The organism is Thalassotalea sp. G2M2-11 (assembly GCF_017168195.1).
Lineage (GTDB): Bacteria > Pseudomonadota > Gammaproteobacteria > Enterobacterales > Alteromonadaceae > Thalassotalea_E.
Genome location: NZ_JADNYL010000004.1, coordinates 1 through 57,671, shown reverse-complemented (window position 1 = coordinate 57,671; position 57,671 = coordinate 1). Strand labels below are relative to the sequence as shown.

The 57,671-nt window shown below is 38.9% G+C and carries 57 protein-coding genes (1 of these 57 running past the window's edge); 22 read left to right on the top strand and 35 right to left on the bottom strand.

The window, feature by feature from the left end:
* From glmS to rpmH, 25 genes are all read right to left on the bottom strand, one after another.
* Window positions 1-1,697, bottom strand: partial view of a glutamine--fructose-6-phosphate transaminase (isomerizing) gene (glmS, locus tag IV514_RS14205; RefSeq protein ID WP_206485947.1) — the 5' portion only. 136 nt of this gene lie to the left of the window's left edge; the window shows 1,697 of its 1,833 coding nt (coding positions 1-1,697); the start codon lies at window positions 1,695-1,697; the stop codon falls past the left edge of the window.
* Window positions 1,698-1,721: 24 nt separating this feature from the next.
* Complete coding sequence (locus IV514_RS14200; RefSeq protein WP_206485946.1) at window positions 1,722-2,483, bottom strand: DeoR family transcriptional regulator; 762 nt, start codon at window positions 2,481-2,483, stop codon at window positions 1,722-1,724.
* Between the two features lie 123 nt (window positions 2,484-2,606).
* Complete coding sequence (locus tag IV514_RS14195) at window positions 2,607-3,371, bottom strand: transporter substrate-binding domain-containing protein (RefSeq protein WP_206485945.1); 765 nt, start codon at window positions 3,369-3,371, stop codon at window positions 2,607-2,609.
* The gene (gene glmU, locus IV514_RS14190; RefSeq protein ID WP_206485944.1) at window positions 3,371-4,735 is read right to left on the bottom strand and encodes a bifunctional UDP-N-acetylglucosamine diphosphorylase/glucosamine-1-phosphate N-acetyltransferase GlmU; all 1,365 of its coding nucleotides are present in this window, start codon (window positions 4,733-4,735) and stop codon (window positions 3,371-3,373) included. Before glmU ends, IV514_RS14195 begins: the two co-directional genes overlap by 1 nt.
* A 99-nt stretch (window positions 4,736-4,834) precedes the next feature.
* Window positions 4,835-5,572, bottom strand: coding sequence for an MBL fold metallo-hydrolase (locus IV514_RS14185; protein WP_206485943.1), 738 nt, complete (start codon window positions 5,570-5,572; stop codon window positions 4,835-4,837).
* Between the two features lie 8 nt (window positions 5,573-5,580).
* Window positions 5,581-6,186, bottom strand: a complete 606-nt coding sequence (locus IV514_RS14180) for a chemotaxis protein (protein WP_206485942.1) — start codon at window positions 6,184-6,186, stop codon at window positions 5,581-5,583.
* Window positions 6,187-6,349: 163 nt separating this feature from the next.
* Window positions 6,350-6,772 (bottom strand): F0F1 ATP synthase subunit epsilon, encoded by a 423-nt coding sequence (locus tag IV514_RS14175; RefSeq protein ID WP_206485941.1) that lies wholly within the window; start codon window positions 6,770-6,772, stop codon window positions 6,350-6,352.
* Window positions 6,773-6,826: 54 nt separating this feature from the next.
* Window positions 6,827-8,212, bottom strand: a complete 1,386-nt coding sequence (gene atpD, locus IV514_RS14170) for a F0F1 ATP synthase subunit beta (protein WP_206485940.1) — start codon at window positions 8,210-8,212, stop codon at window positions 6,827-6,829.
* Window positions 8,213-8,255: 43 nt separating this feature from the next.
* Window positions 8,256-9,116, bottom strand: coding sequence for a F0F1 ATP synthase subunit gamma (gene atpG / locus IV514_RS14165; RefSeq protein WP_206485939.1), 861 nt, complete (start codon window positions 9,114-9,116; stop codon window positions 8,256-8,258).
* A 26-nt stretch (window positions 9,117-9,142) separates the two neighbouring features.
* The gene (gene atpA, locus IV514_RS14160; RefSeq protein WP_206485938.1) at window positions 9,143-10,684 is read right to left on the bottom strand and encodes a F0F1 ATP synthase subunit alpha; all 1,542 of its coding nucleotides are present in this window, start codon (window positions 10,682-10,684) and stop codon (window positions 9,143-9,145) included.
* 13 nt (window positions 10,685-10,697) lie between these two features.
* The gene (atpH, locus tag IV514_RS14155) at window positions 10,698-11,231 is read right to left on the bottom strand and encodes a F0F1 ATP synthase subunit delta (protein WP_206485937.1); all 534 of its coding nucleotides are present in this window, start codon (window positions 11,229-11,231) and stop codon (window positions 10,698-10,700) included.
* A gap of 14 nt (window positions 11,232-11,245) precedes the next feature.
* Window positions 11,246-11,716: a F0F1 ATP synthase subunit B gene (gene atpF, locus IV514_RS14150; protein WP_206485936.1), complete on the bottom strand. Its 471-nt coding sequence runs from the start codon at window positions 11,714-11,716 to the stop codon at window positions 11,246-11,248.
* Window positions 11,717-11,759: 43 nt separating this feature from the next.
* Window positions 11,760-11,984: a F0F1 ATP synthase subunit C gene (gene atpE / locus IV514_RS14145; protein WP_206485935.1), complete on the bottom strand. Its 225-nt coding sequence runs from the start codon at window positions 11,982-11,984 to the stop codon at window positions 11,760-11,762.
* A 113-nt stretch (window positions 11,985-12,097) separates the two neighbouring features.
* Entirely contained in the window at window positions 12,098-12,883 is a 786-nt protein-coding gene (gene atpB, locus IV514_RS14140) for a F0F1 ATP synthase subunit A (protein WP_206485934.1), read from the bottom strand.
* Window position 12,884: 1 nt separating this feature from the next.
* The gene (locus IV514_RS14135) at window positions 12,885-13,292 is read right to left on the bottom strand and encodes an ATP synthase subunit I (RefSeq protein WP_346776934.1); all 408 of its coding nucleotides are present in this window, start codon (window positions 13,290-13,292) and stop codon (window positions 12,885-12,887) included.
* Between the two features lie 177 nt (window positions 13,293-13,469).
* The gene (locus IV514_RS14130) at window positions 13,470-14,372 is read right to left on the bottom strand and encodes a ParB/RepB/Spo0J family partition protein (RefSeq protein ID WP_206485933.1); all 903 of its coding nucleotides are present in this window, start codon (window positions 14,370-14,372) and stop codon (window positions 13,470-13,472) included.
* Window positions 14,373-14,393: 21 nt separating this feature from the next.
* Window positions 14,394-15,194, bottom strand: coding sequence for a ParA family protein (locus IV514_RS14125; protein ID WP_206485932.1), 801 nt, complete (start codon window positions 15,192-15,194; stop codon window positions 14,394-14,396).
* A gap of 26 nt (window positions 15,195-15,220) precedes the next feature.
* On the bottom strand, window positions 15,221-15,847 hold the full coding sequence (rsmG, locus tag IV514_RS14120) for a 16S rRNA (guanine(527)-N(7))-methyltransferase RsmG (protein WP_206485931.1): 627 nt from the start codon (window positions 15,845-15,847) through the stop codon (window positions 15,221-15,223).
* A gap of 29 nt (window positions 15,848-15,876) precedes the next feature.
* Complete coding sequence (mnmG, locus tag IV514_RS14115) at window positions 15,877-17,766, bottom strand: tRNA uridine-5-carboxymethylaminomethyl(34) synthesis enzyme MnmG (protein ID WP_206485930.1); 1,890 nt, start codon at window positions 17,764-17,766, stop codon at window positions 15,877-15,879.
* A gap of 406 nt (window positions 17,767-18,172) precedes the next feature.
* On the bottom strand, window positions 18,173-18,616 hold the full coding sequence (gene mioC, locus IV514_RS14110; protein ID WP_206485929.1) for an FMN-binding protein MioC: 444 nt from the start codon (window positions 18,614-18,616) through the stop codon (window positions 18,173-18,175).
* A gap of 193 nt (window positions 18,617-18,809) precedes the next feature.
* On the bottom strand, window positions 18,810-20,189 hold the full coding sequence (mnmE, locus tag IV514_RS14105) for a tRNA uridine-5-carboxymethylaminomethyl(34) synthesis GTPase MnmE (RefSeq protein ID WP_206485928.1): 1,380 nt from the start codon (window positions 20,187-20,189) through the stop codon (window positions 18,810-18,812).
* A gap of 192 nt (window positions 20,190-20,381) precedes the next feature.
* Window positions 20,382-22,019 (bottom strand): membrane protein insertase YidC, encoded by a 1,638-nt coding sequence (gene yidC, locus IV514_RS14100; RefSeq protein WP_206485927.1) that lies wholly within the window; start codon window positions 22,017-22,019, stop codon window positions 20,382-20,384.
* Between the two features lie 6 nt (window positions 22,020-22,025).
* Window positions 22,026-22,274 carry a membrane protein insertion efficiency factor YidD gene (yidD, locus tag IV514_RS14095; protein ID WP_206485926.1) on the bottom strand — a complete coding sequence of 83 codons (249 nt, stop codon included), beginning with the start codon at window positions 22,272-22,274 and terminating at the stop codon, window positions 22,026-22,028.
* Window positions 22,244-22,597 (bottom strand): ribonuclease P protein component, encoded by a 354-nt coding sequence (rnpA, locus tag IV514_RS14090; protein WP_206485925.1) that lies wholly within the window; start codon window positions 22,595-22,597, stop codon window positions 22,244-22,246. The genes yidD and rnpA overlap by 31 nt, the downstream gene beginning before the upstream one ends.
* A gap of 38 nt (window positions 22,598-22,635) precedes the next feature.
* Complete coding sequence (rpmH, locus tag IV514_RS14085) at window positions 22,636-22,770, bottom strand: 50S ribosomal protein L34 (RefSeq protein ID WP_074496262.1); 135 nt, start codon at window positions 22,768-22,770, stop codon at window positions 22,636-22,638.
* A gap of 453 nt (window positions 22,771-23,223) precedes the next feature.
* On the opposite strand from rpmH, the gene dnaA reads away from it, so the two are divergent.
* From dnaA to glyS, 6 genes are all read left to right on the top strand, one after another.
* Window positions 23,224-24,600: a chromosomal replication initiator protein DnaA gene (gene dnaA, locus IV514_RS14080; RefSeq protein ID WP_206485924.1), complete on the top strand. Its 1,377-nt coding sequence runs from the start codon at window positions 23,224-23,226 to the stop codon at window positions 24,598-24,600.
* 29 nt (window positions 24,601-24,629) lie between these two features.
* A complete protein-coding gene (gene dnaN / locus IV514_RS14075) occupies window positions 24,630-25,736 on the top strand; it encodes a DNA polymerase III subunit beta (protein WP_206485923.1) in 1,107 nt (368 codons plus the stop codon).
* Window positions 25,736-26,821 (top strand): DNA replication/repair protein RecF, encoded by a 1,086-nt coding sequence (recF, locus tag IV514_RS14070; protein WP_206485922.1) that lies wholly within the window; start codon window positions 25,736-25,738, stop codon window positions 26,819-26,821. The genes dnaN and recF overlap by 1 nt, the downstream gene beginning before the upstream one ends.
* Window positions 26,822-26,831: 10 nt before the next feature.
* Entirely contained in the window at window positions 26,832-29,267 is a 2,436-nt protein-coding gene (gyrB, locus tag IV514_RS14065; protein ID WP_206485921.1) for a DNA topoisomerase (ATP-hydrolyzing) subunit B, read from the top strand.
* A 262-nt stretch (window positions 29,268-29,529) separates the two neighbouring features.
* Window positions 29,530-30,447, top strand: coding sequence for a glycine--tRNA ligase subunit alpha (glyQ, locus tag IV514_RS14060; RefSeq protein ID WP_206485920.1), 918 nt, complete (start codon window positions 29,530-29,532; stop codon window positions 30,445-30,447).
* A 4-nt stretch (window positions 30,448-30,451) separates the two neighbouring features.
* Window positions 30,452-32,521, top strand: coding sequence for a glycine--tRNA ligase subunit beta (glyS, locus tag IV514_RS14055; RefSeq protein ID WP_206485919.1), 2,070 nt, complete (start codon window positions 30,452-30,454; stop codon window positions 32,519-32,521).
* A gap of 81 nt (window positions 32,522-32,602) precedes the next feature.
* Here glyS and tusA read toward each other — a convergent pair whose 3' ends face one another.
* Both tusA and IV514_RS14045 read right to left on the bottom strand, forming a co-directional pair.
* Window positions 32,603-32,845, bottom strand: coding sequence for a sulfurtransferase TusA (gene tusA, locus IV514_RS14050; RefSeq protein ID WP_206485918.1), 243 nt, complete (start codon window positions 32,843-32,845; stop codon window positions 32,603-32,605).
* Between the two features lie 8 nt (window positions 32,846-32,853).
* The gene (locus IV514_RS14045; protein ID WP_206485917.1) at window positions 32,854-33,741 is read right to left on the bottom strand and encodes an SPOR domain-containing protein; all 888 of its coding nucleotides are present in this window, start codon (window positions 33,739-33,741) and stop codon (window positions 32,854-32,856) included.
* Window positions 33,742-33,951: 210 nt separating this feature from the next.
* On the opposite strand from IV514_RS14045, the gene IV514_RS14040 reads away from it, so the two are divergent.
* The 5 genes from IV514_RS14040 (at window position 33,952) to IV514_RS14020 (ending at window position 39,988) form a co-directional block, all read left to right on the top strand.
* Window positions 33,952-35,862, top strand: coding sequence for a transglycosylase SLT domain-containing protein (locus IV514_RS14040; RefSeq protein WP_206485916.1), 1,911 nt, complete (start codon window positions 33,952-33,954; stop codon window positions 35,860-35,862).
* Window positions 35,863-35,931: 69 nt separating this feature from the next.
* Window positions 35,932-37,251 carry a Xaa-Pro dipeptidase gene (gene pepQ, locus IV514_RS14035; protein ID WP_206485915.1) on the top strand — a complete coding sequence of 440 codons (1,320 nt, stop codon included), beginning with the start codon at window positions 35,932-35,934 and terminating at the stop codon, window positions 37,249-37,251.
* Window positions 37,252-37,259: 8 nt separating this feature from the next.
* Window positions 37,260-37,892 (top strand): YigZ family protein, encoded by a 633-nt coding sequence (locus IV514_RS14030; protein WP_206485914.1) that lies wholly within the window; start codon window positions 37,260-37,262, stop codon window positions 37,890-37,892.
* Window positions 37,893-37,907: 15 nt separating this feature from the next.
* Complete coding sequence (locus tag IV514_RS14025) at window positions 37,908-39,359, top strand: TrkH family potassium uptake protein (protein WP_206485913.1); 1,452 nt, start codon at window positions 37,908-37,910, stop codon at window positions 39,357-39,359.
* A 29-nt stretch (window positions 39,360-39,388) separates the two neighbouring features.
* Entirely contained in the window at window positions 39,389-39,988 is a 600-nt protein-coding gene (locus IV514_RS14020) for a hypothetical protein (protein ID WP_206485912.1), read from the top strand.
* On the opposite strand, the gene trkA is transcribed toward IV514_RS14020, so the two are convergent.
* From trkA to def, 4 genes are read right to left on the bottom strand one after another with little or no spacing between them, the layout of a single operon-like run.
* Window positions 39,985-41,364, bottom strand: coding sequence for a Trk system potassium transporter TrkA (trkA, locus tag IV514_RS14015; protein ID WP_206485911.1), 1,380 nt, complete (start codon window positions 41,362-41,364; stop codon window positions 39,985-39,987). The two genes, IV514_RS14020 and trkA, sit on opposite strands and share 4 nt — an antisense overlap.
* 18 nt (window positions 41,365-41,382) lie before the next feature.
* Window positions 41,383-42,675, bottom strand: a complete 1,293-nt coding sequence (gene rsmB, locus IV514_RS14010) for a 16S rRNA (cytosine(967)-C(5))-methyltransferase RsmB (protein ID WP_206485910.1) — start codon at window positions 42,673-42,675, stop codon at window positions 41,383-41,385.
* The gene (gene fmt / locus IV514_RS14005) at window positions 42,672-43,655 is read right to left on the bottom strand and encodes a methionyl-tRNA formyltransferase (RefSeq protein ID WP_206485909.1); all 984 of its coding nucleotides are present in this window, start codon (window positions 43,653-43,655) and stop codon (window positions 42,672-42,674) included. The genes rsmB and fmt overlap by 4 nt, the downstream gene beginning before the upstream one ends.
* Before the next feature lie 24 nt (window positions 43,656-43,679).
* Window positions 43,680-44,195 (bottom strand): peptide deformylase, encoded by a 516-nt coding sequence (gene def / locus IV514_RS14000; protein WP_206485908.1) that lies wholly within the window; start codon window positions 44,193-44,195, stop codon window positions 43,680-43,682.
* A gap of 104 nt (window positions 44,196-44,299) precedes the next feature.
* Between def and IV514_RS13995 the strand changes: the two genes are divergently transcribed.
* From IV514_RS13995 to IV514_RS13980, 4 genes are all read left to right on the top strand, one after another.
* The gene (locus IV514_RS13995; RefSeq protein ID WP_206485907.1) at window positions 44,300-45,388 is read left to right on the top strand and encodes a LysM peptidoglycan-binding domain-containing protein; all 1,089 of its coding nucleotides are present in this window, start codon (window positions 44,300-44,302) and stop codon (window positions 45,386-45,388) included.
* 42 nt (window positions 45,389-45,430) lie between these two features.
* Window positions 45,431-46,594 (top strand): DNA-processing protein DprA, encoded by a 1,164-nt coding sequence (gene dprA, locus IV514_RS13990; protein ID WP_346776933.1) that lies wholly within the window; start codon window positions 45,431-45,433, stop codon window positions 46,592-46,594.
* Between the two features lie 9 nt (window positions 46,595-46,603).
* Window positions 46,604-47,077: a DUF494 family protein gene (locus IV514_RS13985; protein WP_206485906.1), complete on the top strand. Its 474-nt coding sequence runs from the start codon at window positions 46,604-46,606 to the stop codon at window positions 47,075-47,077.
* Between the two features lie 86 nt (window positions 47,078-47,163).
* A complete protein-coding gene (locus IV514_RS13980; protein ID WP_206485905.1) occupies window positions 47,164-47,733 on the top strand; it encodes a topoisomerase DNA-binding C4 zinc finger domain-containing protein in 570 nt (189 codons plus the stop codon).
* 32 nt (window positions 47,734-47,765) lie between these two features.
* On the opposite strand, the gene IV514_RS13975 is transcribed toward IV514_RS13980, so the two are convergent.
* Together IV514_RS13975 and purE are read right to left on the bottom strand one after the other, a co-directional pair.
* Entirely contained in the window at window positions 47,766-48,923 is a 1,158-nt protein-coding gene (locus IV514_RS13975) for a 5-(carboxyamino)imidazole ribonucleotide synthase (RefSeq protein WP_206485904.1), read from the bottom strand.
* Window positions 48,924-48,936: 13 nt separating this feature from the next.
* The gene (gene purE, locus IV514_RS13970; RefSeq protein WP_206485903.1) at window positions 48,937-49,419 is read right to left on the bottom strand and encodes a 5-(carboxyamino)imidazole ribonucleotide mutase; all 483 of its coding nucleotides are present in this window, start codon (window positions 49,417-49,419) and stop codon (window positions 48,937-48,939) included.
* Window positions 49,420-49,775: 356 nt separating this feature from the next.
* On the opposite strand from purE, the gene IV514_RS13965 reads away from it, so the two are divergent.
* The 3 genes from IV514_RS13965 (at window position 49,776) to hemF (ending at window position 53,031) form a co-directional block, all read left to right on the top strand.
* Entirely contained in the window at window positions 49,776-51,407 is a 1,632-nt protein-coding gene (locus IV514_RS13965) for an acyl-CoA synthetase (protein WP_206485902.1), read from the top strand.
* Window positions 51,408-51,580: 173 nt separating this feature from the next.
* Window positions 51,581-52,126 carry an L-threonylcarbamoyladenylate synthase gene (locus IV514_RS13960; RefSeq protein ID WP_206485901.1) on the top strand — a complete coding sequence of 182 codons (546 nt, stop codon included), beginning with the start codon at window positions 51,581-51,583 and terminating at the stop codon, window positions 52,124-52,126.
* Window positions 52,123-53,031 (top strand): oxygen-dependent coproporphyrinogen oxidase, encoded by a 909-nt coding sequence (gene hemF / locus IV514_RS13955; RefSeq protein ID WP_206485900.1) that lies wholly within the window; start codon window positions 52,123-52,125, stop codon window positions 53,029-53,031. The genes IV514_RS13960 and hemF overlap by 4 nt, the downstream gene beginning before the upstream one ends.
* Here the strand turns inward: hemF and IV514_RS13950 are convergent.
* Window positions 53,001-54,008, bottom strand: a complete 1,008-nt coding sequence (locus tag IV514_RS13950; RefSeq protein WP_206485899.1) for a GGDEF domain-containing protein — start codon at window positions 54,006-54,008, stop codon at window positions 53,001-53,003. The two genes, hemF and IV514_RS13950, sit on opposite strands and share 31 nt — an antisense overlap.
* A 113-nt stretch (window positions 54,009-54,121) precedes the next feature.
* Between IV514_RS13950 and IV514_RS13945 the strand changes: the two genes are divergently transcribed.
* The 4 genes from IV514_RS13945 (at window position 54,122) to IV514_RS13930 (ending at window position 56,571) form a co-directional block, all read left to right on the top strand.
* Window positions 54,122-54,493 carry a diacylglycerol kinase gene (locus IV514_RS13945; protein WP_241242388.1) on the top strand — a complete coding sequence of 124 codons (372 nt, stop codon included), beginning with the start codon at window positions 54,122-54,124 and terminating at the stop codon, window positions 54,491-54,493.
* Between the two features lie 209 nt (window positions 54,494-54,702).
* Window positions 54,703-55,404, top strand: a complete 702-nt coding sequence (locus tag IV514_RS13940) for an OmpW family outer membrane protein (RefSeq protein WP_206485898.1) — start codon at window positions 54,703-54,705, stop codon at window positions 55,402-55,404.
* A gap of 124 nt (window positions 55,405-55,528) precedes the next feature.
* Window positions 55,529-56,341 (top strand): shikimate dehydrogenase, encoded by an 813-nt coding sequence (gene aroE, locus IV514_RS13935; protein WP_206485897.1) that lies wholly within the window; start codon window positions 55,529-55,531, stop codon window positions 56,339-56,341.
* The gene (locus IV514_RS13930) at window positions 56,341-56,571 is read left to right on the top strand and encodes a hypothetical protein (RefSeq protein WP_206485896.1); all 231 of its coding nucleotides are present in this window, start codon (window positions 56,341-56,343) and stop codon (window positions 56,569-56,571) included. Before aroE ends, IV514_RS13930 begins: the two co-directional genes overlap by 1 nt.
* A 7-nt stretch (window positions 56,572-56,578) precedes the next feature.
* On the opposite strand, the gene IV514_RS13925 is transcribed toward IV514_RS13930, so the two are convergent.
* Window positions 56,579-57,121 carry a gamma carbonic anhydrase family protein gene (locus tag IV514_RS13925; protein WP_206485895.1) on the bottom strand — a complete coding sequence of 181 codons (543 nt, stop codon included), beginning with the start codon at window positions 57,119-57,121 and terminating at the stop codon, window positions 56,579-56,581.
* Between the last annotated feature and the right edge of the window lie 550 nt (window positions 57,122-57,671).

The following is a 57,671-nucleotide window of genomic DNA, read 5'->3' as shown; positions in this document are numbered from 1 at the left end:
ACGTTGATCACTGTCATGGTGTCATCGCTTTCAAAACGCGCATCATGATCAGCAAACACATACATTAAACCACCACGGGCACGCACTTCTTCCACATTTGATTTCAATTTTTCGATCAAATCATTTTTAGGCGCAACAACGATGACAGGCATTTCAGCATCAATTAGCGCTAACGGACCATGTTTTAACTCACCCGCTGCATACGCTTCTGCATGAATATAAGAAATTTCTTTTAACTTTAATGCGCCTTCCATCGCGATAGGGTATTGATCACCACGGCCAAGGAATAAAGCATGATGTTTATCGGCAAAATCTTCCGCTAATGCTTCAATCGAATCTGCCAGAGCTAATACTTCATCCAGTTTATTTGGTAGGGTCATCAGTGATTGAGCAATGTCACTTTGCACATTTTTGGGCATGCCATGATGTTTTCCTATCGCTAAGGTCATCATTAACAAGCCCACTAGCTGCGTAGTAAAGGCTTTGGTTGATGCTACACCGATTTCTGCGCCTGCCTTGGTCATAAAGGCGAGATCTGATTCACGCACTAATGATGAACCTTGCACGTTGCAAATGGTCATGCTAGCACGATAACCAAGCTCTTTAGCTAAACGTAATGCGGCTAGGGTATCCGCTGTCTCACCGGATTGCGATATGGTCACTAATAGGGCGTTTTTAGGCACGTGTGATTGGCGATAGCGGAACTCACTGGCTATTTCTATATTACATGACACGCCAGCTAAGGCTTCTAACCAATAACGCGCTACCATGCCTGAATGATAACTTGTACCACAAGCAATAATTTGTACATGTTCAATTTCTTTCAGAATTTCATCAGCACCTTCACCGAAGGTATTGATATCAAGCGTATCGCCAATTAAACGACCTTCAAGAGTATTACGAATCGCGGTAGGTTGTTCGTAAGTTTCTTTTAACATGTAGTGGCGATATTCACCTTTATCACCACTGTCTTGTGCTACTTCTCGCTCTTTAGCTTCACGTTCTACACTTTTGCCTTCTTTATCAAAGATATTAACCGTAAAACGAGTTACTTCTGCAACATCACCTTCTTCTAAAAATGAAAACTTACGCGTTACAGGTAATAGCGCTAGCATGTCAGAGGCAATAAAGTTTTCTCCGAGTCCATAACCAATAACCAACGGGCTTCCAGAACGAGCGACAACGATACGATCTTTATCATTGCTGTCCATCACAACTGCGCCATAAGCTCCTTCTAATTGCACGACCGTTCTTTGAAATGCATCTACTAATGAATCGGCTGTTTTTAATTCATGATGCACTAGATGAGCAATCACTTCGGTATCCGTTTCTGAAATAAACTGATAACCAAGTTTTGTTAATTTCTCTCTAAGTTCCTGATGGTTTTCAATAATACCATTGTGGACAACGGCGATATTATCGCTAGATATGTGTGGGTGAGCATTCACTTCACTGGGCGCACCATGAGTTGCCCAACGTGTGTGTGCGATACCGGTGCCACCGAAAAGCGGTTGAGCAGATAAAGCGTCTGATAACTCTTGTACTTTGCCTAAGCGGCGTGAACGATTTAATTGTTTGTCATTATCAATTAATGCCACACCGGCTGAGTCATAGCCGCGGTACTCTAAACGCTTTAGACCTTCTACTAAAATGTCTGCTACATCACGCTGTGCAACAGCTCCTACAATACCACACATAATATTTATCCTTTTGAATTCTTATTAGTTTACACAGATTAAGTTAACGCCTTGCGCAATGATTTTTTCTCTAAACTCCATCGGCATATCGTCATCGGTAATTAAGGTATGAATTTGTGACCATGGAATTTCTAAATTAGGAATTTTTCGATTTATTTTTTCTGACTCAACCATCACAATTACTTCACGCGATACTTCTGCCATCACTTGGCTTAAGCCAAGCAACTCATTAAAGGTAGTGGTACCGCGTTCAACGTCAATACCATCCGCGCCAATAAAGAGCTGATCAAAATCATAAGAGCGCAATACACTTTCCGCAACCTTGCCTTGGAAAGATTCTGAATGTAAATCCCAAGTGCCACCGGTCATCAATAAGGTAGGTTCATTTTCAAGAGAACGGATTTCTTTCGCAATGGCAAGTGAATTAGTCATCACCACTAAGCCTTGTTTATGACTTAACTCTTTGACTAATGCTGATGTGGTGCTACCACTGTCTAAAATTATTCGATTATGATCTCGGATCAATGTCGCTGCTTTTTCAGCAATACTTACCTTTCGTTTTGAAACTTTCTCGCATTTGGGTTCGATCATTTCACTAGGCAAGGGTACCGCACCGCCATATCGACGTAGCAATAGGCCACTGTTTTCAAGAGCCGCTAGATCTTTACGAATAGTTACTTCAGACGTATCAAACTTTTTAGCTAACTGATCAACACTCACTTCTCCTAATTTGTTTAGTTCAGTGATGATGATATGGCGTCGTTGTTTAGTATTTCTTTTTGACATTGTTTCGATTTACAACTTTATATTTCAAACCGAAAGTTATTATAGTTTTTTTGACAAGATATTCAATAGTTCTTGTCGGATCAGTCAAGTTTTACCTTGTTAAAAACTAGATGTAGGATCGATTTAATCGATTAGAGGTTTAAAGTGATAATAATATTGATATTTCGGATGTTGTTTCACTCGCTCAGCCGATTTTTGCAAGGTATTGACTAAATAACTATCAGATTGCCTGTTTATGGCAATATAACTTTTATGGCGAGTTTCTGGAAAGATATGGCTTTTTATTAAATTTTCCGACAATTGACCTTTTTCCAAAAAATAATGCTTTATCACGATAGGATCTGTAAATAAAAAGTCTACTTTACCATTGATAAACAACGAGATAGCTGTATCTATATTTGATACTACATAGAGGTTTTTACCTGGTTCAAAACCTCGTTTTGTTAATAACTTAAAGCCATAAGATTCTCTTATAATTGCAGTAACTTTACTTTTAGCTTGGCTCATTTTTGTGATGTTCAAGTCTTCACGACTTTTTAACGAAATAAATGCTCGAACGGCTTCACTTACAGCAAGTAGCCAATAAAATTGCTCTTCTCTTTCTTCGGTACGTAACATGCTAAAAATCATAGTATTAGCTTGTGTGCTAGCTAATTTAAAGGCTCTAGACCAAGGAACAAAATGCACTTTAGCGCTAATTTTAGCCTCGGCCATTAACATCTTGAAAATTTCAGCACTTGGCCCTTTTAATTGATTGTTTTCCTGATATTGCAATAATTTTGATTCATACGAAAATACTTTCAGCGGAGAGGTAGCATAAGAAGGTGAACTTAAAAATAAGCTCACCGCAAGATAAAAGATATATTTGTAATTACCACATAATTTCATTAACTATTCTTTATAGGTCGTTGCCAGCCTTTAATATTGCGTTGTTTGCCTCTGGCAATGGCAAGTTCATCATTACCCACATCTTTTGAAATAACAGAACCAGCACCAATTGTTGCTGTTGTGCCAACAAACACAGGGGCAACTAATGAGCTATTCGAACCAATAAAGGCATCATCATCAATGATGGTTTGTGATTTATTCATGCCATCATAATTACAAGTGATAGTACCTGCACCAATGTTGACGTTTTTGCCAACCGTGGTATCACCTAGATAAGTTAAGTGGCCTGATTTACTACCTTCTCCCAAAATCGTTTTTTTCATTTCAACAAAGTTGCCGATATGCGAGTCTCTATTCATCACAGAGTCAGGGCGAATGCGTGCAAAAGGTCCAACAGAACATTCATCACCAACAACCGCTCCTTCAATGATACTGTTAGGTTTTATCACCGCATTTTCGCCAATGGTACAATCTTTTAAGATACAGTTAGCGCCAATAGCAACTCCACTGGCAAGAACAACTTCACCTTCAAAAATACAGTTAACATCAATTTGTACTTCTTCACCTATCAATATTTTACCACGAATATCAATACGGTTAGGATCACGTAAACTAGCGCCATTAAGCATTAAAGCTTCGGCTTCACGGAGTTGAAATGCGCGCTCTAACGCTGCTAATTGCACGCGATTATTTGCACCTTCAACTTCTACTTCAGTCTCAGGATGAGCTGTGGTAATCGTTTTACCTTCATGATGACAAGCCGCAATAATATCTGTTAAATAATACTCGCCTTGCGCATTATCATTTGACAAGTTGGCTAACCATCGTTTTAAATCACCACCGTTAGCTAATAAAATCCCAGTATTAGCTTCACTAATGGCTAACTGCTCTTCATTAGCATCTTTTTGCTCAACAATACCTGTGACCTTATTTTCAGTATCGCGAATAATTCTGCCATAGCCCGTCGGATCATTTAAATTCACCGTGAGTAGTGCCATGCCATCTTCAGGCTTTACTGAAATCAAACTTTCTAATGTAGAGACCTTAGTTAGCGGAACATCACCATATAACACCAGTACATCGTCACTATCATTAATATAAGGAGAGGCCATATCAACCGCATGTCCTGTGCCTAGTTGTTCTTTTTGTTCAACAAAGGTCAGATCATCACCATTAATATTGGCTTTTAATATATCTCCGCCAAAGCCGTAAACAAGATAAATACTCTCAGCATTTAAACATCGAGCTGCATCAATAACATGACTGACCATAGGTTTATCGGCCACGGTATGTAAAACTTTTGGTAAGGCTGAGCGCATGCGAGTACCTTTACCCGCCGCAAGAATAACAACTGACAAAGACATAGTAATTCCATTAATTATTGCAAGTTTAATTGGTGATTTTCTACCAATAGTGTTGCTGAAATTGTAACGTTGTTTATTACTATATATCTACACTAATTTTTATTTATCATGCAATAGGCCAACTTGTAAGCCTTCAAACCAATCAAGAAAACGCTTAACATCGTCACCTTTAAATATTCTGCCATGCTGCGGACACATCATGTCTATATCTAATGCACGTACCCGATCAACCCAATCATTTTTCGCTTTATTCGACGGCATCCACCGCTGATGAAACATTTTCATTTTGCTGACATGTTCATTAAAATCTTCGACATATAATGGCGCATCTGTTGATTCTAGAGCAGCCCCGATATCCCCAGACATTAATATTTTTGCTTCAGCATCATAAACATTAAAATTCCCCGATGAATGTAGGTAGTGCGCAGGAATAAACTCCAGCGCAACGCCATCGAGCTTCAGTGTATTTCCAGGGTCAGGGATTGGGTTATAAACGATATTTTCCATGCCAAAATGTTTAATAAAGCCCTCCCAAACCCACGGAGAATGTAAGGTAGCGCCTTCGAGTGCTTGATCCCATAAACCGAGTGAAGAAATAATGTCAGGATCTTGATGTGAGGCGAATAAATGCGTAATTTGCTCAACAGGTATGTGCTTGATCACTGTGGCTAACATTGCTGAAAATAACTCGATTCCCCCAGGATCCATCAACAAGGCATTGTTTTTAGTTATTACTGCATATTGGTTAGTATCAATTATTGCATCAGGCTTATCCGCATCTCGCCCCATCATTAGCCATTGATGGGTTTTATTTTCAAATATTTTTTGTGTTTTCATCGAGCATCCTATACCAATGAGGAAACAAGTTGTTGAGAAGATTGAATATGTTTTTTAATTATCGAAGCAGCACTTTCAACATTATTGGCCACATTATGAAGTGATTCCTGATACGCCACACCCGCTTGGGAAGCTTCTACACGTGATAACGTAGCTAAAATAACGGCCGTTCGTAATTCACCACTTAATTCATCTAATTCGTCGATCAGCTGTTTAATTTGTTTTTGAAACATCAAAATCAATTGGCTTTGATGTTGTTTAGTTCGATTAAAATTGTTATCTAAACTTGAGATGTTTTCACTGTCCTTTGCTCTCTGATATACAGTATTAAATCGACTTATGGCACTGTCTGCGCGAAATTTTTCAGCCGCTGTTTTACTTAAACTTGCTGCTAAGAAATTGATTTGTTTTGAGGATTTAACCGTGACGTCAGCTAATCGGTCAATAAAATCAGTTAACGGCCTAAAACCGGCCGCACCTTCACCTGCCCGTAACGCTACTGCTCGTGCATTACTGGCAGTTAATGATAATTGCTGAGCAACCTTTGTTGCTCGATCTAGTTTTGCTGCTATTACCGCTGCAGCTACAAAATAGTTATATTGAGTTTCGCTCATAACCTTTTATTTTTGTTAAATTCCACAAAAATAATAATAGGTTTAAAATTAGAAACTTGCCTAATTTTTTTTCATAAAACTAAAATAAAAAAGCGACCAATTACCTATAGTAATGGTCGCTTAATATCAATCACTAAAACTTAGTGTTGTTTTACTGCATGGGCTAAAGTTTTTTCTTCGCCGCTTGAATGACACGTAATTTAGCAACAGCTCTCGCTAATTCTGCGGCAGCTTCTGCATAATTAATATCGTCGCCATGAGCATTTAAATGCTCTTCAGCACGTTGTTTTGCTTCTTGTGCGGCTTGCTCATCTAAATCAGCGCCACGTGTTGCAACATCTGCTAACACAGTCACCTGATTTGGTTGAACTTCTAGCATCCCGCCAGAAATGTAGATGACTTCTTCATCACCACCTTTCTTAACGATTCTTGCCATACCAGGTTTTAGTGAGGTCAGCAAAGGTGCATGACCAGGCATAATACCTAATTCACCTTCGCTACCTGTGATCTGTAATGATTCTATCGCACCAGAGAATAAACTCTCTTCCGCACTTACTACATTCAGATTGACACTTGTATATGTCATGTTGACCTCCAAATAGGCGACTAAATAACTTGAGTTACAAGCCGCCAGCCTTCATTACATGTTTTTAGCTTTTTCAGTTGCTTCTTCAATAGAACCAACCATGTAGAAAGCTTGCTCAGGTAAATCATCATATTCACCAGCAAGAATGCCTTTAAAGCCAGCAATGGTGTCTTTAAGTGATACATACTTACCAGGAGAACCAGTGAATACCTCTGCAACGAAGAACGGTTGAGATAAGAAACGTTGGATCTTACGCGCACGGTCAACAGTCTGTTTATCTTCTTCAGAAAGTTCGTCCATACCTAAGATAGCAATGATATCTTTTAGTTCTTTGTAACGTTGTAATGTTGATTGTACGCCACGCGCTGTTTCATAGTGCTCGGTACCAATCACTAATGGATCTAACTGACGTGAAGTTGAATCAAGTGGATCGATTGCTGGGTAAATACCTTGAGCAGCGATATCACGAGAAAGTACAACTGTTGCATCTAAGTGAGCAAAGGTTGTTGCTGGGCTAGGGTCAGTCAAGTCATCCGCAGGTACATATACCGCTTGGATTGAAGTGATTGAACCTTTCTTAGTTGAAGTAATACGCTCTTGTAAGATACCCATTTCTTCAGCAAGTGTTGGTTGGTAACCTACCGCTGATGGCATACGACCTAATAGTGCAGATACCTCAGTACCAGCAAGCGTATAACGATAAATGTTATCAACGAAGAAAAGTACGTCACGACCTTCGTCACGGAATTTCTCAGCCATTGTCAAACCAGTCATCGCTACACGTAGACGGTTTCCTGGAGGCTCATTCATTTGACCGTAAACTAACGCAACTTTATCAAGTACGTTTGAATCGTTCATTTCATGATAGAAATCGTTACCTTCACGAGTACGCTCACCAACACCAGCGAATACAGAATAACCACTGTGCTCGATTGCGATGTTACGGATAAGCTCCATCATGTTAACGGTTTTACCAACACCAGCACCACCGAATAGACCAACTTTACCACCTTTGGCAAATGGACATACTAAGTCGATTACTTTGATACCAGTTTCTAACAATTCATTCGCAGCAGCTTGATCAGCATATGCTGGTGCTTCACGGTGAATTGACCATTTTTCTTCTTCGCCAATTGGGCCAGCTTCATCGATCGGCTCACCCAATACGTTCATAATACGACCCAAAGTGGCAGTACCTACTGGCACCTGGATGTTATTACCTGTGTTTACTACGTTCAGACCACGACGCAAACCGTCAGATGAACCCATAGCGATTGCACGTACTACGCCACCGCCTAATTGCTGTTGTACTTCAAGTACTAAGCCTGAAAGGTCACCTTCAGTTACATTTAATGCGTCATATACCTGAGGTACAGCATCTTGTGGAAACTCTACATCCACAACTGCGCCAATGATTTGGACGACTTTACCTGTACTCATGTTTAATCCTCTATAATTGTGCTCTTTTTACAAGAACATTTACCTATACCGCTGCAGCACCAGCACAAATCTCACTCAATTCTTGTGTGATACTTGCCTGACGTGCTTTGTTATATACCAATTGTAAATCGTCGATTAAGTCACCTGCATTATCGGTTGCGGCTTTCATTGCAACCATACGAGCTGCTTGCTCACATGCGAGGTTTTCAACTACACCTTGATATACTTGAGACTCTGTGTAACGAACCAATAATTGATCAAGCAATGCTTGTGCATCAGGTTCATACAAATAATCCCAACGATGTTGTATTGCGTCATCGTCTGACTTAGGTAAAGGTAAAAGTTGATCGATGGTCGGCTCTTGCGTCATGGTGTTAACAAACTTGTTATACACAATGAACAGCTTATCAATGTCACCATTGTCATAGGCATTCAGCATCACCTTAACACTACCGATAAGGTCTGTTACTGAAGGGCTATCACCCAACCCTGAAATTTGTGATGTTACATTAGCGCCCATGTTGTTGAAAAAAGCAGTCGCTTTTGAACCAACAACACCAAACTCAACATCAGCACCTTGCTCTTGCCATTTACCAGCATCAGCAAGCACCTGTTTAAATAAATTAATATTTAAACCACCACATAATCCACGATCAGTAGAGACAACGATATAGCCTACGCGCTTAACTTCACGCTCTTCCAAATAAGGATGGCGATATTCTAAGTTACCAAGCGCGATGTGACCGATCACATTTCGCATATTTTCAGCGTATGGACGAGAGGCAGCCATAGATTCTTGCGCTCTGCGCATCTTACTGGCTGCAACCATTTCCATCGCGCTGGTGATTTTCTGCGTATTTTGTACGCTTCCAATCTTCGATTTTATCTCTTTAGCGCCGGACATGACTATTCTCTCCGAAAGTTAACTAATTACCAAGTTTGCGTAGCTTTGAATGTATCAATTGCTTTCGCTAAACCTGCTTCAATGTCTTTATTGTAATCGCCACTTTCGTTGATTGTAGCCATCAACTCAGCACACTCATTGTTTGCGTAGGTTAATAACGCCGCTTCAAAATCAACTACTTTGTTGATTTCAACATCTGTTAAATAACCTTTCTCAGCAGCAAATAATGATATTGCTGTTTCCGCAATTGATAGTGGGCTGTATTGCTTCTGCTTCATTAATTCTGTTACGCGTTGACCGTGTTCTAATTGAGCACGTGTTGCGTCATCTAGGTCAGAAGCAAATTGCGCGAACGCTGCTAGCTCGGCATATTGAGCTAACGCTAAACGGATACCACCACCCAATTTCTTGATGATTTTCGTTTGTGCAGCACCACCAACACGAGATACTGAAATACCCGCATTTACCGCTGGGCGAATACCCGCGTTAAATAGGTTAGATTCTAAGAAGATCTGACCATCGGTAATTGAGATTACGTTTGTTGGTACGAATGCTGATACGTCACCCGCTTGCGTTTCAATAATTGGTAATGCAGTTAATGAACCCGTTTGGCCCTTAACTTCACCATTAGTGAATTTTTCTACATAAGCTTCATTTACACGAGCGGCACGCTCTAATAAACGAGAGTGAAGATAGAAAACGTCACCTGGGTATGCTTCACGTCCTGGTGGACGACGTAATAGCAATGAAATTTGACGATAAGCAACAGCTTGCTTAGACAAATCATCATATACAATTAACGCATCTTCACCGCGGTCACGGAAGTATTCACCCATTGAACAACCAGAATATGGAGCAAGGTATTGTAATGCTGCCGCTTCAGAAGCCGATGCAACAACAACAATCGTGTTGGCTAATGCGCCGTGCTCTTCTAATGAACGAACAACGTTTGCTACTGTTGACGCTTTTTGACCAACAGCTACATAAATACTCTTAATACCAGTGTTCTTTTGGTTAATAATGGCATCTAATGCGATCGCTGATTTACCTACTTGGCGGTCACCGATGATAAGTTCACGTTGACCACGACCAATTGGAATCATTGAGTCGATTGATTTAATACCAGTTTGTACTGGTTCATCTACCGATTTACGTTCGATAACACCTGGTGCAACAACTTCTACAGGAGAGAAGCCATCATTATCAATTGGGCCTTTGCCATCAATTGGTTCACCTAAGGTGTTTACTACGCGGCCTAATAAGCCACGGCCTACTGGTACTTCTAAAATACGACCAGTACCTTTAACTTTTACGCCTTCAGCAAGGTCCGCATAAGGACCCATAACTACCGCACCTACCGAATCACGGTCAAGGTTTAACGCGATAGCGTAACGACTGCCAGGAAGTTCGATCATCTCACCTTGCATTACGTCTGCAAGACCGTGGATGCGAATAATACCGTCAGTTACAGAAACGATAGTACCTTCGTTACGAGCTTCACTAACTACGTCAAACTGGTCAATTCTATTCTTGATCAGTTCAGCGATTTCAGTGGAATTCAGTTGCATGCTCTATTCCCCGTTAAGATTGTATTGTTGTTGCTAAGCGGTCCAATTTACCTCGTATTGAACCATCTATTACCATGTCACCAGCTTTGATTAACAAGCCGGAAACGACGTTTGCGTCTACAACACAATTGAGCTTTACTTTTCTAGCCAAACGCTTTTCAAGCGCGGCGCTTATTACTTTTTGTTGTGCTGCTTTTAATTTCACAGCAGATGTAACATCCACAGAGATTTCTTTCTCATATTCAGCTTTTAATTCACTGAATTGTTCCAGTACCTGTGGTAGCACCAACAAACGATGATTTTCAGCCATTACTTTGATTAAGTTCTGGCCTTTACTGTCGAGCTGGTCTTCACAAACTTTTAGGAATAGATCCGTTGCTTGTTCAACCGATGCGCCACCCGAAAGGTAGTTCACCATAGTTTCGTTTTGAGAAACTTCTGCGGCAAACACTAGCATAGTTAACCAGTTGTCTACTGCATCAGCTTCAACAGCAAAATCAAACGCTGCTTTAGCATAGGGACGAGCGACAGTTGTCAATTCAGACATAGCTCTTTACCCTCTTAAAGTTCAGCTACAAGTTTATCTAAGATGTCGCTGTGCGCAGCGGCATCAATTGAACGCTCGAGAATTTTCTCAGCACCAGCTACTGCAAGAACCGCCACTTGTTGGCGTAATTCTTCTTTCGCTTGGTTACGTTCAGTCTCAATTTCTGCATGACCAGCAGCTAAGATTTTCTCTTTCTCTGCTTGTGCTTTTTCTGCAGCTTCTTCAACAATTTGTGCTTCACGCTTTTTAGCAGCTTCAACAATTTCTGCTGCTTGCGCTTTAGCTTCTTTTAGTTGCGCCGTGGCTTTCTCTTGAGCAAGCTCAAGATCTTTAGCAGCACGGTCTGAAGCAGCTAACCCGTCAGCAATTGTTTTCTGACGTGTTTCAATGGCACCCACAATTGGAGGCCATACAAACTTCATACAAAAAATTACAAATACGACAAAAGCAACTAATTGACCAATTAACGTGGCATTAATATCCATTGTACGTACCTCCTATCAATGTTCGTAAATAAAAATCAGGTTCTTAGCCAAGACCAACAACGAACAATAGGTATAGACCGATAGCAACACCGATCATCGCGATAGCATCAATAAGACCCGCTACGATGAACATTTTAACTTGAAGCTGTGGCGCTAATTCTGGTTGACGAGCAGCAGATTCTAAGAACTTACCACCTAATAGACCAAAACCGATAGCAGTACCTAGAGCACCTAAGCCAATTAGTAAAGCAACTGCGATAGCAATCATATTTATCTCCGATTATTTAAAGTAAAGTTTAAAGTTTAAGTAAAATAGTACTTCGGGCTTCCTGCCCTAAACCCTTCGGGCCGACCTTTGTCGTTTAACTCTTTCCCGAAGAGTTAGTGATCTTCATGCGCTAGGCTTAAATAAACGATAGTTAGCATCATGAAAATGAACGCTTGTAATGGGATTACCAATAAATGGAATGCTGCCCATAAAAAGTGTACTGGCAACTGGAATAAACCAATTGTCGCAATTAATAAGAAAATTAACTCACCCGCATATAAGTTACCGAATAAACGTAACGCTAATGATAGTGGGCGTGCCAACATAGTCACGGTTTCTAAGATAAAATTGACCGGATAAAGTGACCAATGGCCAAACGGCTGTGTGGTTAATTCTTTAATAAATCCACCAATACCTTTAACTTTGATTGAGTAGTAGATCACTAAGAAGAACACACCAAATGCTAATGCAAATGTAATGTTAGGATCAGTTGTTGGCACTGGTTTCATATAGATATGAGATAACTCTATACCAGAAACCCAATGAATTAAGTGCGGTAATAAATCAACCGGCACCCAGTCCATCGCATTCATTAACAATACCCAGACAAAAATTGTCAGGCTTAATGGTGCAATTAAAGGATTCTTACCATGGAAAGTACTTTTAACGCTATCATCAACAAAGTCGACAATCATTTCTACCGCGCATTGTAATTTGCCTGGTACTCCAGTTGTTGCTTTTTTAGCAACCGAACGGAAAATAACTAAAAAGAGCAAACCTAAAAAGACAGACCAACCTAAAGAATCTAAATGAACAGTCCAGAAACCTTCACCGACAGTTAAATTAGCTAGATGGTGCCTAATATATTCTTGGCTGGTTAATTCAGCAGCTGAAGACATATTATTTTTCCCAATGATTAAAGTTTAAAAATAAAGGTGTTAGTAGCGGCATAACCACAACTAAACAAAAACCAACAAAAAAGGGTACCGGTAATAACACTAAAAACTTGAAGGCTAGTGCAAATAATAGCGCGGTCAATCCCAATTTTAATTTCACACCACTAAAAAATGAATTCATCACTTGTTTAGCAGCACGAGCACCTGCATATTTAAATGCTTTATAGGCAAATACAACATTAGGGACTATCGCCACAGCACCTCCAACTAAAGTTGAATAAGCGTGAGATAATCCCCAAATAAAATATGTTATTAATGTAAAAGTTATTACGGCAATACACATAGCAAGCAATTGTTTTATTGCAACTTGCCTACCTTTTGCTGTTAACGCATTATTTTGCCAAGTTATCACTTGACTCTCCAAACGAAATCTTTCGTAAAACTCATACTTTTTTAAAGCGCAAACAAGGAACTTTAAAAAGTCGACGCAAGTATACTTAATTACACCGTGAATGCAACAAAATAGGGCATTAGATGCCCTCAATATGTGCGATTAACGTGTAATTTTTAATATCACTGATATGAATATTTAAAAAGATCCAAAACGAGCAACAATGCCATCAAGTTCATCAAGGTTGCTGTAAGAAATGACCAATTTACCTTTGCCTTTTTTATTATGGTTAATGGTGACTTGTGAACCGAGCTTTTCAGATAAGTTTTGTTCTAACGATTGGGTGTCAGGATCTTTAACTTTTGCCGCTACTTCTTTTGCCGGCTCTTGCATTTTTTTAATAAATGCTTCGGTTTCTCTGACCGTTAACTCTTTAGCAACTACAGTACGAGCAGTGTTGGTTTGCACATCATTTTGTAACGCTAATAAAGCACGGGCATGACCCATTTCAATATCACCATGCTCTAACAAAGTTTTTACTTCTTCATTTAAGTTATTTAAACGCAATAAGTTCGTAACTGTTGTCCGTGATTTACCTACAGCATCAGCGACTTCTTGATGTGTTAATTCAAACTCGGTTAACAATCGCTCTAAAGCAACGGCTTCTTCCATGGCATTAAGATCTTCCCGTTGAATATTTTCAATCAACGCCATGGCGACAGCTGCTTCATCTGGTACGTCTTTAATTAAGCAAGGTACCATATCAATATTGGCTAATTGGGCAGCTCGCCAACGACGTTCACCGGCAATGATTTCATAGCTATCTTTCGCAAGTGGGCGCACAACGATCGGCTGGATAATCCCTTGAGATTTAATCGAATTACATAATTCATCAAGCGCATCAGGAGACATATCTTTTCGCGGCTGATACTTACCCGGTTGTAACTGTTCAATCGGTAATTTTTGTAATTCGCTTGTATTTGGATTATTCGTTTCCGTCTGTTCAATAGACGCTTGTTCATTATCTTGCTGCTTGCGTGGTGCATTAGTTAGTAATGCATCTAATCCACGACCTAGGCCTCTACGTTTTGACGGACTCATAAATTTCCTTGCTGAATTTTTTTATTCGGTAGTAACTTGCTGATTTGCAGTTTTTTCTTGCTCTGCTTTGCGGAGTATTTCCCCAGCAAGAGCCAGATACGCTTTTGCACCCGTCGATGATTTATCATAATACATCGCCGGAGCACCAAAACTTGGTGCCTCTGCCAACCTGACATTACGAGGAATAACCGTACGATAGACTTTATCACCAAAATGACGTTTCAGTTGTTCCGATACATCATTTGCTAATCGATTACGCGGATCATACATAGTCCGTAAAATACCTTCAATGTGTAAGTTACCGTTGACGACAGAAGTTAACTGCGAAATGGTATCCATTAATGCTGTTAAGCCTTCTAAGGCATAATACTCACATTGCATAGGAACTAATACTGAATCAGCGGCGGTCATCGCGTTTACGGTCAACATGTTCAATGAAGGAGGGCAATCAATAATAATAAAGTCATAGTGACTTTTTACCGGTGCTAACGAATTTTTTAAGCGTTGTTCACGAGCAAACACTTCCATTAATTTAATTTCAGCAGCGGTTACATCAGTATTGGCAGCAATTAAGTCATAAATTCCCGCGGTTTCTTTACACACTACCTGTTCAAATGGTAATTCATCGATCAATAATTCATAGCAAGTTGCAGGTACTTCATATTTATCGATACCACTGCCCATAGTGGCGTTACCTTGAGGATCAAGATCAATCAATAACACTTTACGCTTGGTTGCTGCCAAAGATGCAGCTAAATTGACCGCAGTGGTGGTTTTTCCAACCCCACCTTTTTGATTAGCAACTGCAATTATTTTTCCCACTAGAACCTCAAACGAATTTATTCTTGTTAAACTTTTTTTAGTTCAATCAAATGACGTTCACCAATTAATTCAGGAACAGTTATTTGAACGCTATTTTCTAATGTTATGCCTTGTGGCAACTGTTGTAATTCTTGTTCAGGGTATTGCCCCTTTAATGCAAAAAAACGTCCGTGCTCATTTGGGATCAGGTGTGAACACCAAGTGATCATATCTTCTAATGATGCAAAAGCACGGCTTAGCACACCATCAAATAATTTTTCAGGTTGATAAGCTTCTACTCGAGAAAGTAGAGGAGTTACATTATCAAGTTTTAATTGAAATACAACCTGTCTTAAAAAGGTAATGCGTTTTCCTAAGCTATCTAACAAAACGAATTGCTTCTCTGGATAAAGTATCGCTAAAGGGATCCCTGGCAAACCGGGCCCTGTTCCTACATCAATAAATGATTGACCTATAAGTGATGGCCCTACCATTAAACTGTCCATGATATGCTTGACTAACATCTCACTCGGGTTTCTAACCGATGTTAGATTATATGCTTTATTCCATTTATTTAATAATTCAACATATTGAATTAAAAGGGCAATTTGGTCTTCATCCAAGCTGAGATCTGTTTGGGCAACCAACTTAACCAGTTCATTATGTAATGACATTAATGATAAGCCTACTTAATTATTGTTATTTATGCTGATTTTCTAAGCAACCCATGCTTTTTCAAATACACTAAGAGTAATGAGATTGCAGCGGGTGTTATGCCTGAAATACGAGACGCTTTACCAATAGTTTCGGGCTTAGCATCTGTTAATTTTGCTACCACTTCATTCGATAATCCAGAAATTTGTCCATAATCAAACGAAGTTGGGATCAGCGTATCTTCATGACGTTTTTTCTTTGCAATATCATCAAGTTGACGTTCAATATAGCCGGCATATTTAATTTGAATTTCGACTTGCTCAGTAGCTTGTTTATCCGCTAATTCAGCACCTAGTCCCTCAATTTTCATTAAGTCGTTATAACGAACTTCTGGACGACGAACTAAGTCTTCTAGGCTGTTTTCTCGGCTAATCGGCGTTTTTAATAATTGATTAACTTGTTCAACGGCTTGGTGATCTTTTTGGATCCATACCGATTTTAATCGTTGACGTTCTAACTCAATATTTTCCATTTTTTCATTGAATCTACGCCAACGGTTTTCATCAACCAGCCCCAATCGATAGCCATGTTCTGTTAGGCGAATATCGGCATTATCTTCTCTCAATAATAAGCGATATTCAGCACGCGAAGTGAACATACGATACGGTTCTTTTGTTCCTAAGGTGGCTAAATCATCGATTAACACCCCCATGTATGCTTGGTCGCGTCCTAAAACAAGTTGTTCTTTGCCTTGTACCTTGGCGGCTGCATTTGTCGCCGCAATAAGACCTTGCGCACCAGCTTCTTCATAGCCGGTAGTCCCATTAATTTGACCAGCAAAGTATAAATTACTAATAAATTTACTTTCTAAGGTTTGTTTTAAATCTCGTGGATCAAAATAGTCATATTCAATCGCATAGCCTGGTCGGGTTATATGTGCATTTTCAAAGCCTTTAATTGATCGAACTAAATCCATTTGTACATCAAAAGGCAAACTTGTTGAAATACCGTTAGGGTAAACTTCATGGGTAGTTAACCCTTCAGGTTCAACAAAAATTTGATGAGAATTTTTATCCGCAAAACGGGTGATCTTATCTTCAATTGACGGGCAATATCTCGGACCAACACCATCAATAACGCCTGTATACATTGGCGAACGATCTAATCCGTTTCGTATAATCTCATGTGTTTGTTCATTGGTATGAGTGATATAACATGAAATTTGCTTAGGGTGATCATCTAACGATCCCATAAACGAAAAGACTGGACGAGGATCATCACCTGGCTGCTCTTCCATTACTGAAAAATCAAGCGTACGAGCATCTAAACGCGGTGGAGTACCTGTTTTTAGGCGATCCATTCTAAATGGCATATCACGTAATTTATTTGCTAAGTTGGTACTAGCTGGATCTCCTGCACGGCCACCTTGATAATTATTCAAGCCAATATGGATCTGACCAGCTAAGAAGGTACCAACGGTAAGGACAACGGATTTAGCTTTAAATTTAAGCCCCATTTGCGTTGAAACACCAACGACTTGATCGTTTTCTAAAATTAGATCATCACAAGGTTGTTGAAAAATAGTGAGATTTTGTTGATTTTCAAGATAATTCCTCACAAAAGAACGGTACAGAACTCTATCTGCTTGGGCTCGAGTTGCTCTTACCGCAGGGCCTTTACTGGCGTTTAACGTTCTAAATTGGATCGCAGCGTGATCAATCGCTGTTGCCATTAAACCACCAAGTGCATCAATTTCTTTAACTAAGTGACCTTTACCAATTCCACCGATGGCAGGATTACATGACATTTGACCTAAAGTATCAATATTATGGGTCAATAATAATGTATTACAGCCCATACGTGCTGAGGCTAATGCAGCTTCAGTACCTGCATGACCACCACCAACAACAATTACATCATATGAGCTTTGATACCACATAAAAATTTAGCCTTGAAAATCATTTAAAAATAAAAGGGCACGTATTTTAACTTTTTTTAGCATCAAGGGGAATGATCAAATTAAGAAAAAAGATCGCATGACGATCACTTAATAATATATAAGATCTATTTAAAGATCTTATTATTACTTACTACTAGTAAAAAGGATCTTTGTGGATAAGCGATTTTCTTTAATTTAAAACAATCACTTATGGCTAACCTTTCTATGTGATCAAACCTTGATCAAAGCAGGAAAAAGCTTTGATCAAAAGCTTGTTTTATCCACAGGGCTAAGTTTTGAATTATTTATAAACTGGAAAATAAAGGTTAATTAATAGCTTTTTTTATTTTTATCCACATTTGAAAGTTATTTCTGTTATTAATGTGAATAACTTATTAGTAACCGTTTATAAAAGATCTTTATTTGCTAAGATCCACGCCTGAGATTCTTCCTCAGGATCTATATCTTGTTGCATATCTAAGGTTTTTAAATTTAATAATTCTACACAACCTTTTGATTTTAATAATTTATCTATGTTTTTTGCTGCTTGGCAGTAGGTATCATAACTTGAATCTCCTATGCCGATCACTGCAAATCGTATCGATGATAGATCATGCTTGCTTGTTGTGAGTTGTTTGATGAAAGGTAGAATATTGTCTGGGTAGTCGCCTGCGCCATGTGTCGATGTACAGATCAACCAAGTTTGGCTTTCGTGTGGAATATCATCAAAATTAGGTTGTAAATGCAGCGCTGTTTGATGACCCAATGCTGTTAATGTTTCTTCACATGCTTCGGCAACATATTCTGTGCCACCTAACATGCTACCGACAATGATCTGAATACTTGCCATTATGAGGATCCTTAATTGTAAATAATGTAATTTCGAGTGGTGATAGCCTCATTATAATTAGCTGGTATGTTGTTGCTATCTTTTCTCTTCTATAAAAGATGAGGTAGGTCACATTTTTATGTGAAAACACGCTAACGATTGCTTTTAGCTCAGTATTGTTAGCGTGTTGTTCTGGCTGAAAAGTGTAGTAAAGCTATTTACCTATACAGAAAGATGAAAATATTTGTCCTAATAAGTCATCATTAGTAAATTCACCTGTGATTTGATTAAGAGCTTGTTGGCATAAGCGTAATTCTTCGGCAAGTATTTCACCTGCAACATAAGCTTCTAATTGATCTAATCCTGTTATTAAGTGATGATGTGCTTGTTCTAAGGCGGCTAAATGCCGACGCCTTGCCATAAAACCACCTTCCATGTTCCCTTGGTAACCCATAATATCTTTTAAGTGTTGTTTGAGCGCAGAGACGCCATTTCCCGTTTTTGCCGATAAAGCAATGGTAGGCAAATCTGCTTGCTCGATAATACCTGTTGGAGTGCCTGATATATCTGCTTTATTTCTGATCACTGTAAGCCCGATATTTTCTGGGAGTTTCTCGAAAAAATCAGGCCAGATAGATTTAGGATCTTCATGCAGCTCATGGGTTGAATCAACCATAAGTAAAATACGATCGGCCTGATTAATTTCTTGCCAAGCTCGTTCAATGCCTATTTGTTCAACTTTATCTGCGCTTTCTCTTAACCCCGCGGTATCGATAATATGTAGTGGCATTCCATCAATATGAATTTGCTCTGAAAGTACATCTCGTGTTGTACCTTCTATGTCAGTTACTATCGCAGACTCCTTACCGCTTAAGGCATTTAGTAAGCTTGATTTACCTGCGTTAGGTCGCCCTGCAATCACTACCCGCATACCTTCTCTGATTATGCTGCCTTGTTGTGCTTGCTGTTGAACATTCTCGACTTGTTTGATGATTGCTTTGAGATCATTGACTATTTTTTCATCGGCAAGAAAGTCGATTTCTTCTTCTGGAAAATCAATCGCTGCTTCTACGTACATGCGTAAATGTATAGTGCTTTCTACCATATCTTGTACAAGTCTTGAAAAATCACCTTGTAAGGAATGTAGTGCACAGCGAGCGGCTTGTTCTGAACTGGAATTGATCAGATCGGCAATCGCTTCGGCTTGTGTCAGATCTAATTTGTCATTGATAAATGCTTGTTCACTAAATTCACCGGGTTTTGCCATGCGAACATTATCGAGAGATAATATCTCTTTTAATAGCATGTCGAGGATCACTGGCCCACCATGGCCTTGAAGTTCAAGTACATCTTCGCCGGTAAAAGAATTAGGCCCTTTAAAATATAGAGCAATACCTTGATCTAACGCTTGTTGATTTAAGTCGTTAAAGGTTAAATACTCCGCTTTACGTAACTCTGGCAGTTTCCCTAAGATTGCCTGGGCAACATTTGCCACTTCTGGCCCTGATACACGAATAATACCTACGCCTCCCCGGCCTGGGGCTGTTGCTTGCGCTGCGATAGTTTCTTTTCGAGAGAAAGCTTGTGTCGTCATCGGGTACCTAAATCATGTTGTGGCTAAGAAAGCGGCTATTATAAACCCTTTGATTGAAATAGGTAATAGTGGCTAAAGGAGAATCAGCCTACAGAGTGCAGATCTTATTGTTTGAGTTGGCTACTAGCTATCTTATGTACTTATAAAAAACGCGACTTAAAAGTCGCGTTTTTATTGTCAAATAGTTCAGTGTTATTTTGCTTTTTGCTTTTCTAATGCACTGAATATTATCTTCATTTGAATAATTGAAATGACATTACTGACCAACCAGTACAATACTAATCCTGATGGGAACCAGAAGAAAAATACGGTAAACATTACTGGCATATATTGCATGATTTTTTGTTGCATCGGATCTTGTATCGTCATCGGCTGCATTTTTTGCATGATGTACATACTGATCCCCATTAATATCGGTAAGATGTAATATGGGTCTTTTGACGATAAATCTTGTAACCATAAACCAAAGGTTGCATGGCGTAATTCGACACTTTCTAAAAATACCCAGTATAGCGCTAAGAAAATTGGCATTTGAATTAACAGTGGTAAGCAACCGCCCGCAGGATTAACTTTTTCTTTACGGTACAGCTCCATCATTGCTTGTGACATTTTTTGTCTGTCATCGCCAAAACGCTCTTTTAATTGCGTCATTTTAGGCTGTAATTCACGCATTTTAGCCATTGATGAGTATTGCGCTTTAGTAAGCGGATACATTAGGCCTTTTACTATGATGGTAATAATAATAATGGCAATACCCCAGTTAACTACGAGCGCTTGAATCTGTAGTAATAACCAGTGCAGTGGCTGACTGATCATAAATAAAAAGCCAAAATCAACGGTAAGCTCTAGACCATCAGCAATTTCGCCTAAGTTTTCCTGATCCTTTGGCCCTACATACAAGCTAGTAGATGCAGTTGCTTGTTGATTTGGCTCTATTAATATTGCCGGTGCTTTGAATCCTATGACGGCTTCATGATTACGGGTATAGCTGGTATAAAGTTGGTTCACTTCATTTTGTGCTGGGATCCAGGAAGCAACAAAGTAGTGTTGCAACATGGCAACCCAACCACCTTTTGTTGCTACATTTAAGTTGGCATCAGCAATATCATCAAAGTCATATTTTTCATAGCGCTCGTCTTGAGTTGAATATGCAGCACCACGATAAGTGGGTAGTAAACCAGAAGCTTCTTTATCAACAATGCTAGATTGTTTTAGCTGGGCGTATAGTTCGACACTTGCTGTGCTAGAAGATTGGTTATCAATAATGTAATCAAGTGATACTTGATAATTTGATTTTTCAAAGGTAAAGCGCTTAATAACACTTAAGCCCGATTCCGTCACATAAGTTAAATCTATCACTAACGGGCTATCACCTGCTAATTGATAATCTTGCTTTTCGGTGTGATAGATTGGACGACCTTTAACTGTTCTGTCGATCCCTTGCGCGCCTGTTAAACCACTTTGTGCAATGTAAGTAAATTGACCATTTTGCATGATGGTAAAGGGGGTTTCACTGCCTTGTTCTGTTTCATAATCTAATAAAACGGCCTCAACAATGTCGCCACCTTGGGTGTTAATTTTAATTTTTAATACATCAGTTGTTACGGTAATTAGGTTTGCAGTAGCTGGTGTAGCCGCTACAGGCTTATTATTTGCTTCGCTTGAAGCAGGAACAAAGTCGTCAGAAGTCGCAGCAGATGGTGTTGCGCTATTTTGAGCAATAATATCTTGTTCCTGTTTTACAGGCGCATTATCTAACTGCCATTGCTGGTATAATAAAAAGGTGACAACCATTAAGGCAATGAACAGAAAACTGCGTTGAGATTCCATAATATGTTATTTCTCTTTTTTTAGTGGTGGCACGGGATCTTCACCTCCCGCATTTAATGGGTGGCATTTTAGTATACGTTTGCTTGCTAACCAACAACCTTTTATCACACCGAAGCGATTTATTGCTTCAATTGCGTAATTTGAACAAGTTGGATTAAATCGACAATTGTTGCCGAGTAGTGGGCTAAGCCAACGCTGATAAGCTTTTACTAAAGATATCGCAATTATTTGTGGCGCTGAATTATTTTTCGCCATATTTTTTCTAATTGCTGTCTGATTTGATGATTTTCAAGTGTATCTGTGCCAGATTTCACCATTACGACCAAATCAATATTTGGTAATTGATGCTGGTTTAAGCGAAAACTTTCTCTTATTTGTCGTTTGATACGGTTACGTTGAACGGCTAATTTGACACGCTTTTTGGCGATGGCTAGACCTAATCGCTTATTGTTATCAGTATTTGATGTCACTAAAATAGTGATATGACTTGAACCAAATCGGATTGGTTTTTTGAATACATTTTGGAATTGACTGGGAGTCAATAAACGTGACTCCCGAGTAAATTGATTAGTAACCATTTGGTTACCTTCTCTTTATTAAAGATTAAACAAAGAGATTACGCGCTTAGGCGTGCACGGCCTTTTGCACGACGACGTGCAAGTACTGCACGACCGTTTTTAGTAGCCATACGAGCACGGAATCCGTGGTTACGTTTACGCTTTAATACGCTAGGTTGAAATGTTCTTTTCATTACGCTATCCGTCGGTTGTTGTTGCCCTGGCAAAACCGCCGTTTCGAGCACACTGGGTCTAAAAATGAGGGCGAATTCTATATATAAATAAATTAATTGTCAATATTTATTGTCTCTTTAAATTAAAAAGATCCTTAGAGGATCTTTGCTGGATCTAATGACTATCCACAGTTTTATAACAGTGGTTGTCAAATTTGATGGAAATTTGTACTTTTCGGCTTTATTTAGAGTTAAATATTCTATCAATATATTTTTAAATCAAATTAAATATATATCAATTTATGTATTTAATTCAGTGGGTTAGTGTTTTGTACTCGTTGTTATTACGTTTAATGGAAAAGTCAATATTGCACTTGTGGATAAGTAAAGAGATAATGCCTCAATCAAATAACAATAATCTTTTTAGTGGCGGCTGATGATCTTTTAGTACGTTACTATTTTACGGAGTTTTTTTTGGATCATTCTCTATGGCAACGATGCCTCTCTGTTTTGCAAGAGGAACTTCCTACTCAGCAATTTAGTATGTGGATCAGACCTCTACAATGTGTTGTAGATGAAAACATCATGACCTTGTATGCGCCTAACCGCTTTGTGTTAGATTGGGTTAGAGATAAATATGTCGATCGGATTAATGAATTAGTATCGTTGGAAGAGTCGGGTAACCCGCCTTTACTTCGTTTTGATGTTGGCAGTATTCCTAAAGCAGCAAAGATCGTTGTTGAAGATGATAAAGCATTCGCTCCTCGTAAAACAAACAACAATGCTTCTTCCAATAGTACAGTCAATTTTCCTGAAGCCAATTTACCGAAAAAGACCAATGTTCGACTCAATTATACTTTTGATAATTTTGTTGAAGGTAAATCAAATCAATTAGCTCGTGCAGCTGCTTCGCAAGTTGCTGATAATCCTGGTTCTGCTTATAACCCATTGTTTATCTACGGTGGCACTGGTTTAGGTAAAACTCATTTATTACATGCCGTTGGTAACGGTATTTTGTTGAATAAACCTGATGCCAAAATTGCTTATATGCATTCGGAACGTTTTGTTCAAGATATGGTACGAGCGTTGCAAAACAATGCCATTGAAAAATTTAAGCAGTATTATCGTGGAGTTGATGCATTATTAATTGATGACATTCAATTTTTTGCTAACAAAGAAAGAACTCAGGAAGAGTTTTTCCATACTTTTAATGCCTTACTTGAAGGTAACCAGCAAATCATTTTAACCAGTGATCGTTATCCAAAAGAGATAGATGGTGTTGAGGATAGATTAAAATCTCGTTTCGGTTGGGGCTTAACCATTGCAATCGAGCCTCCAGAACTAGAAACGCGGGTAGCCATTCTTAAACGTAAAGCTCAGGAGAGTCAGATTAATCTTGCTGATGAAGTTGCCTTCTTTATTGCTAAACGATTGCGCTCTAATGTTCGAGAACTCGAAGGGGCATTAAACCGTGTTATAGCGAATGCGAATTTTACCGGTAGAGCAATTAATATCGACTTTGTTAAAGAAGCATTAAGGGATTTACTTGCCTTACAGGATAAGTTAGTTACTATCGATAATATTCAGAAAACAGTTGCCGAATATTATAAGATTAAAGTTGCTGATTTACTTTCAAAAAGAAGAAATCGCTCAGTGGCTAGACCTAGACAAATTGCAATGGCATTATCTAAGGAGCTAACCAATCATAGCTTGCCTGAAATTGGTGATGCATTTGGTGGTAAAGATCATACAACCGTGTTGCATGCGTGTAGAAAAGTAAAGGAATTACGTGAAGAGTCTCATGATATTAAAGAAGATTATTCTAATTTAACTAGAACCCTTTCATCCTAAGCATAAGGTATAAGAATAGTAGGTATAAAATGAAGTTTTCATTGAACAGAGAGTTGTTATTAAAGCCATTGTTGCTTGTTTCAGGTGCGGTTGAACGTAAAAGCACATTGCCTATTTTGGGGAATGTACTTTTTGATGTTAGTGGGCAATCACTTACTTTGACTGCCACGGATTTAGAACTTGAAATGGTTGCATATGCCACTATTGATAATCAAGGTGAAGATGGTAAGTTAACAATTCCTGCGAAGAAGTTATTGGATATATGCAAAAGCCTTCCAGATGGCTCCATGATAACTTTTGATACAGCTAATGATGATACCGTGATTATTTCTTCAGGACGTAGTAAATACTCCTTATCTATTTTACCCGCTGATGATTTCCCAAATATCGAACAGTGGCAAGGTGATGTAGAGTTTAAGTTATGTAAGTCTGAGTTATTGCGTTTAATTGAAAGCACACACTTTTCTATGGCTAACCAAGATGTTCGCTATTATCTTAATGGTATGTCAATCGAAACAGAAGGAAATGAAATTCGTTCTGTTGCCACCGACGGTCATCGTTTAGCTATTTGTAAGATCCCTATTAATTCGCTGCAATTGCCTAATCGCCAAGTGATAGTTCCGCGTAAAGGCATATTGGAAATTATTCGTTTGCTTGATCCTGTAGAAGAAGAAGTACAAGTGTACTTAGGTTCTAATCATATTCGTATTATTGATAATGAATTTTCTTTTACCAGCAAGTTAGTTGATGGCCGTTTTCCTGACTATCGACGAGTGCTGCCACGCAATGGTGATAAGGTATTAACCACTGACAATAACCATTTACGCCAAGTGCTATCTCGTGCGTCTATTTTGTCTAATGAAAAGTTTAGAGGAGTTCGTTTAAACTTCTCAAACTCTGAATTAAAAATAACCGCTAATAATCCTGAGCAAGAACAAGCTGAAGAAGTATTAGAAGTAGACTTCCCTTATGATGAAGTTGAAATTGGTTTTAACGTTAACTATGTCCTTGATGTGCTTAATGCAATTAAAGATGATAGTGTTAAATTTACTTTGGCAGATGCTAATAGCAGTGTGGTTATCGAAGGTGAAACTTCAAGTGAAGCTACTTATGTAGTAATGCCAATGCGATTGTAATGAGTGTTAAAGAGCTTCAAGCATTTAATTTTCGCAACTTAGATTCAAGTAAAATACTACTACATGAAAAATTAAACTTTTTTATTGGTGATAATGGCAGCGGAAAAAGTAGTTTATTAGAAAGTTTATTTTATTTAGGGCATGGTAAATCTTTTCGTTCTGCAAACGTTAATAGTTTAATTAATGTTGCCAATGATTCTTTTGTTATCAGTGTTAAAACTGAAAATGACAGACAGCTAGGCATAAAACGAACTTCGGTCGGTGAGACCGATATAAAGATTAATGGCGTTAAGCACAATAAACTTTCTGATTTGGCTAAAAACCTTGCTGTCCAGGTTGTGACTCCTGAAAGCTTTAAGCTTTTTTTTGGTGGTCCTAAAGAACGCAGAAAGTTTGTCGATTTAGGATTGTTTCACGTGAAACATTCTTTTCCTTCAAATTGGAAAACTTTTAATCGCGTGTTAAAGCAAAGAAATGCCTGCTTAAAAGCGAGGCAAAATATTGAACAATATAATTACTGGACAAGCGAATTTTGCCGCTTATCTGAAGAGATTGCAGCACAAAGAAAAGAATATATTGAACATCTAAGAGAAGAGTTTTCAACCTGGTTAAAGTTATTTTTACCTAATGTTGAAGATGATATTTCGATACAATATATTCAAGGATGGCATAGCAAGAAGGAATTATCACAAGTCTTGCTAGCAAATAAACAGAAGGAATTAGAAAAAGGTTTTTCGTTATTCGGTGCTCAGAAATTTGATGTTAGATTTCTTTTAAATAATTTAACGTTAGATCAACGTTTGTCCCGTGGCCAACAAAAGTTGTTTTTACTCGCGTTAACTTTTGCTCAAACTAAATTAATTGAGCAAGGTAAACGAGTAAAGCCAATTTTATTGATTGACGATGTAGGTGCAGAACTCGATGTTAATTCTAGAGCAATTCTAGCTGACATTGATAAGTACTTAGATTGTCAGACGATAATTACGGCGATAGATAAAGTTGCTTTGGAACCCATGGTTCCAGACAATAATAATTATAATATGTTTCACGTGAAACATGGAAAAATATCCGCAATGAGTAAATAGGCTAATAGCTATGACTGTAGAAAATGAATATGGCTCCGACAGTATAAAAGTATTAAAAGGGCTCGACGCTGTACGTAAAAGACCTGGTATGTATATAGGTGATACTGATGATGGTACGGGCTTACACCACATGGTTTTTGAGGTATTAGATAACTCAATAGATGAAGCCTTAGCAGGTCACTGTAATGATATTGTGGTAACTATCCATTTAGACGGATCGGTTTCAGTAAAAGATGATGGCCGTGGAATACCGACAGATCTTCATCCAGAAGAAGGGGTGTCTGCTGCTGAAGTTATTATGACAGTACTTCATGCTGGCGGTAAATTTGGTGGTGAAGACTCTGGCTATAAAGTATCTGGTGGTCTACATGGTGTAGGTATTTCTGTTGTTAATGCGTTAAGTAATAAATTGAAATTAACCATTAGAAGAAAAGGTAAATTGCATGAGCAAGAATATCGTCTAGGCGAGCCAGTAGCGCCATTAGCTGAAGTAGGTGAAAGTGATAATACCGGTACAGAAGTACGTTTTTGGCCGAGCGCAGAAATATTTTCAGATGTTGAATTTCACTACGATATTTTAGTGAAACGTATTCGTGAATTATCTTTCTTGAACTCAGGCGTTTCAATTAAACTGATTGACGAACGCGATGAAACTAAGGGAGAGCACTTCCATTATGATGGTGGTATTCAAGCCTTTGTTGATTATTTAAATACTAATAAAACTCCAGTTAATGAAGAGATTTTTTACTTCGATTTGGCTCGGGAAGATGGCATTGTTGTAGAAGTGGCAATGCAGTGGAATGATGGTTTCCAAGAGAACATTTTTTGTTTTACTAATAACATACCTCAGCGTGACGGTGGTACTCATTTAAGCGGCTTTCGCACAGCATTAACCCGTACCTTAAATACTTATATGGTAAAAGAAGGGTTAAATAAATCGAAAAAAGGGGAAACAAGTGCCTCTGGTGATGATGCGCGAGAAGGCTTAACAGCAGTTATTTCAGTAAAAGTACCTGATCCAAAATTCTCATCACAAACAAAAGATAAATTAGTATCTTCAGAAGTTAAAACTGCTGTTGAACAAGCTATGGGTGAAAAATTAGGTGATTACTTACTAGAAAACCCAGGTACTGCTAAAACAATTATTATGAAAATAATTGATGCAGCTCGCGCGCGTGAAGCTGCACGAAAAGCAAGAGAAATGACTCGCCGTAAAGGTGCTTTAGATATTGCTGGTTTACCGGGTAAACTGGCCGATTGCCAAGAAAAAGATCCTGCATTATCTGAACTTTATATTGTGGAGGGTGATTCTGCGGGTGGCTCAGCTAAACAAGGTCGTAATCGTAAAAACCAAGCAATATTGCCATTAAAAGGTAAAATACTAAACGTAGAAAAAGCACGTTTTGATAAAATGATTTCCTCTGCAGAAGTAGGTACCTTAATCACGGCATTAGGTTGTGGTATTGGTCGTGATGAATACGACCCTGAAAAGCTTCGTTATCATAGTATTATTATTATGACGGATGCTGATGTCGATGGTTCACATATTCGCACCTTACTACTCACTTTCTTTTATCGTCAAATGCCAGAAATAATCGAACGTGGTTATGTCTATATTGCGCAGCCTCCACTGTATAAAGTGAAAAAAGGTAAACAAGAACGATATATTAAAGATGAAGATTCCTTAGTAACTTACTTAACTTCATTAGCATTAAATGGTGCAGCAATATATGTGAATGAATCAGCACCAGCGATAGCGGGTGAAGGTTTAGAAAAATTGGTTAATAATTATCGAAATACCATGGATATTATTAAGCGAGTTTCTCGTCAAATACCCAAAGATATTCTTGAAAAGATGATCTATAGCCAAGCGATTAAGCCAGAAGAGTTTAAAGATAAAACTAAGGTAGATGCTTGGACACAAGAGATCATTGGAAAACTTCAAGAGCAAGATGGTAATGGTTCACTTTATAGTGCAGCAGTTAAACATGACCAAGAACGCAACATCTATTATGCAAGCTTTAATGTTTGCCAACATGGTATTGATAGAGTGTTTAACTGCAGTTATGAGTTTATTCAATCCAGTGAATTTGCAGCAATCATAAATCTCAATAATGCGATCAATGGCATGATGGAAGAAGGTGCCTATGTTAAACGTGGTGAGAAAACTAAGCCAGTAGAATATTTTGAAGAAGCATTAGAATGGCTAATGGCAGAGTCAAAACGTGGTCAATATATTCAGCGCTATAAAGGTTTGGGAGAAATGAATCCGGATCAATTATGGGAAACAACCATGGATCCAGAATCTCGCCGAATGTTACAAGTAACCATTGAAGATGCTATTGCAGCAGATCAGTTGTTTAACACCTTAATGGGCGATCATGTAGAACCAAGACGAAACTTTATTGAAGAAAATGCCCTTAAAGTGGCTAACTTAGATATTTAAGAGGTTTTATTTTAGAGAAAAGGCCACATTATGTGGTCTTTTTTGTTATATATTAAGCACTTAGATGTACTTAATTAAGTTTGAATTTGGTGTTGATGATTAACTATTAGTAAATATAGATAGTCGGGCATCAAAATAGTTAAATATTTAGACAGTAATTGAGTAAAAACTCAAAAAATTAAAGCTGAAACTAGTCGAATAAACCAGCAAACGTTATACTAGCGCCAGCATCCAACTAACTCAGTATTAAAATCGGATAGACATGAGTACGTTTAACATAAAAACATTCCAAGGTTTAATCTTACAGTTACAAGATTATTGGGCAAGGCAAGGTTGTGTCATAGTGCAACCGCTTGATTTAGAGGTAGGTGCGGGAACTTTTCACCCGATGACATTTTTACGTTCAATTGGCCCAGAACCAATTAGCAGTGCTTATGTGCAACCATGCCGTCGACCAACAGATGGTCGCTATGGTGAAAACCCTAACCGCTTGCAACATTATTATCAGTTTCAGGTAATGCTAAAGCCGTCACCAAAGAATATTCAAGAATTGTATTTAAATTCATTACAAGAGCTGGGCATTGATCCGCTAGTGCATGATATTCGTTTTGTCGAAGACAACTGGGAATCACCAACATTAGGCGCTTGGGGCTTAGGTTGGGAAGTGTGGTTAAATGGTATGGAAATTACCCAATTTACTTACTTTCAGCAAGTGGGTGGTCTGGAGTGTTCGCCGGTAACGGGTGAAATTACTTATGGCTTAGAGCGTTTGGCAATGTATATCCAAAATGTAGATAGCATTTATGATCTAGTGTGGACTGACGGCCCGATGGGTAAAGTTTTATATGGTGATGTGTTTCATCAAAATGAAGTTGAACAATCAGCTTACAACTTTGAACATGCAGATGTGGACGCACTCTTTAACACTTTCGATCAGTGCGAAAAAGACAGTGAAAAGTTAATAGAAAAAGGTTTAGCTTTACCTGCTTATGAACAAGTAATGAAGGCTTCTCATGCTTTTAACTTATTAGATGCACGCCATGCAATTTCCGTGACTGAGCGACAACGTTATATTTTGCGTGTAAGAACATTATCGAAGGCTTGTGCTGAAGCCTACTATGCAACCAGAGAACAATTAGGCTTCCCTATGTGTGAAAATACAGCGCAAGGAGGGGAGTAAGAGCATGACTACAGAAACTTTATTAATTGAATTGGGAACGGAAGAGTTACCACCTAAATCGTTGAAAAAACTGGCCACAGTGTTTTATGAACAAATCACCAGTCAATTAGATGCGGCTGATTTACCCTATCAAGAGGCCAAGTGGTTTGCTACACCAAGGCGCTTAGCTGTCAAGGTTACAGCGTTAGCAGCACAACAAGCAGATAAAGAGATTGAAAAGCGTGGTCCCGCCGTGAATGTTGCTTTTGATCAAGAGGGTAATCCTAGTAAGGCTGCACAAGGCTGGGCGAAAGCCAATGGCATTACTGTTGAACAAGCACAACGCATAACAACAGATAAAGGTGAGTGGCTATTACATAAAGCAATACAAAAGGGTGAATCAGTTGAGAACTTAATTGCTGATATGGTCAACAATGCACTCAATAAATTACCAATTCCAAAGCCGATGCGTTGGGGTAGTGAACGCATTCAATTTATTCGACCTGTGCATACACTGACCTTGATGTTCGGTGACAAGATTATTCCAGGTGAAGCCCTAGGAGTGAGTTCGAATAATTTGCTACAAGGGCATCGTTTTCATCATCATGAAATGATAAAACTAACTCATGCAGATGATTATGAAACCGCATTAAAAGAGGCGTATGTTCAAGTTGATTATCAGCAACGACAACAAGCCATTGTTGAACAGATTAAAGCTGCAGAACAATCGCTAAACGGCACTGCATTGGTTGATGAGGAACTACTTGAAGAAGTTACATCACTAGTTGAATGGCCGGTTACTTTGATCGGTAGTTTTGATGAAAACTTTTTACAAGTACCTGCCGAACCATTGATTTATTCAATGAAAGACCATCAGAAATACTTTCCAGTCAATGACAAGCAAGGTAACTTAATTAACAAGTTTATCTTTGTTACTAATATTGAAAGTAAAGAGCCAGAAAAGGTGGTTTTTGGTAATGAAAAAGTGATCCGTCCTCGTTTAGCGGATGCAGAGTTCTTTTTCAATACGGATAAAAAGCAATCACTTGAATCTAGATTAGCAAGTTTAGAATCAGTATTGTTCCAGAAGCAACTTGGTACATTAAAAGCTAAATCAGAACGTATTGCCATGCTAAGTGAGCATATCGCTAAGGCTATTGATGAAGATGCATTACTAGCTTATCGTGCTGGTTTATTGAGTAAAACTGACTTAATGAGTGAAATGGTGCTTGAGTTCCCTCAAGTACAAGGCACCATGGGTAAGTATTACGCATTGCATGATGGTGAGCCAGAGCCAGTAGCACAAGCGTTGGAAGATCAATATCGTCCTCGTTTTGCTGGAGATAGCTTACCAGAGGCTAATATTGGTTGTGCAGTAGCTATTGCCGATAAAATTGATACATTAGTTGGAATATTCGGCATCAATCAAGCACCTAAGGGAGATAAAGACCCATTTGCTTTACGCCGTGCAGCGATTGGCTTAATTCGTATTATTATCGAAAAGCAATTAGATTTAGATATTGCAACACTAGTGGCTGAAAGCATTACCTTATATGGTGACAAGCTAAGTAATGAAAATACCCAACAACAAGTGATCGATTTTGTCTTAGCTCGTTTTAGAGCGCATTATCAAGAGCAGCAAATTTCTGTTGATGTCATCCAGGCAGTACTTGCTAATCAGCCAACAGCGCCTCTTGATTTTGACAAGCGAGTCTCAGCGGTGATGCACTTTAAATCTATGGCAGAAGCTGAAACCTTAGCAGCAGCCAATAAGCGTGTTGGTAATATTTTAGCAAAATTTGAAGGGGAACTATTCCCTCAATTTGATAAAGGCCTTACCACTGATGCGGCAGAAACAACTTTAGCTGACACTTTTGCTGCTATCAGAGAAAAGCTTATCCCATTACAAGCAAGTAAAGATTACCAAGCGGTGTTAACCGAGCTTTCGCAAATTCGAGAACCGATTGATAGCTTCTTTGATAGTGTCATGGTAATGGCTGACGATGAGCAAGTGAAAGTAAACCGTTTGACATTGCTAAATGAGATCAGAAACAGCTTCTTAGCGGTTGCCGATATTTCATTATTACAAAGCTAACGATGAAGTAATTATCTTATAGCTACTGTCAGATAGAGAGACAAAGCAGTGATGTGAAAAAGGAGCTAATTAGCTCCTTTTTTAATGCTTTTTAATCAGGTATTGATAAGGAATACTGTCCGCTTGTTGTGCGACTAGCTCATGTTCCATAAAACGACAAAAACTAGGAATATCACGCGTGGTCGAGGGATCATCTGCAATTACTAATAGAGTTTCACCACTAGCGATATTACGAATACTCTTTCGTACCATCATAACGGGCTCAGGGCAACGAAGACCAAGTGCATCTAACTGATGATCTGCGTTATTAAAGATATCATGCATTAATTTTACTACTTTGTTAATTGTGTGACATAGCCTGAAAGCGAGTATTGGTATTTTATCATATTCGCATGATCTTCTGCTCGTTGTTTTGAATTAAAACCTGCTGTGAGTACTCGATAGTACTGTTTGCTCTGTTTAGTTATTAATTCAAGCTTGGGGGCTTGTTGTTGAATGCGGGCTAATGTTGTTTGGGCATTGGCTAAACTTTGAAAGGCACCAAGCTGTACATACCATAGTTTATCGGCAAGTACTGTTTGGGTTTCTTTGTTAGCATTTTCAACTTGTTTTACAGATAAGCTGGAATCAAACTTAGGCTGTGGAGTTACTGCTTGTTCAATTGGTCTTTTTGGAGGCGCTGATTTAGCACTGTTAGTGCTAAACATCGGGGAGCTAGAACCAAAACTTATACTCAGGTTGATAAAAAAACTATGATTTGTGCCTAATTGATCGCGATTAAAGTGGCTAAACTGTCCAAAGGATATGACCATATCTTGAGTCAACTGATAATCAATACCAAGCATCACATAAGGCGCCATGGCAGAATCACTGATAAGTTGGTTATTCGCGCTGGAAAAAACAAAACCCAACCCCGTCCCTGCTTTGATATCAAGCTCAGTATTATAGCGTTTAATAAAATTGCCACCGATGGTTAACCGATGAAAATCACCAAAAATATCAGCGTCGTTGTTACTTATTTCAATATCGTTAGAGGAAATAAGTCGGGTATCGATTTCGAAAGTATTACTAAACTGCCATTGATACGCAGCCTGAAACCCAGGGTTAGATTGCTGATCAAGATGATAATTGAAACCAAAACCAACGTGATGGTCTTGAGTCGCATATACGTTTGAGCTGCTTGTGCAGAATATAAGCGCGAGAATGAACTGTTTTTTCATTGATATTCTTAGCTGTTTTTTTTTATTCTAGCAGGTGAACCTTTGCTTTCAAGCTCTAAATCATTGTCAGGGACATTGGGTAAGTAGGAAAGGTAAAAATTGTTACTTATCAATATATCTGTCTAAAATAAAGAATCAGGAGTAAATATACTTGCTTTGTGTTCCTAGGAGCAATAACCTTTTAATCAGTTGTAAATTTTTGGCTGTGTTATGAAACGTTTTCTCGCTATTGTCGCCATCTTCTCCAGTGTCTTGATTAATGCTTATGCCGACGAGAATATTTTATTAAGGAAAGATTTTATAAAGGCTGAGAAGCAGTTGTGGAAAGCAAACTCCTCGACTTATCAAGCTTTATATAATCGTTTGCATTTTTACCCTTTACAACCTTACCTAGATCAAAAACGTTTGATGCACCGCATGCGTTTATCTTCGGCGAAGGAAATTGCACAATTTTTAGAAAAATATCAGGGCACACCGTTAGATTGGCCGTTGCGATCGAAATGGTTAAATTATCTGGTAAAGCGTAATCGTCAGTCGATGTTTTTAGCGTTTTATCAACCAACCTCAGATGTTGAGTTAACTTGTTATCACTTAAGGTATCAATTGAATAAAGGAGTATCTGAGCAACAAGTGCTCTCTAATGTAGCTCGGCTTTGGGTAGTGGGAAAGTCTCAACCTAAAGCCTGTGATCCCCTTTTTGAACGTTGGCAAAAAGCGGGGTTACGCACCGAAAAGCATGTTTGGCAACGATTGACCAAAGCGGCTGATGGTGGCAAACATACCTTGATTCCATATTTGACATCATTATTGCCTGAACAAGAACAATATTTAGGACGTTTGTGGCATAAAGTGAGAAGGGATCCTAGTTATATCACCCGGTTGTCGCGTTTCCCTAAGAAAAACCTGAAAGAGTCGATGATTTATAGTTATGGAATTAAACGACTTATATGGCGTGATCAAAACCGTGCTTTAAAGTCATATCAACAAGCACAGCAAGTATTTCAGTTCAGTGATCAGCAGCAACAGCAAATTGCATTAAAATTTGCCTTGGCTTTAGCGAGTAAAAATCATCAACAAGCACCACAATGGCTGGAGAAAGTTGATGCTAAAAACTTAACGGGCAACATAGTGCAATGGAAAATAGCTGATGTTTTACGTCAACAAAATTGGCAGGAAATAAAGCTCGAACTTGATTCATTACCTGAACATTTGCAACAAAGCCATAAGTGGCAATATTGGTATGCAAGAAGTTTGATCGCGATTGGTGAGCAAAGCGCTGGTAATCAAATAATGGAGTCCTTGGCTGAAAAACGGCATTACTATGGGTTTTTAGCTGCGAGTATTTTAGGAAAACCCATGAACTTGCAAAACAAACCATTACAAGTGACAGAGCAGGAAAGGCTTGCATTATTTAAAGATAGTGCTGGTAAACGCGCCTTTGAATTATTTCATTTAGGGAGATTTTGGTTAGCAAGAAAAGAATGGAACTACTGGCTGAACCAATTAAATGATCGTCAAAAACTTGTTGCGGCAAAATTAGCAAACGAAATTGGTTGGTTTGATCGGGCAATTTTCACCTTAGCGCAAGTGGGGTATTTAGATGATGTTGATTTACGTTTTCCATTAGCATTTAACGAAGAGATAAACTTACAAGCCAATAAGCAAGCAATCAGTCCTGCATGGGCATTTGCCATTACCCGACGGGAAAGCTCATTTATGTCTGATGCTCATTCGGCGGTAGGGGCTAAAGGCTTAATGCAAGTGATGCCAAATACGGCAAAATTTTTAACGCGGCGTAAGAAAATATCGAATAAATACCTGCTTGATAGTGAAAATAATATTAATTTAGGAACGCGGTATTTAAAAAAACTCCTCGATAGACATCAAGGAAACCAAGTGTTAGCTACTGCGGCTTATAATGCTGGGCCATCACGGGTTAAAAAATGGTTAAAATCTGCATCGTCATTACCGGCTGATATCTGGATCGAAACTATTCCATTTAAGGAAACGAGAGAGTATGTGAAAAGCGTATTGGCTTATCAGCAAATTTACCAGGAGAAAGTGGGCAAAAGCTCACAAGTATTTGATAATTTACACTCTAAAATTATTAGCCAGCTGTAACTGTTTGCAGAATTATGCGCAGTGGCGAGGGTATGATAAAATAGCGCAAAAATTTTATGGTGGATTTCAATGAATAAGTTAGCCTCTTTATATCCAGCGCATATTGCTGAATTACAAGTTAGAGTCAAAAATGTATTAGCTCGAGAGAACTTACAAGGATTAGTGATTCATTCAGGTCAAGAGATGAAAATATTTCTTGATGATATGGGATATCCATTTAAGGTAAATCCTCATTTTAAACATTGGTTACCGTTAGTTGATGTACCAAATTCTTGGTTGATTGTTAATGGTGAAGACAAACCGACACTTGTTTATTATCAACCCGTTGACTTTTGGCATAAGGTTATCCAGTTAACAGATAGCTATTGGACAGAGTTTTTTGATATTAAATTGCTGGCAAAAGCGTCAGATGTCGATCAATTATTGCCTTATGACAAAAAAGGCTATGCCTATATTGGAGCACATGTTGAGGTTGCTCAGGCCTTAGGCTTTGCCAATATAAATTCTGAACCCTTACTCAATTATTTACATTTTCATCGTGCTTATAAGACTGAATACGAGCAAGAATGTTTGCGTCGATCAAATGCCAGTGCAGTAGCTGGTCATCAGGCGGCTAAACAAGCGTTTTTTGACGGAGCATCAGAATATGATATTCAACAAGCATATTTAAAAGCAACACAGCATACGGAGAGCGAAACACCTTATGGCAATATTGTTGCGTTAAATAAGAATACGTCAATTTTGCATTACACAGCGTTAGATCGTGAAGCACCAGAGGTTCATCGTTCATTTTTGATTGATGCGGGTGCTAATTATCATGGTTATGCTTCTGATATTACTCGTACTTACGCGTTTAAACGCGATAAGTTTGCCGAGTTAATTGCTCGTATGGACAAATTAATGCTTCAAGCTGTTGATGGCTTAAAGCCAGGTAAGAGTTATGTCGACTTGCATATTGAAACATACAGTGAAATTGCCAAGGTATTGAGTGAATTTCAATTTATTAATGTCAGTCCAGCTGATGCCGTTGAAGCAGGTATTGTCAGTACCTTTTTCCCGCATGGTTTAGGTCACCATTTAGGATTGCAAACGCATGATGTGGGTGGCTTTATGGCTGATGAACGGGGCACGCATGTTGAGACGCCAAAAGAGCATTGCTTTTTAAGAACTTCTCGCGTGATCGAGAGTAACCAAGTATTTACTGTAGAACCTGGATTATACTTTATTGATTCATTGCTAGCTGAGCTAAAACAGTCGTCTCATAGTTCCATGGTTAATTGGGCAAATGTTGATGAAATGCGTCCATTCGGTGGAATTCGTATAGAAGATAATATTATTGTTCACCAATCACATAATGAAAATATGACACGTGATTTGGCGTTAACTTAAGTACTCTTTTGAATTCTTCATACCTAATAGCGACTAACGAAGTGGTTGATGAAACTATCGTTAGTCGTAGTCGCTTTATTTGTTATTTAGCGCCATGTGCATCAAATGAAGCGGCGAAACAGTTTTTAAAAACAATTCAAGAGCAACATCCGCAAGCAAGTCATCATTGCTATGCGTTTGTTAGCTCACATCCTCTTGATAGTCAACGATATGGATTTTCAGATGATGGCGAACCCTCAGGTACGGCTGGGCGTCCAATACTATCGGTATTACAAGGCAGTCAAATTGGTGAGATAGTGGCTGTGGTTGTCCGTTATTTTGGCGGCACTAAGCTAGGTACTGGTGGATTACAACGCGCTTATGGTAATAGTGTAAGGCAAGCGTTAGTTCAAATTGAGACAAAAACCAAAATACCTATGGTACATCGCACCTTGGCGTGTCAGTATAGTCAGGTAAATGATGTACTGCATTTACTTGAAAAACATCATGGTAAAGTGGTTGAACAAGATTTCCATAGTGCGGTGAATTTATCCTTTTTGATCCCTGATAGTCATCTTGAACAATTAAAAAGCCAGTTGAAAACCTTGTCCTCTGGGCAATTAATATTACAATCAACAGAACAAGTTAAAGATAAACAATAATAAACGTAATTAACTGTGCAATATAAAAATATAATTCGTATTTTAGGGCTACTAGTAACCTTGCTAAGTGTGACTATGTTGCCGCCCGCGCTAATTTCTATGATATATCGTGACGGTGGCGGTGTGTCATTTTTAATGGCGTTTGTCTTTTGTTTATTTGCTGGTCTTCTCTCTTGGTACCCGAATCGAGAACAAAAAGGTGAGCTTAGAGCAAGAGAAGGCTTTTTAATCGTGGTGTTGTTTTGGACCGTACTCGCCAGTTTTTCTGCGGTACCTTTGATGTTGCTTGAACAACCTAACTTATCCGTAGCAGATGCTTTTTTTGAGTCTTTTTCAGGCTTAACAACAACCGGTGCAACCATTCTTACTCATATTGATGGTTTGCCTCATGCAGTGCTATGGTATCGACAACAACTGCAATGGTTAGGTGGTATGGGGATCATCGTATTAGCGGTGGCTGTACTTCCCATGTTAGGCATTGGTGGCATGCAGTTATATCGTGCTGAAACACCGGGGCCGGTTAAAGACTCTAAAATGACCCCTAGAATCGCAGATACGGCAAAGCACCTTTGGTATATCTATTTATTTCTCACCGTCACTTGCACTTTGAGTTATTGGGCGGCAGGCATGAACTTATTTGATGCAATTTGCCATGCATTCTCAACTATCGCAATTGGCGGGTTTTCTACCCATGATTTGAGTATGGGCTACTTTGACAGTCCATTGATTAACTTTGTTTGTGTCTTCTTCTTATTAATTGCAGGTGTTAACTTTGCGTTGCATTTTGCGGTTGTTCACAGCAAATCGTTACGAACCTATTTGTATGATCCCGAGTTTAAGGTGTTTATCTCAATTCAATTGGTATTAACGCTTATTTGCTTTGCGGTTCTAATAAGTTTTAATGTTTATGAATCCGGCTTTGATGCCTTTGATCAGGCATTATTTCAATCAGTTTCTATTAGTACCACAGCGGGCTTTGCGACAACTTCTTTTGCAGATTGGCCAACCTTATTACCAATCCTATTAATTTTTTCCAGTTTTATTGGTGGTTGTGCTGGTAGCACAGGCGGTGGTATGAAAGTTGTTCGAGTCGTGTTGTTATATTTACAAGGTATTCGCGAGTTGAATAAGTTGGTTCACCCAAAAGCGCTATTTTCAATCAAATTAGGCACTAAAGCCTTACCAAATAGGGTAGTAGAAGCCATCTGGGGCTTCTTTTCTGCCTATGCCGCGGTTTTTGTTATTTGTATGTTAGCGTTATTGGCTGCTGGGGTGGATGATATTACAGCTTTTACGGCGGTTGCGGCGTGTTTAAATAACTTAGGCCCAGGTTTAGGCGCTGTAGCTGCGAATTTTTCCTCTTTGGGAGATTTTAGTAAATGGGTGCTGGTTATCGCGATGTTATTTGGACGCTTAGAAATATTCACGCTACTGGTATTGTTTACTCCTGCATTTTGGCGCTCATAGTGTAATAGCTTATTTTAAGGCTTATATTGATGAAAGAACTACATAAACAGGCGTTGATTAAAATATTTGCTGAAATGATATCTATTGTCGTAGCCGTTTTGTTTGCTCTCTGGGCTAATAATTGGTGGGCAGAAGTGCAACGTGATCAAGAAGTAGAGGTTTTAACTAAGGCTATTATCGGCGAACTTGAGGAAGATCTTATCAAATTAGAACAAGCGCATTTGCACCATAGTAGCCAGTTATCGGTTATAACTCAGCAGAGGCAGCTCAAAACCAACTTCTCTGAAGCAGATTATCAATCATTAAATGAGCAGTTGTACCGTAAGGGAGTATATCAGCCTGCTGATTTAGACTTTACCTATTGGGAAATATTAATGGACAAAGGGTTGATAGCTGAGCTAAGTAATGAACAGTTGAGACTAATAAAACCTGCTTATAAAGTGATGAAACGTTATCAAACAACGTGGCAGACAATAGCCGCCAATGCCGTAAATATGCCTATTTTTAATGCGTCAGAACAAGATAAACTGGAAACGACTGATAAGTCGATTTCACAAATTTGGTGGGCTGAAAAATTAGCCATTAAGAAAATACAAACAGCGTTAAAAACGCTAAATAACGCTCATTAGAAAAACTGTAACGGGTCAACATAAAAGAGCTTTTCAACATCTGAGATATATTTTTTGTTGACTAAAAATAAGATGACATGGTCTTCTGCTTGGATCACCGTATCTGAGTGAGCAATAATAACTTCTTCTTCACGGACAATTGCCCCAATGGTTGTGCCCGGCGGTAGTTTTAATTGTGCTATTGTTCTGCCTATTACCTTAGATGATTTTTCATTGCCTTTTGCTGCTATTTCTATTGCTTCTGCAGCGCCGCCTCGTAAGCTATAAACGTTATCAATACTGCCTTTTCGTACATGGGTTAATAACGCTGAAATTGTTGCGTGTTGTGGCGATACAGCAATATCTATATTACTACCATGGACTAAATCTATATAGGCGCTACGTTGGATCAACACCATGGCCTTGCGGACACCTAAACGTTTAGCTAGTAATGATGACATAATGTTTGCTTCATCATCATTAGTAACCGCGATAAATACATCAAATTGATCAATATGCTCTTCCATTAATAGCTCTTGATCTGATGAGTCACCGACAAATACTAAAGTATCGTTAAGCTCTGATGCTAAATATGCTGCGCGTTTTGGTGTGTGTTCGATTAATTTTACTTGATGATTTTTTTCCAGCATACGCGCTAACCCGGCGCCTATATTGCCACCACCCGCGATCATAATGCGTTTATAGGCGGGTTCTAATTTTTGCAGCTCATTCATTACTGCGCGAATATGCATGGTTGCCGCGATAAAAAATACTTCATCATCGGCTTCGATAACAGTTGTACCTAGCGGACGAATAGGTTTGCCATTGCGATAAATCGCCGCGACTCGGGTATCAATATTTGGGATATGTTCACGGAGTGTCGAAAGTGCATGACCAACGAGTAGCCCGCCATAATAGGCTTTTACCGCGACTAGGCTCACTTTTCCTTTGGCAAATTCAAGTACTTGTAACGCACCAGGGTAGTCAATTAATCGGGCGATATCACGGGTCACTAATTGTTCAGGGGCGATAACATGATCGACCGGAATATTATTATGTTGAAATAATTGTTCTTGATATTTCAATATTTTAGCAGAACGAATACGGGCAATTTTTGTTGCTGTATTAAATAGCGAAAAACAGATCTGACAGGCAATCATATTGGTTGCATCATCACTGGTAACGGCAATCACTAGCTCAGCATCTTCAGCACCCGCTTTTTTTAATACATCAGGGTGAGAGCCTTGACCAGTCACTACCTGTAAGTCCATTTTATCTTGCAGTTCTCTTAAAATTTCACTATTGGTGTCAATCAAGGTGATGTCATTACGTTCACCCACCAAGTTTTCTGCGAGTGTTCCACCAACTTGTCCTGCGCCTATAATGACTATTTTCATATGAAGATCACCAAAGTATTAATGATTGTTTTTACGTAATTTTGCGTAGTAAAAACCGTCCATTGACTGCATGTCCGGTAATATCTGCCAACCAATGCTTGTGCTAGATTGGCTGATCGGTATTAATTCTGCCGACGGTTCACTATCAATAAAATGCTGAATTTGTTGATAGTTTTCTTCCGGTAAAATGCTACATGTTGCATAAAGCAAAGTACCACCAGGTTTAAGTAAAGACCATACTTTATTTAAAATTTGTTGTTGTAAAACAACTAGCTTTTCAATGTCTTGTGCCGTTCTTAGCCATTTTATATCAGGATGACGACGAATAACGCCAGTGCCTGAGCAGGGCGCGTCGAGTAAAATACGGTCAAATTGTTCGCCATTCCACCAAACTTCTGGCTTTGATGCATCACCAGCAATCGTCTTGGCGGTTAAGTGTAATCGTGCCAGATTGTCTTTCACTCGATCTAGGCGTGTTTCATCGACATCAAGTGCTGTCATTGAGGCTAAGTTAGGTGTTTGTTCGAGTATATGACAAGTTTTCCCCCCAGGAGCGGCGCAACAATCGAGTATATGTTCATTAGGCTGACAATCGAGCAAATGTGCAGCTTGTTGAGCGGCACCATCTTGAACGGATACTTGGCCTAAAGCAAAGCCGGGTAAATCATTAACATCTACTGGCGAGCTCAGTTTAATTGCGCCAGAGTGTGGATCGATATAATCGGTGGTAATATCTGCTTGTTCAAGCAGTTGTTGGTACTTCTCAACACTATGATGCTGGCTGTTTACTCTTAGCCACATAGGTGGCTTAGCCATATTGGCATTGAGAACAGCTTGCCAATTTTGTGGGTATGCGGCTTTTAGTTTTTTGATAAACCAGCTAGGGTGATTAAACTGCACAGGTTCACTTAGTGATTCTTCTGATGTTGGTGTTAGCCGTTGAAAACTACGTAACACACCATTTACTAACGCTTTTAAATGAAATTGTTTCAGTGGTTTGGTTGCTGCAACCGTTTCACTTACTGCAGCATGATCGGGAATACGCGTGTACTTGATTTGATAAATACCCACTAGCACAAGAAAGTGAGCAACCCGCTGTTTACCTTTTAACGGCTTGGCAATGAGCTGGCGGCTGATATGTTCTAGTTCTGGCAGGTAGCGCAACACGCCATAGCAAATCTCTTGCAATAGGCCTTTATCTTTGCCTTCTATTTTACTTTGCAGGGCAGGCAGCTCATCAGCTAAGCTGCGACCCTTATCGACCACAGCAAAACAGCATTTGGCTGCTAACGCTCTAACATTGGCACTCATGAAGCAGCTCGTGATTGACCATTGATAGATTGGCCAACGGCAAACCAGTCAGCACGACTATTTAAAATATCAGCGACAGCCATGGCTTTCTTATTTGGCATTTGTAAGTTTTCTAATCTCAGTGCTTGCTCACCAGTCGCTACGCTAATGCCTGATTTGTCTGCAGAAATAATAGTGCCAGGTGTGGCATCTTCACTATAACTCACAACACTGGCTTGCCAGACTCTGATCCTATGTTCTTTGTCTTTATTATCGATAAAGGTAAATTGTGCTACGGGCCAAGGAATATAAGCGCGCAATTTTTGCTGAAGTAGGCTAGCAGGTAATTGCCAGTCGAGTTCGGCTTCGCTTTTATTTAACTTTGCAGCGTAAGTCGCTTGTTCATCATCTTGGGCCGTTGCTTGATGCTGGTTATCTGCCATTAAGCTAAGGGTATCAAGTAATGCTGTAGGGCCGAGCTCGGCTAATTTTTGATAAATAGTCGCACTGGTATCTTGTTTAGTGATATCACAACGTGCTGTGAGTAACATATCGCCAGTGTCTAACCCTTCATCCATTTGCATAATAGTAACACCGGTTTCTTTATCTCCAGATTCAACTGCACGCTGTATGGGGGCTGCGCCACGCCATTTAGGCAAGATGGAACCATGAACATTAATACAGCCTAAGCGAGGCGCATCTAAAATAACTTTAGGTAACAACAAGCCATAGGCAACCACAACCATGACATCCGCGTTAAGCTTTTGTAATTGTTCTTGATCTTCCTCTTGTTTGAAATTCATCGGTTGAAAAACAGGAATATCGTGTGCCAGAGCTAACTGCTTGGTTTCACATGCTGTAATTTTTTTGCCTCGGCCTGCGGGTTTGTCTGGTGGGCAGTAAACGGCAACTACATTATGTGGTGAATGAATAAGTGCTGCTAAGTGTTGAGCAGCAAAGTCTGGCGTACCAGCAAATATAATATTGAGTGCTTGTGTCATATCGCTTCTTATTGTATTCAAGAATTAAGCATCGGTTTTGGCTAAACGGGCTTCTTTTTCAAGTTTGGTTTGAATGCGTTTACGTTTAAGAGGAGATAAGTAATCCACAAATAATACGCCATTTAAGTGATCTAATTCATGCTGAATACAGATGGCCAGTAATTCTTCACCATCAATTTCATACTCTTTGCCATCTCTATCCAAAGCTTTGACGGTAACTTCTGTATGGCGATCGACTTTTGCATAGCAGCCAGGTACCGATAGACAGCCTTCTTCATTGATCATTGTTTCCTGATTTTTTTTAATGATTTCAGGGTTAATCAATACATAAGCTTGTTCTTTGTTTTCAGAAACATCGATCACTACAATACGTTGATGGATGTTAACTTGTGTTGCTGCTAAACCAACGCCATTTTCGGCATACATAGTTTCGAACATATCATCAACAATTTTTCTGATCTTATCGTCAACCACTTCAACAGGTTTTGCTTTTGTTCTTAATCTTGGGTCTGGGAATCGTAAAACGTCTAATATAGCCATAATTTTTCAAAAGAATTCGCGAAATTTCGCATAGAGTGTTATGTTTCAATTTTAGCCATTAATTAAAATTAATCCTAGTGGTTTAACAAGAATAGGCGGTTAGTATGTTAAAAAAGGTTTTATTAACACTTTTTTCTCTTATTTTACCTATCATAGCAGTTGCTGATCAGTTACGGCTATCACCAAATGCACCTGAGTCTTATGTGGTAAAAAAAGGAGATACTTTATGGGATATCTCAGGACACTTTTTGCAAGAACCATGGTTATGGCCCAAACTGTGGCGAATTAATCCTGATATTGAAAATCCCCATTTAATTTATCCTGGTGACGTATTAAAGCTCGTTTATGATGCTAAAGGCCAACCAATGCTAGTAAAGGGCAAGCCGACACTAAAATGGTCTCCAAAAATCAGAAAACAGCTTAAAGAGCAAAACCCTGTCGAAACGATTTCGTTAGATGTGATCTCGCCATTTTTACGTTATGACACTATTTTAACTCAACAAGAGATTGATAGTGCGCCTTATGTGCTTGGTAGTGATGAAGGGTATAAGTCCAGTATTGATGGCTTTAAGGTTTACGTTAATCAAGACTTAAAGGTGGGTCAAGCCTACGGTATTTATAATAAAGAAGAAGCTATTTATGCTGATGATGGCGAAACGATTATTGGTTATTATGCGCGTTTAATTGGTTCTGGAAAGTCAATTCGAGCTGGCGATATGGAGAACAAGCAGCCAGCAACTTTGTATTTAGAAAGTGCTTTGCGTGAGGTTCATTCAGGCTCAATTGTTAAACCAGTTAATGAAGGGCAAATGATGCCTTCGTTTTTTACAATGCAAGCGGCTGGCGAAAATGTTCGAGGCCACATTATTCGCTCTTCGAATGGTAATCGGGAATTTGGTAAATTAGAAGTTGTATTTATTGACCAAGGCAGTCAGCATGGCTTAAAACAAGGGGATGTTTTATCGGTCAAACGTTTAAGCCCTGGTGTTGTTGAAACAAAAGATGGTCCAATTTATACCAAAGATGCATCTCGTTGGAATCGCTTGGCATCACAATCTGATTCAGATTATGAAATGCCAGAGGAATCGATAGGCAATATCATGGTCTTTAAAGTCTTTGATCAAGTCAGTATGGCGTTGATTTTAAAAACACAAAAGCCACTGCGTTTGCAAGATAGCGTCACAGCGCCATAATATTTAAAATGAGATGATGACACTGTTTTAAGGAGAAAGCAGGTGTTTGACAAGGAAAGTCAAATTCATGATAGAGATGAAAAGTGCCAGCCAATAACACAAACGCATTATTGGTTGGCGCTAAAAATGATCCCCCGCCTTTCTATTCAACGTAAAATTGCTTTAGTCGAGCAATTTTCTATCGAACAATTATTTACAGAATCGATTAGCCAACAACAATTAGGACTAAATGATAAACAGTATCAGGCATTAGTTGCTCCAGATTGGTCAAAGATAGCAGCTATTATTGAGCAAACCGCACTGGCACATGCCACTATGGTCAATTATCAAGATCCTAGCTATCCGCAGTTATTAAAACAAATTTATGATCCGCCTTTAGTGTTATTTGTCAAAGGTAATATTGAGCTATTAAATTGCCAGCAGATTGCTATTGTAGGTAGCCGTAATGCTAGTATTCATGGGAGAGAAACTGCGGTAAGGTTTGCTCAAGAGTTTGCTGCTCAAGGTATTGTGGTCACCAGTGGTTTAGCATTAGGTATTGATGCATATGCCCATAAAGGGGTGGTTGATAAACAAAAAGCGACCATTGCTGTTACAGCAACAGGTATTGATACTATTTATCCGGCGCGAAACAAAGCGTTAGCAAAAAAAATCATTGAGCAAGGAGGTGCTATTGTCAGTGAATTTTTACCTCAAACACCAGCGAGAGCGGGTCATTTTCCGAAGAGAAATCGTATTATTAGTGGCTTGTCACAAGGCGTTGTTATCATTGAAGCAGCGTTGAAAAGCGGCTCTCTAATTACTGCGCGTTGTGCACTTGAACAAAACAGAGAGGTCTTTGCTGTGCCAGGCAATATCCAAAACCCGCAAGTAAAAGGTTGTCATTGGTTAATTAAACAAGGTGCTAAATTAGTTGAAGAAGTGGCCGATATAGTGGATGAAATAAAAGTTACTGCAAAAAATAGTCTACACTTAGGTAGAAATATAAGTGGAAACAAGGAGAAAGAAACACCTGCAGAAAAAACTTGTGATCGGGGCTTGTGTAACGATGCATTGTTAGCTAGTGTGGGGTATGAAATCACTCCCGTGGATACGGTGGTTTCTCGGAGTAAACTACCCATAGATGTAGTGCTAACCCGATTAACAATACTTGAGCTAAGAGGTCTGGTATCTGCGGTACCAGGAGGCTACCTTAAATTGAAATAGGGGCTAATTATGTTTGATATCTTGATGTATTTGTTTGAAAACTACATTCATAGTGAAGCTGAAGTAATGGTAGACCATGACGTCCTTACTGATGAATTGACCCGCGCAGGATTCCACCAGGATGAAATTTTTAAGGCGCTTAATTGGTTAGAAAAATTAGCTGCCTTACAAGATACTGATGCTTATCCGTATTTTTCGCGTGAAGCAACCCGTTCGTTTCGTATCTATACCGATGAAGAAAAGCAACTACTTGACTTAGAGTGTCAGGGCTTTTTGATCTTTTTAGAGCAAATCAACGTGCTGGACTTTACTACGCGTGAGATGGTGATCGATCGGGTAATGGAGTTAGATACTAAGTATTTCACCATAGATGATTTAAAATGGGTGGTATTAATGGTGTTGTTTAACGTGCCGGGCAAAGAAAGCGCTTACTCTCAAATGGAAGATCTTATTTTTGATGAGCATGAAGGGCCGCTACATTAGCTTAACTTGATTGTTAAAAAATTAAGCTATTTCCCCTTATACGAGTTATGGCATAATAGAGATAAGATCTTCAACCTGAACCTATTATGTCTAACTCAGACCAGCCATTATTTAGCCGCCATGAACATGCACTGGAGAAAACCTATGAGGTTTGCCCTGAGTGTGGCAGTGAATTGGTGGTGAAAAATAGTAAAGCAGGGGCTTTTTTTGGCTGTGCCTCTTACCCTGAGTGTAAGTACACTCGTCCGGTGGTTGAACATGAAAAAGTAGAAGATAAAATTCTTGCTGGAACAGAATGCCCTGAATGTGGTCATGAACTCGCGGTAAAGCAAGGACGATACGGCATGTTTATTGGCTGTAGTAACTTTCCTCAATGTCATCATATTGAAGATACACAGCACCATGAGGATGCCGGCGTGGCATGTCCTGAGTGTGCAGCGAAGAAAAGACAAGGTGAGTTAATAGAACGTACTAATCGCTTTGGTAAAACGTTTTATTCGTGTGATCAATATCCTAAATGCAAGTTTGTCGTTAATCATCAACCTGTTGCGGGAAGCTGCCAGCAGTGTGGTTATGGTTTATTGTTAAAAAGACAAATGGCAGCCGGTGAAAAATTACAATGTGCGCAGAAAAAGTGCGGTCATTTTCAAACATAAAAAAAGCGAGATAATCTCGCTTTTTTTATCAGTTATTTAGCTACCTTAGCTAAATACTGCTGAGCAAAGTCAGCTAAGTCAGGGAATGATTCCGTGTTAAGCCGTTTCGCTAATTGTGTTAATCGCTGCGCCAATTCAGCTTCGTCTTGGCCGCAGAGATTGATATGACCCATTTTGCGACCGTCTCGTTTACTTTTATCATACCAATGTAACGCAACACTTGGGATTGAAAAAATCTCATCAGGAATATTATCTTCACCAATGATATTCACCATCGCAGTGGGGCGAACTAACCGAGTACTACCTAAAGGTAATCCACAGATTGCGCGCATATGATTTTCGAACTGGCACGTATCGGCACCTTGTTGTGTCCAATGACCAGAATTATGAACACGCGGAGCGATTTCATTCACTAATAATTGTTCACCTACTTGGAAAAACTCAATGGCAAGTACACCGATATAATCGAGCTTATTAGCCAGTTTTTCAAATACTTCATAGGCTTGGGCTTGTAACTTCTGATCAACCGTTGCTGCAACAGAAACACTCAGTATCCCGTTGGTATGATGATTTTCAGTCAATGGATAAACGGCGATCTCCCCATGAGTATTGCGTGCACCCACAATAGAGACTTCGCGATCAAATGGGACCATTTGCTCGGCAATAATACCTTGATTAGCTGTTGTGGCATTGCTGATAAATGCTGACATTTCTTGCCATATTTGATTAGCTTGCTCGGCAGACTTCAAACGCCACTGGCCTTTGCCATCATAACCTTCTAAGGCACTTTTGAAGATAATTGGTAGTTCAAGCTGTGCTAATGCGCTGTCAAAATCAGCCTTGCTTTCTATAATAGCGTGTTTAGCATTCGCCACCTGGCAACTCTCTAAAAGAGACTTTTCTAAACGACGATCTCCACCAATTTTTATTGACTCACTACTTGGCTTTAGTTTGCCTGAGTTTTGGCATTGATTAAGAATTGGGTGAGCCACATGTTCAAATTCTGCGGTGATCACATCACACTCAGCAATGCCATGTGCTAAATCGCCATAACTATGCTCTGGATCGGTAGGATGAACCACTTTATTTGTTCTAACATCGAAAGCTTTTATATCCATACCTAGTGGAGCACCAGCTAAATCCATCATACGGGCTAATTGACCAGCTCCTAATACCAACACTTTTTTCATGGAAGATAAACGCCTATTCTGCAGGATTGGGATTACTTAAAATATTATCAGTTTGTTCTTGTCTAAACTGTTCAATATTTGCCATTACTGTCTGATCATGGGTAGCAATAATTTGGGCGGCTAGTAAGCCAGCGTTTGCTGCGCCAGCAGTGCCTATTGCTAATGTACCTACAGCAATACCTTTAGGCATTTGAACAATCGATAATAACGAGTCTTGGCCGCTAAGTGCTTTGGATTGAACAGGTACACCTAAAACAGGTAAAGGTGTGTATGCTGCGGTCATGCCAGGTAAGTGAGCAGCACCACCAGCACCAGCAATAATGACATTAATTCCCCGTTCTTTTGCTGTTTCAGCATATTCTGATAATAAATGCGGTGTACGATGAGCAGATACCACTTTTGTTTCATACGGCACATTTAATAAATCAAGCATATCCGCTGCGTGTTTCATTGTTGGCCAATCTGATTTTGACCCCATGATAATACCGACTTTCATGATATCTCACCTTGTAAATTATTGAACGTAAGTTATGTGATTAACGTCACTTAGAAAATAAGGCGCGCATTATACCTTTGTTTAGCTTAATACGGAAATAGCTCAAGGATAAATTGTAGACAAAACAATCAAAACGCTGGGAGTGCTCAACTACTTTTGCTGAAAATATTCTTATTTTGTAGACAATATCTGCATTTTTTATCACAAGAGTGTTTCATATAACTGAAAAAAAAGATTAATTGTCGACATTATTAGACCAAAGGATAATATTTAATCAAAAATAACGGAGTAGAATAACCTTTATAAGCAATGAAAATAAAAGTGATCAAGTCACTACAAGTGAATGAGGAAAGGTTATGCATAATATATATACTCAAGGATTAGATAAGGTTGCTGCTAACAGCCAACCATTATCTCCTATTAATTTTTTAAACCGCACAGCCGATGTTTACCCTGATAAAGTTGCAATCATTCATGGTGAAACACGTATAACGTATCAAGAGTACCGTAAAAATGTTCGTAAGCTGGCATCTGCGCTAGTTCAGCGAGGTATAAAGCCTGGCGATACGGTGAGTATTTTAGCGGCGAACATACCCGCATTTTTAGATGCTCATTATGGTGTTCCTCTCACTGGTGCGGTGCTTAACTCTATTAATATTCGACTTGATGCACAGGCAATTGCTTTTATTTTAGATCATGGTGAATGTGATGTGCTGTTGACAGACACAGCATTTGCGCCTGTTGTGAAAAAGGCGTTAGCTTTATGCTCGCGTACTCCTTTAGTGATTGATATTGATGATGTGCAATGTGAAGGGGCTGAACGAATAGGTAGCCTAGAATACCAAGAGTTATTAGCCGAAGGGGATGAAAACTATCAAGGCAACTTTATTCATGATGAATGGCAAGCCTTAGCGTTAAATTATACTTCAGGTACAACAGGTAACCCGAAAGGAGTGGTTTACTCTCATCGTGGTGCTTACTTAAATGCTGTAGGTAATAATATGATCTGGCCGATGCAGAGTAATGCTGTGTACTTATGGACCTTACCTTTATTTCATTGTAATGGCTGGTGTTTTCCTTGGACGGTTGTTGCTATGGGGGGAACCCATGTTTGTTTACGCCAAGTAGAAGTAAATGCCATTGTTAATAGTTTAATTGATCATCAAGTAACGCATTTTTGTGGTGCGCCTATTGTATTGAATATGATTTTAAACGCTGATGATAAGTTGTTAGATCAAGTACCACGAGGTATTAATATTTTAACCGCCGGTGCGCCACCACCCGCTGCAGTGATCAAAGGGATGGAAAGGCGTGGTTTTGACATTACACAAGGCTATGGTTTAACAGAAGTGTATGGCCCATGTGTGGTGAGCGAATGGAAATCTGAATGGAATGAGCGCGATGACGATGAGCGTGCGGCATTAAAAGCTCGTCAAGGTGTGCGTTATCCAACACAAGAAGAAGTGGATGTACTTGATCCTGATACAATGCAACCTGTGCCAGCTGATGCTGAAACGATTGGTGAAATCATGTTTCGAGGTAACACCACTATGAAAGGTTATTTGAAAAATGATACCGCCACTGTGGAGTCGTTCAAACATGGTTGGTTCCACTCGGGTGATTTAGCGGTTAAGCATCCTGATGGCTTTATTGAAATAAGAGATCGTTCAAAAGACATTATTATCTCAGGAGGTGAAAATATTTCATCTGTTGAAGTCGAAAGTGTTTTATATCAGCACCCTGCAATTATGGAAGCTGCGGTGGTTGCACGTAAAGATGAAAAATGGGGAGAAACCCCTTGTGCCTTTGTTGGCTTAAAGGCAGGGAAGTCTGCCACCGAAGAAGATATTATTAGCTTTTGTCGAGAACATATTGCTAATTTTAAAGCACCAAAATCCATTGTTTTTAGTGAATTACCGAAAACATCAACAGGTAAAATCCAAAAATTTGTGTTAAGAGAAAAGGTAAAGCAATTATTTGAGCAATAGAACTAGCTCAATGGACATTAACTATAGTAGCACACAGATGGTAAGTGACTATTCACTTAGTGCCTGTGTGTTTTTTGTTTTTGCCAACGGAAATTGACTACTAATAACTTAATGCACCTAAACTAAAAAACCGTATAATAACGGCAATTGAGTGGTTAACTGGTGTAAAAATTATGACAACAGCTGTTGATATTTATCAACAAGGGGGGATTATTGCCTATCCAACCGAAGCCGTATTTGGTTTAGGATGTGATCCTGATAATACTGCCGCTATTGAAAAATTATTACAAATCAAACAACGGCCTAAAAGCAAAGGATTGATTTTATTAGCGGCTAACTACTCACAATTATTACCCTATATTGATGACACAAAAATACCTCAAGATAAGCGTTTTTCGGTATTATCTCGTTGGCCTGATGGTATTACTCAAGTGATGCCGAAAAATCGTCAATTATCAACATGGTTGTGTGGCGACTTTGATTCCATTGCCGTAAGGGTGACGAGTCAACCTGATGTAGTGGCTTTGTGTAATCAAACCAATAAGCCAATTGTTTCAACAAGTGCTAATTTGTCTGGTGAGTCACCAGCAAAAACTTGGCAAGACATTTCACCAGAATTAGCGAATAAAATAGACTTTATTATAAAAGGGGATACGCTTGGCTATCACCAGCCATCTACAATTATTGATGCATTAACAGGAGAAACATTCCGCTCATGAGTCAAGTCAACATCCAGCCCGTTATTGATTATTTAAAAACCTTACAAGACAAAATTTGCCAAGCATTGGAACAAGCTGATGGTGCAGGGCAGTTTATTGAAGATAACTGGCAGCGGGCTGAGGGCGGTGGAGGTCGTACCCGTGTGATGACTGATGGTGCAGTCATAGAGCAAGGTGGCGTTAATTTTTCTGTTGTTTCAGGCAAAAAGTTACCGCCGTCGGCAACGGCTCATCGTCCTGAATTAGCGGGTCGAAGTTGGCAGGCGTGTGGTGTTTCGTTAGTTATTCATCCTAAGAATCCATTTATTCCTACATCTCATGCGAATGTACGTTTTTTTATTGCAGAAAAAGCAGGAGAACCCCCTGTTTGGTGGTTTGGTGGAGGTTTTGATTTAACACCGTTTTATCCGTTTCAAGAAGATGTGATTCATTGGCATCAAACGGCAAAAGATTTATGTCAGCCATTTGGTTCTTCGGTATATAGTGAACATAAACAGTGGTGTGATGAATATTTTTACTTAAAACATAGAGATGAAACCCGTGGTGTTGGCGGGTTATTTTTTGATGATCTCAACTGCTGGGACTTTGAACAATGCTTTAATTATATTAAAGCTGTTGGGCAAGGCTATATTGATGCTTATGTACCCATTTTAAATAAGCGTAAAAATACACCATATAATGATCAGCATCGTCAATTTCAACTTTACCGACGAGGCCGATATGTTGAGTTTAATTTAGTCTTTGATCGCGGTACATTATTTGGCTTGCAATCAGGAGGCCGTACCGAGTCGATATTAATGTCTATGCCGCCACTTGCTCGTTGGGAATATAATTATCAACCTGAAGAGGGCAGTGAAGAAGCTCGTTTAAAAGATTATTTACAGGCTAAAGATTGGTTAGTTTGATCGTCAGCGTTGTCGGCAAGACAAACTTTATTGCGGGTGGCTTTGGCCTTATATAGTGCCTTATCGGTGCGAGCATACCAATCTTTCGGGTTTTCTTGTTTATTGGTATATTCTGATACTCCGCAGGAAATAGTGATGGGATGATCAGTGATAAAACAATATGCATGTACTTCTGCTCTTATTGATTCGGCTAATATATTGGCCTCTGCTGAATTACTATGGAAAGGCAAAATAACAAATTCTTCACCACCTACTCTAAAGAGGTAGTCGTTTTTTCTAAGCCTTTGTTTGATAACATGACATAACTGCTTCAGTACCTCGTCACCTTGTTGATGGCCATATTGGTCGTTAATATTCTTAAAAAAATCAATATCTAATAAAATCATACTGGTAGGTTCAGGGTGGCGATGATAATTATCCAGTTTTGTTTGTAATATTTCTTGAAATGCACGGCGATTATAAGTTTGCGTCAGTGGGTCGGTTTTGGTCATGCGAGTTAAGGCTTGATGCTGTTTACTGGTTTCAAAGCTAAAGGCAAAAGCACAGCCAGCAGTGACTATTTGAGTGATCAGAAATGATATTGATGCAAGCGTCGATACTAATGGATAAGTCAAAATAGTATAGCCAGTTAATGCTAAAAAGCAGACTATCAGCGCAATTCTTACACGTAATAGATAAAATATAATCGCAATGACAGGGTAGCTCCAATAAATCTGTATCGCCCCTTTTAGGTAAATAGTCGCAAAAGATCCTACGATGGCTAATAAGCAAAAAAGCTGCTTTAACAACTCAATACGTTTATTGTGATAGGCGTTATAGCCAATAGTGAGCATTAAGATAAATATACAAATATCTAAGGCTGCGATTATCCAGTCAGCTTGTGTTATTCGATAAATACCTAAAGGTAAAATGGTAATAGCTGCCAGAGCAGGCACAATACAGAGAATTTTTTGGTGTAGTGTACTTCTAGTTAACATTGTAATAGTATCTGTCCGTATTGTGAGAGTAGAATAATGACATGGATTAACTTCTGTGTTCTCTGGAAGTAATTTATCTACTATTATTTTTGAGCTTAGTTAGGATTGATGATTTGTCAATAAATCAACAACAGACCCACTTAGGTCGAATTACTCCGGCAATTCGCCATAGTCTTGCCGGGTTGGTCGCTGCCTACAAAAATGAAATTGCTTTTCGACAAGAAGTTTTTTTAACCATCATACTATTACCAACCGCGTTTTTTATTGCAAATGACTTTGTTGAGTTTTGCCTGCTAGCCTCAGGTATTTTTGCCGTACTTATCACTGAGTTACTTAATTCAGGTATCGAAGCTGCGATAGATAGAATTAGTTTTGATTATCATGAATTAAGTGGTCGAGCAAAAGATCTAGGCTCTGCCGCAGTGTTTGTGGCTATTTGCTATTTTCTACTGGTGTGGGGCTATAAAACATATACGCTTTTATAGCCTTAACTAAATTGCTTTTCTTTTTCCTTCACAAACAATAAAAGTTGATATATATCACATAGATATATGAATAAAATACCGCAACATAGAGTTTTTATTAATAAAAAATGATATTGCTCACAGAGTTTGTGCCAGATCAATATTTTCTATTAGGTAGGCGTTAAAATGCGCAACAATTAATAACCTTACAAAAAATATGGAAATAGATTATGAAAAAGCACTTACTTACTTTCGCAATATTATCCTCTTTATCATTAGCGGCAGCGGCTAATCAATATCAAGCTGGCGACATGGTAGTTCGTGGAGGAGTAATCAACGTCAAGCCAAGCAGTGATAAAGCGGGGGTGTACGTTGAAGCATTGGGCGGAGAGACACCATTAACGGTGTCTGTTAATGATAACAGTCAACCAGGTCTAAATTTTATTTACTTTTATGATAATAACTGGGCGGTTGAAGTGGTAGCTGCAACACCTTTTACTCATGATGTTAAGATTCATGATATGCAAGGTATTTCTGAAGGAATATTTGGTGTTGATGTTGATGGTGTCACATTAGCAGAAGTGACGCATTTGCCGCCAACGGTCAGTGCATTATATTACTTTGATACTGAATCGGCGGTACAACCTTACGTTGGGGTTGGTGTTAACTACACTGTTTTCTTTGATGAAAAGTTTAAATCGGCACCTAAATCACTCGGGTTTAATCATATTAATTTAGACAGCTCAATAGGCTTATCTGCTCAATTTGGTGTTGATTTCCAACTGGATGATAACTGGCATATTAATGCGTCTGTACGATATATCGATATTGATACCGAAGCGAACTTTAAGATTGGTGATGTGATAAAAGCTTCTTCCGACATATCTGTTGACCCTATGGCATATTCGGTGATGTTAGGTTATAAATTTTAGTTGAAAAACAACTAAGACATAATAAAAAGCTGTGTTAAACCATGGTAAAGCACAGCTTTTTTAGTTTTTATCTTTGCCAGATTGCGATATTCTCAAGCTTTCTAATTTTAATGACAGTAAGTATATGGATCAGTATCGCGTTTATGGTAATCCGATCAAACAATCGCGTTCACCTTTCATTCATCAACGGTTTGCCGAGCAAACCAACCAACAACTAAATTATCAAAGTGAATTAGTCGCACTAGATAAATTTGTTGATACGGTGCAAGCTTTTGCTGAGTCGGGTGGTAAAGGTGCCAATGTTACCGCTCCTTTTAAAGAGCAGGCGATGGCATTATGTGATCAATTAAGTGAAAGGGCACAACTTGCTGGCTCAGTAAATACTCTCTCTTTTGTGAAGGGAAAAATTCTTGGTGATACTACAGATGGTGATGGTTTAGTTAATGACTTAATCGCGAACAATGTAAAACTTGCACAGCAAAATGTTTTGTTGCTTGGTGCGGGTGGGGCTGCTAAAGGCGTTGTACCTTCCTTATTAGAGCAAGACCCTAAACAATTAGTTATTGCAAACCGAACATTAGCTAATGCACAAACAATAGTTGCCCAGTATCCAGATAAGCCACTATCAGCTTGTTCATTTGAGCAATTGAGCGATGCAAAATTTGATGTGATCATCAATGCGACTTCGGCAGGCTTAAATGGAAAATCTTTGGCAATCCCTGAACAATTGCTAGATAAACATGTGAGTTGTTACGATATGTCTTATGGCCCATCACTCACACCTTTTTTACAATTAGCTCATGATCGGCAAGTGAAGAAGGCAATTGATGGATTGGGCATGCTAGTGGGGCAGGCGGCGGTTAGTTTTGAAATCTGGCGTCAAGTTAAACCTCAGCCTGAGCAAGTGTTGTGTCAATTAAGAAAGGAGATGCAGTGATGAATCAAGCTATTTTGTTTAATGATGACTTGAATTTTAATCATGTCCATCAGGCATGGAGTATGACAGGAGTGATTTCAGGTCAAATCATTACTATTTATTTTCACTCGTTGGGCTTGGCGCGCACAACAGAAATAGATAGCTGCACTAAATACGATTTAGAAGAAATCGCCGAACTCTGGTTCGAAAAAAATGAACCAGAGGGAGGGGAAGTTCACATTAATATATAACGATACTTCATTCTTCTGCTAAATAATCATTTTTTAATGTGACGTAATTAAGCGCAGACTCTTTTAAAAAAGCAATTTCACCTTCTTTTAGCGGCCGCGCTTCTTTCATTGGGTTACCTACATAAAGGAAGCCACTCTTTAATGTCTTATTCGGAGGCACCACGGTTCCTGCACCGATAAAAACATCGTCTTCAACAACAGCACCGTCTAAAACAATAGCTCCCATTCCAACAAGTACTCTATTACCAATAGTACAGCCATGTAGCATACATTGATGACCTATGGTTACATCATCGCCTATGATAAGTGGAAAACCATTGGGATGTGCATTAGAAAATCGGGTTAAATGCAATATACTTCCGTCTTGAATATTGGTTCGGTCACCGATCGTCATCTTGTTCACATCACCACGTGCTGCAACTAATGGCCAGATACTTGAGTCATTCCCTATGCTAATATCACCAACCAAAACAGCACTGTCGTCAATATAAGTATTATTACCTATTTTTGGGGTAACCCCCTTATACGAACGCAAGTTATGTTGCTTCATTGTGAACCTCTTATTTGAATTTTTTGAGTGAATGATAAAAAGACTAAGCTTTAATTATCATAAATGCGAATTTTTACACAGAATATTAACCATTACATAATAAAATATCATTGACAGATAAGTGCCGATAAATTCATCTTATTTTGTGTGATAAATGTCAATAAAGACAAGGCTTGTATAAAAATAAAACAAACAATCAAATAATTTAAAATAATTGAAATTAGTGGTTGACGTGGGCGTAAAAATCCCTAAAATGCGCATCCACTTCTCAGGGACATCCCAGAGAAGCGTTTTGATAAGTTTAGTTGGTGGTTTTACTGGTTAAACAGCTCAGATAAGTTAAGAAAACTTTTTAAATAAATTTTCAAAAACTTGTTGACATCAAAACTGAGACGCGTAGAATGCGCATCTCGTTTCAGGCAAGGGCTAGAACCTCACTGAAGCAAGGAAGTTAAACGAATGCGATTTAGCTTTCGACATCGAATCCGATGTCACTCTTTAACAATTAGTTATCATGCAATTTGTGTGGACACTCACATGATGTTAATTC

Coding starts and splice junctions, on each gene's coding strand:
- IV514_RS14200 (WP_206485946.1), bottom strand. CDS start 2,483: ATGTCAAAAAGAAATACTAAACAACGACGCCATATCATCATCACTGAA.
- IV514_RS14195 (WP_206485945.1), bottom strand. CDS start 3,371: ATGAAATTATGTGGTAATTACAAATATATCTTTTATCTTGCGGTGAGC.
- glmU (WP_206485944.1), bottom strand. CDS start 4,735: ATGTCTTTGTCAGTTGTTATTCTTGCGGCGGGTAAAGGTACTCGCATG.
- IV514_RS14185 (WP_206485943.1), bottom strand. CDS start 5,572: ATGAAAACACAAAAAATATTTGAAAATAAAACCCATCAATGGCTAATG.
- IV514_RS14180 (WP_206485942.1), bottom strand. CDS start 6,186: ATGAGCGAAACTCAATATAACTATTTTGTAGCTGCAGCGGTAATAGCA.
- IV514_RS14175 (WP_206485941.1), bottom strand. CDS start 6,772: ATGACATATACAAGTGTCAATCTGAATGTAGTAAGTGCGGAAGAGAGT.
- atpD (WP_206485940.1), bottom strand. CDS start 8,212: ATGAGTACAGGTAAAGTCGTCCAAATCATTGGCGCAGTTGTGGATGTA.
- atpG (WP_206485939.1), bottom strand. CDS start 9,116: ATGTCCGGCGCTAAAGAGATAAAATCGAAGATTGGAAGCGTACAAAAT.
- atpA (WP_206485938.1), bottom strand. CDS start 10,684: ATGCAACTGAATTCCACTGAAATCGCTGAACTGATCAAGAATAGAATT.
- atpH (WP_206485937.1), bottom strand. CDS start 11,231: ATGTCTGAATTGACAACTGTCGCTCGTCCCTATGCTAAAGCAGCGTTT.
- atpF (WP_206485936.1), bottom strand. CDS start 11,716: ATGGATATTAATGCCACGTTAATTGGTCAATTAGTTGCTTTTGTCGTA.
- atpE (WP_206485935.1), bottom strand. CDS start 11,984: ATGATTGCTATCGCAGTTGCTTTACTAATTGGCTTAGGTGCTCTAGGT.
- atpB (WP_206485934.1), bottom strand. CDS start 12,883: ATGTCTTCAGCTGCTGAATTAACCAGCCAAGAATATATTAGGCACCAT.
- IV514_RS14130 (WP_206485933.1), bottom strand. CDS start 14,372: ATGAGTCCGTCAAAACGTAGAGGCCTAGGTCGTGGATTAGATGCATTA.
- rsmG (WP_206485931.1), bottom strand. CDS start 15,847: ATGTCATTACATAATGAACTGGTTAAGTTGGTTGCCCAAACAGATCTC.
- mnmG (WP_206485930.1), bottom strand. CDS start 17,766: ATGTGGTATCAAAGCTCATATGATGTAATTGTTGTTGGTGGTGGTCAT.
- mioC (WP_206485929.1), bottom strand. CDS start 18,616: ATGGCAAGTATTCAGATCATTGTCGGTAGCATGTTAGGTGGCACAGAA.
- mnmE (WP_206485928.1), bottom strand. CDS start 20,189: ATGACGACACAAGCTTTCTCTCGAAAAGAAACTATCGCAGCGCAAGCA.
- yidC (WP_206485927.1), bottom strand. CDS start 22,019: ATGGAATCTCAACGCAGTTTTCTGTTCATTGCCTTAATGGTTGTCACC.
- yidD (WP_206485926.1), bottom strand. CDS start 22,274: ATGGCGAAAAATAATTCAGCGCCACAAATAATTGCGATATCTTTAGTA.
- rnpA (WP_206485925.1), bottom strand. CDS start 22,597: ATGGTTACTAATCAATTTACTCGGGAGTCACGTTTATTGACTCCCAGT.
- rpmH (WP_074496262.1), bottom strand. CDS start 22,770: ATGAAAAGAACATTTCAACCTAGCGTATTAAAGCGTAAACGTAACCAC.
- dnaN (WP_206485923.1), top strand. CDS start 24,630: ATGAAGTTTTCATTGAACAGAGAGTTGTTATTAAAGCCATTGTTGCTT.
- recF (WP_206485922.1), top strand. CDS start 25,736: ATGAGTGTTAAAGAGCTTCAAGCATTTAATTTTCGCAACTTAGATTCA.
- gyrB (WP_206485921.1), top strand. CDS start 26,832: ATGACTGTAGAAAATGAATATGGCTCCGACAGTATAAAAGTATTAAAA.
- glyQ (WP_206485920.1), top strand. CDS start 29,530: ATGAGTACGTTTAACATAAAAACATTCCAAGGTTTAATCTTACAGTTA.
- glyS (WP_206485919.1), top strand. CDS start 30,452: ATGACTACAGAAACTTTATTAATTGAATTGGGAACGGAAGAGTTACCA.
- tusA (WP_206485918.1), bottom strand. CDS start 32,845: ATGCATGATATCTTTAATAACGCAGATCATCAGTTAGATGCACTTGGT.
- IV514_RS14045 (WP_206485917.1), bottom strand. CDS start 33,741: ATGAAAAAACAGTTCATTCTCGCGCTTATATTCTGCACAAGCAGCTCA.
- IV514_RS14040 (WP_206485916.1), top strand. CDS start 33,952: ATGAAACGTTTTCTCGCTATTGTCGCCATCTTCTCCAGTGTCTTGATT.
- pepQ (WP_206485915.1), top strand. CDS start 35,932: ATGAATAAGTTAGCCTCTTTATATCCAGCGCATATTGCTGAATTACAA.
- IV514_RS14020 (WP_206485912.1), top strand. CDS start 39,389: ATGAAAGAACTACATAAACAGGCGTTGATTAAAATATTTGCTGAAATG.
- trkA (WP_206485911.1), bottom strand. CDS start 41,364: ATGAAAATAGTCATTATAGGCGCAGGACAAGTTGGTGGAACACTCGCA.
- rsmB (WP_206485910.1), bottom strand. CDS start 42,675: ATGAGTGCCAATGTTAGAGCGTTAGCAGCCAAATGCTGTTTTGCTGTG.
- fmt (WP_206485909.1), bottom strand. CDS start 43,655: ATGACACAAGCACTCAATATTATATTTGCTGGTACGCCAGACTTTGCT.
- def (WP_206485908.1), bottom strand. CDS start 44,195: ATGGCTATATTAGACGTTTTACGATTCCCAGACCCAAGATTAAGAACA.
- IV514_RS13995 (WP_206485907.1), top strand. CDS start 44,300: ATGTTAAAAAAGGTTTTATTAACACTTTTTTCTCTTATTTTACCTATC.
- IV514_RS13985 (WP_206485906.1), top strand. CDS start 46,604: ATGTTTGATATCTTGATGTATTTGTTTGAAAACTACATTCATAGTGAA.
- IV514_RS13980 (WP_206485905.1), top strand. CDS start 47,164: ATGTCTAACTCAGACCAGCCATTATTTAGCCGCCATGAACATGCACTG.
- IV514_RS13975 (WP_206485904.1), bottom strand. CDS start 48,923: ATGAAAAAAGTGTTGGTATTAGGAGCTGGTCAATTAGCCCGTATGATG.
- purE (WP_206485903.1), bottom strand. CDS start 49,419: ATGAAAGTCGGTATTATCATGGGGTCAAAATCAGATTGGCCAACAATG.
- IV514_RS13965 (WP_206485902.1), top strand. CDS start 49,776: ATGCATAATATATATACTCAAGGATTAGATAAGGTTGCTGCTAACAGC.
- IV514_RS13960 (WP_206485901.1), top strand. CDS start 51,581: ATGACAACAGCTGTTGATATTTATCAACAAGGGGGGATTATTGCCTAT.
- hemF (WP_206485900.1), top strand. CDS start 52,123: ATGAGTCAAGTCAACATCCAGCCCGTTATTGATTATTTAAAAACCTTA.
- IV514_RS13950 (WP_206485899.1), bottom strand. CDS start 54,008: ATGTTAACTAGAAGTACACTACACCAAAAAATTCTCTGTATTGTGCCT.
- IV514_RS13940 (WP_206485898.1), top strand. CDS start 54,703: ATGAAAAAGCACTTACTTACTTTCGCAATATTATCCTCTTTATCATTA.
- aroE (WP_206485897.1), top strand. CDS start 55,529: ATGGATCAGTATCGCGTTTATGGTAATCCGATCAAACAATCGCGTTCA.
- IV514_RS13930 (WP_206485896.1), top strand. CDS start 56,341: ATGAATCAAGCTATTTTGTTTAATGATGACTTGAATTTTAATCATGTC.
- IV514_RS13925 (WP_206485895.1), bottom strand. CDS start 57,121: ATGAAGCAACATAACTTGCGTTCGTATAAGGGGGTTACCCCAAAAATA.